Below are 57,671 nucleotides of genomic sequence, written 5' to 3' on the forward strand. Positions count from 1 at the left end.
GAAGGCGGTGGGTCAGCTTGCATAAATGCTGGATGTGCCGCCGCCTTCGCGAGCAAGCCCGCTCCCACAGGTGTCCCAGGGTCAGTCAGCGGGCGTAGCGCTTGGCAATCAGGTGGTCGATGGACAGTACCCCCGGCCCACGGGCCATCAGGTAGAGCAATACCGCCGCCCAGGAGCCATGGGTCGGGTAGGCGTCCGGGTAGACGAACAGCTGGATGGTCACGGTCATGCCCAGCAAGGCCAGCGCTGAAAAGCGGGTCGCCAGGCCAAACAGGATCAGGACCGGGAACACATGCTCGGCAGAGGCCGCCAGGTACGCGGCCAGTTCCGGCGACAGCAGCGGGAGGGCGTATTCGCTTTTGAACAGGGGAATGGTCGAGTCCGCCAGCCGCGGCAGGCCGATCTGGAAAGTGCCGTCGAACAAGTCGATGGCCAGGCCTTCGATTTTGGTCTGGCCGGATTTCCAGAACACCGCGGCAATCGAGAATCGCGCGATGAAGGCGATCAGGCTGTGGGGAATTTTCTCCAGCCATTGAATGGAACCGGCAATCAGGGCGTTCATGGGGATACCTGTTCAGCTAGGAGGTGAGTGATAGCTCTGTGGCGAATGAGCCCCGCCAGGGTCTGTTCCAGGTCGAGGTCGATTGAGGCTTCAATGGCAGCGGTCAGGGACAGCCCCTGTTGCAGGGCGGTGATGAACCCATGGGCCGCGTGATTGATCGCGAACACTTGCACGTCGAGACCGTGGCGCAGCACCAAGGCGTTTTGCGCAGGAAAGGCTTCGAATGGTACCGGCGTCTCGTGCTGATGGGCGGCCCAGATCGTCACCACGGCGAAGGGCGATTGCAGCAGCCGCAGTGACGGGTGAAGACCGATCTTCAGGTGCCTTGTCAGCGTGGGAGATGACAGCGCCTCGACGATGCGTTCTTGCGCCATGGGCTCGGCGTCGGCGGCATGCCAGGCTTGCACGTGCAGTCGCTCCAGGCGGGCGACGTCCGCCAGGTACGGCACACAGGCGGCGGGTTCGAATTGCTCGACGAACTCGGCAAAATCATCCCCGTAGTCGCTCATCACCGGGCTTCGCGGCGGTGTCGACTGGACGTAGACCCCAGCCATGCCTCGGAAAAACTCCTCGCCCACCAGTTGCACCACCACCGGGTAATTGTCGGCCAGGGCGTTGATCAACGAGCTGAGCACGTTGTTGCGGTACACCGCGAAGCGACTCTGCGGGTCGGCGCCGTTGGCGCTGACCAGGCCGGGTGGACATGCCTTGCGCGGGTCGAGCAGGGCGGCGGCGAATGCGTGCTGGCCGCTCATGGCCGGGCTCCGGCGGTGGCTAAAAGTTGATCGGCCTGGCGCGCCTCGGCCAGCAGTACCCCCCAGGGAGGGATGTGGTTGTCGCGCTCGATCAGCGTGGCTACCGGCCCGGTCCGCTCCAGTACCTGGAGATACAGTTGCCAGACCTCGTTGTCGATGGGCGCGCCGTGGTTGTCTATCAGCAGGCGTGCGCCGAGGCTGTCGGTGTCCTCGGCAAAGCCGGCCAGGTGAACTTCACCGGTCGCTTGCAGGGGCAGGGCGTCGAGGTAGGCCAATGGATCGCGGCAGTGGTTGACGCACGAAACGTAGACGTTGTTCACATCCAGCAGCAGGCCGCAGCCGGTGCGCCGGATCACTTCGCTGATGAAGTGTGGCTCGTCTAGGGTCGAGGCCTCGAACGCCAGGTAGGTGGCCGGGTTTTCCAGCAACAGCGTACGTTTGAGGCTCGACTGCACCTGGTCGACGTGTTCGCAGACCCGGTCGAGGGTCGCTTCGTCGTAGGCCAGGGGGAGCAGGTCATTGAGGAACACCGGGCCGTGGCTGGACCAGGCCAGGTGTTCGGAAAAGGATTGGGGCTGATAGCGTTCGACCAATGCGGCCAGGCGCTGTAAATGCGCAACATCCAGCGGCCCCTCCCCACCGATCGACAGGCCGACGCCGTGCAGCGACAGCGGGTACTGTTCGCGTATCCGCCCCAGGAAGTGATGAAGCGGCCCGCCGGCCACCATGTAGTTTTCCGCGTGCACCTCGAAAAAGCCCAGGTCCGGTCGGGTCTGGAGCACCTCACGAAAATGCTCGCTCTTGAGCCCCAACCCTGCCCTTGGCGGCAGCCGGCTATCAGTGGCGAGGGAGGGGGGATTCAACATGCTGGCGGGCCTCAGGCAGATGCGATCAGGACTTGGCTTTGAACGCTTCGAGCTGGCCGAAACCAGTCGGGGAGGTTTTGCTTTCCATGGTGGTACAAGTGCCTTTGGGTACCGATTTCCAGGCGTTGCCCTGATAGTCCATTTTTGCCGTACCGGCGCAGGTGGTGCCGGCACCGGCGGCGCAGTCGTTCTTGCCTTTGAGGGCAACGCCGAAGCATTTTTCCATGGTGTCGTCGGCTGCGTGGACGGTCGAGACGGCTGTCATGCTCAGGGCAGAACCCAGGGCCAGGATCAGGGCGGTGGCGGACAGGGTGCGGGTCGAAGCAGTCATGATGATTCTCCAGTCATTCAGGGAAATGAACCGGCGTTAGCGCCGGTCTACTGAACTAGAGAGGGGAGGTGGGAAAGCGTTACAGCGGGCGCATGATTTTTTTAGTGATCCTGGAACCTGTGGCGAGGGAGCAAGCTCGCGCTGAGACCTGTAGGAGCTGGCGAAGCCTGCGATCTTTTGATCTTGATCTTTCGCTTTAGACTCAATTGTCCGGGACAAGATCGCAGCCTCGCTTCGCTCGACAGCTCCTACATTGGGCAAAAAAAACGGCCCGAAGGCCGTTTTTTTATTGCTGCAGACTCAACCGCCCAGGTACGCCTCGCGCACTTTCGGGTCGGTCAGCAGGGCTTCACCGGTGCCTTGCATCACCACGCGACCGTTCTCCAGCACGTACGCCCGGTCGGCGATTTTCAGCGCCTGGTTGGCGTTCTGCTCCACCAGGAACACCGTCACGCCGTCCTTGCGCAGTTGTTCGATGATGTCGAAGATCTGCTGGATGATGATCGGTGCCAGGCCCAGGGAAGGCTCGTCGAGCAGCAGCAGCTTGGGCTTGCTCATCAGCGCACGGCCGATGGCGAGCATTTGCTGTTCGCCGCCGGACATGGTGCCGCCGCGCTGGGTAAAGCGTTCTTTCAGGCGTGGGAAAAGGTGCAGGACCTTGTCCATTTGTTCCTGAAAGTCGCCCTTGTCGGTGAAAAAACCGCCCATGGCGAGGTTTTCTTCTACGGTCAGTCGGGCAAATACCCGACGGCCTTCCGGCACCACCGCGATGCTCTTGCGCATGATGTGCGACGAGTCCTGGCCCACCAACTCCTCACCCATGTAGCGGATGCTGCCGCTGTGGGCCTGGGGCGAACCGCAGAGCGTCATCAGCAGGGTGGATTTGCCGGCGCCGTTGGCACCGATCAGCGTGACGATTTCGCCCTGGCGGACCTCGACGTTGACGCTGTGCAAGGCCTGGATCTTGCCGTAGAAGGTGGAAACGTTTTCGAATTGCAGCATTTACGCTTCCCCCAGGTAGGCTTTGATCACTTCAGGATTGTCGCGGATCTGCTCTGGCGAGCCGTCGGCCAGGGGGGTGCCCTGGTTGATCACGACGATGTGGTCGGAAATGCTCATGACCAGCTTCATGTCGTGCTCGATCAGCAGCACAGTGACGTTGTGCTCCTCGCGCAGCACGCCGATCAGGGCTTTCAGGTCTTCGGTTTCCTTGGGGTTCAGGCCGGCGGCGGGCTCGTCGAGCATGAGGATCCGCGGACGGGTCATCATGCAGCGGGCGATTTCCAGGCGCCGTTGCTGACCGTAGGCCAGGGTCCCGGCGGTACGGTTGGCGAACTCCTTGAGGTTGACCTTCTCCAGCCAGTACTCGGCGTACTCCATGGCCTCGCGTTCGCTTTTGCGGAACGCCGGGGTCTTGAACAGGCCGGCAAAGAAGTTGGTGTTCAGGTGACGGTGCTGGGCGATCAGCAGGTTTTCGACCGCCGTCATGTCCTTGAACAGCCGCACGTTCTGGAAGGTGCGCACCACACCCTTGCGGGCGATCTGATGGCCGGGCAGGCCCTGGATCGGCTCGCCGTCCAGCACGATGGTGCCGCCGGTGGGCTGATAGAAGCCGGTCAGGCAGTTGAACACGGTGGTCTTGCCCGCGCCGTTCGGCCCGATCAGCGCAACGACCTGTTTTTCTTTCACGGTCAGGGCCACGCCGTTGACCGCCAGCAAGCCGCCGAAGCGCATGCTTAGATTTTCAACCTTGAGGATCTCGCGGCTCATTTGCGCAGCTCCGCTCTTAGTTTAAGTTCGGGGCGTTGCATAGGCAGCAGACCTTGAGGACGCCAGATCATCATCAGCACCATCAAGGCGCCGAACATCAGCATGCGGTATTCGCTGAATTCACGCATCATTTCCGGCAGCAGGATCATCACGATCGCCGCCAGGATCACGCCCAGCTGCGAGCCCATTCCGCCCAGCACCACGATGGCGAGGATGATCGCCGACTCGATGAAGGTGAAGGACTCCGGCGTCACCAGGCCCTGGCGGGCGGCGAAGAAGCTACCGGCAAAACCGGCGAACGCAGCGCCGAGGGTGAAGGCCGACAGTTTGATCACGGTTGGGTTGAGACCCAGCGCACGGCAGGCGATTTCGTCTTCACGCAATGCCTCCCAGGCGCGGCCGATCGGCATGCGCAGCAGGCGGTTGATGACGAACAGCGCGGCCAGGGCCAGCAACAGCGCAACCAGGTAGAGGAAGATCACCTTGTTGATCGAGTTGTATTCCAGGCCGAAGTACTCGTGGAAGGTCTGCAGGCCTTCGGCGGCTTTACGTTCGAAGGTCAGGCCGAAGAACGTCGGTTTCTCGATGTTGCTGATGCCGTTCGGGCCACCGGTGATGTCGGTCAGGTTGCGCAGGAACAGACGGATGATCTCGCCAAAACCCAGGGTCACGATGGCCAGGTAGTCACCGCGCAAGCGCAGGACCGGGAACCCCAGCAGGAAACCGAAGGTGGCGGCCATCATCCCGGCGATCGGCAGGCAGATCCAGAAGCTCAGGCCGAAGTAGTGGGACAGCAGCGCATAGCTGTAGGCGCCGACGGCGTAGAAGCCGACGTAACCCAGGTCCAGCAGACCGGCCAGGCCTACGACGATGTTCAGGCCCAGGCCGAGCATCACGTAGATCAGGATCAGCGTGGCGATGTCCACCGCGCCGCGAGAGCCGAAGAACGGCCACACCAGGGCCACGACGATCAGGCCTAGCACGATCCAGCGCTGGGTCGACGGCAGGGTCAGGAAGTTGCTGGCCTTGGCCGGGATCACCGGCAGGCCGGGCGAGGACTTCCACATGGCGCTGATCTGCGTGCTGAACAGTACGCGCACGAACATCAGCAGCGAACACACGGCGATGCTCGCCAGGATGGCCGGGCTGGTGCCGTGCACTTCCAGGTTGATGCCGACGATGGTCAGTTTAAGACCCAGTACCGGGTAGGCCACGGCCCAGACCAGCAGGGCGCTGAAGAGCGCCGATTTGAGATGCCTAGTCATACTTTTTCAACCTCCGGGCGGCCCAGGATGCCGGTCGGCCGGAATAACAGAACCAGAACCAACAAGCCGAATGCCACGACGTCCTTGTACTGGTCGCCGAAGATGTCGGCGCCAAAGGCTTCCGCCACGCCCAGCACCAGCCCGCCGAGCATTGCCCCGGGGATGCTGCCGATGCCGCCCAGTACCGCGGCGGTGAAGGCTTTCAGGCCTACGAGGAAGCCGGCGTTGGGGTTGATCACGCCGTATTGCATGCTCAACAGCACCGCGGCGATGGCCGCCAGGGCCGCACCGATGACGAAGGTCAGGGCGATGATGTTGTTGGTGTTGATGCCCAGCAGGTTGGCCATCTTGATGTCCTCGGCACAGGCGCGGCAGGCGCGGCCCAGGCGGGAACGGGAGATGAACAGCGTCAGGCCGAGCATGGCGACCAGGGTCACCACGAACACCACGATTTGCATGTAGGAAATCAGCACTTCATGTGCCCCGCCTGGTCCGATGGCAAAGTTGCCCGGAATCAGGTTGGGTATGGATTTGTCCTTGGAGTCTTGCGAAAGCAGTACCGTGTTCTGCAGGAAAATCGACATGCCGATGGCGGAAATCAGCGGGATCAGACGGTTGCTGCCGCGCAGGGGGCGGTAGGCGATCCGTTCGATGCTGTAGCCATAGGAACTGGTGACGACGATGCTCGCGATGAAAGCCGCGGTCATCAACAGCGGGACACTGTCGAGTCCCATCATGGCCAGCCCGGCGATGGCGATGAACGCCACGTAGGAGCCGATCATGTACACCTCGCCGTGGGCGAAGTTGATCATTCCAATGATGCCGTAAACCATCGTATAGCCGATGGCGATCAGGGCATACGTGCTGCCAACGGTCAGGCCGTTAACCAGCTGCTGGAAGAAGTGATAGATGTCAGGCATTACAGCGCTCCTAAAAACCTGATACGCATTTCACTGGTGGAGTCATTTTCCCGCCCGGGTCCCGTGGATCTGCATCCACTTCGAACACGAGGTTTGCCAGCGAACCGCTGATGACGGTTTTGAGATTTTCAGGTGGGGAGACTGGCGGATCACGCCAGCGCGGCCCAATACATTTAAAACAAAGCCCACGGCACGCCGTGGGCTTTATTGGCAGTCAGTCAGGCCAGGCCTTACTGAGGCGAAGCTTCGGTTTTAGGTTTGCCGAAGTGCCACTCGTAGACCACGAACTTGAAGTCCTTCAGGTCGCCCTTCGCGTCGAAGCTCAGGTCACCGGTTGGGGTCTTGAAGGTGCCGGCGTGGATGGCTTCAGCCACTTTGCCTGCGTCTTCGCTCTTGGCAGCCTTGATAGCGTCGGCGATCACGGTCACTGCGGAGTAGGACGGGAACACGAACGGACCGCTCGGGTCTTCTTTCTTGGCCTTGAAGGCGTCAGCCAGGGCGATGTTGGCAGGGTCCTGGTCGAAAGATTTCGGCAGGGTTACCAGCAAGCCTTCGGAAGATTCCTTGGCGATCTGCGAGATGGAGTCGTTACCCACGCCTTCCGGACCCATGAACTTGGCCTTCAGGCCTTTTTCCTGGGATTGACGCAGGATCAGGCCCAGCTCCGGGTGGTAGCCGCCGTAGTAGACGAAGTCGACGTTGGCTTGCTTGAGCTTGGCGATCATCGAGGAGAAGTCTTTGTCGCCGGCGTTCACGCCTTCGAAGACGGCCACTTTCACGCCTTTGCCTTCGAGGGTTTTCTTCACGGCGCTGGCGATGCCTTCACCGTACTGCTGCTTGTCGTGCAGGACTGCAACGACTTTCGGCTTGACGTGGTCGGCGATGTAGTTGCCGGCCGCAGGGCCTTGGGCGCTGTCCAGGCCGATGGTGCGGAAGATCATCTTGTAGCCGCGAGCGGTGATGTCCGGGCTGGTAGCGGCCGGGGTGATCATGATCACGCCTTCGTCTTCGTAGATATCCGAAGCGGGCTGGGTGGAGCTGGAGCACAGGTGGCCAACCACGAACTTGATGCCGTCGTTGACGACTTTGTTCGCGACCGCTACCGCTTGTTTTGGATCACAGGCGTCATCGTATTCAACGGCGACAAGTTGCTTGCCGTCGACGCCGCCCTTGGCGTTGATCTGTTCGATGGCCATTTTCGCGCCGCTGAACTGCATGTCGCCGTATTGGGCTACGGGGCCGGTTTTAGGGCCGGCGATGCCGATCTTGATGGTGTCGGCGGCGAACGAATGGCTGGCAACCCCGGCCAGAACCATAGCGGCAAACAGTTTGGAAATCTGCTTAGTAGCCTTAGTCATAGTGCTCCACTCATGCTGTTGTAGTTTTTATAGTCCTGGCGCCGTAGCAGCAGAACCGGGTCAGATATCTTGGATACCCTCGCGGAAAATGCCCCCGGCAACTGTACCGGTACAGTGTAGAGCGCCGATTGTTGGCAAGGGAAGCTGGCGCTTGGGGGCAAAACCTGAGGGTGTCGCTTAATTGAAAGAAAAAGACAGAATAGCGGCGGGGTTTTGTCCGGTCATATCGGCAATCCTTGGCTTTCCTGCGCTTTTCATTCGGTACCGCAATTGCTACCGGGTTTTTCTGCCAGACCACCGACGTTATCATTCGCGCCGATTTCTTTTCCGGACAGGTCCCATGAATCAAGAACCTAGCACCCTCTATGCCAAACTGCTTGGTGAAACCGCATCCATCACCTGGAAAGAGCTGGAGCCGTTCTTTGCCAAGGGTGCCCTATTGTGGGTCGATCCGGCACTGGATTTGATCGCCGCCGCCGAGGCCGTCGCCCAGGACGAAGGTACCAAAGTCGCCGCCTGGCTGGCTGCCGACCAGCTTGCCAAGCTGTCTGAAACGCGGGCGCTGGATTTTCTGGAGCGCGATCCGCCGCTTTGGGCGGTGGTGGTTTCGCCCTGGATTATGATCCAGGAAAGGGCGTCGAACTGATCGATGCACCAAGTTGGTTCAGGTTTTTTGTCCGCTGAAAGTGTGTAGGTGAGTAGCGTGATGGCGTCCTGCCGTGGCGAAACGCCACAGGGGAGGGTGACGTATACGTAACGGGAACAGTTTATGGAGCAGCCTTTGGGCTGCTCAATTGTTTCTGGATGTTGTTTCGGTGGTGTATTCAAGGCCGCCTTCGCGAGCAAGCCCGCTCCCACAGTGGACCGCGTTTCTTCAGAAAGAATGCGGTCCACTGTGGGAGCGGGCTTGCTCGCGAAAGGGGCACCACGGTGTTACGCCAGCCTCAGTAAGACCTGCCAGTATGGTTATTAAGAGAAATAACCTTGGTCTTGCCAATGCGGTGACGGTAGATCTCACGCAGGTACTTGATGGATTTCTTCACGCAGTCGCGGGACAGGCGGATGTCGTTGATCGAGACGAACTTGTCCTTGTCGTTGATCAGCTCGCGATACTTCTTCTCGTACATCGGCTTGATCGCGTACCAGTTGGTGTCGAGGATCTTCGCCGGGTTTTCGAATTCGTTGAGCAGGTCGTCGATGCGTTCTTCGTCGAAGTCTTCATTGATGATGAAGTCCAGGATCGAGTTGTCCAGGGTGTCGTCGAAGCGGTACGGGGTGCGGGCGAAGCAGCGTTTGATGAAGGCCACGATCAGGGTCAGGAAATCATCCGACAGGCACGGGCTCTTGGCGATCAGCGTGGTGAGCGACAGGTTGGCCGACGCGCCGATCACCAACGCGTAGCGCTTGAGGGTGGTGTTGGGGAACAGGCTGTTGAGGTGGGTCTTGAGCCGGTTCAGGTCCATGTAGGACAGCTTGTAGTCCTTGGGCAAGGAAACGATGGACACTACCGACGAGCAATTCTTGAAGAAGTGCAGGTCATGCAGGGCGGCGGCGTCGTAGCCGGAATTCTTGTACTGCTCAAGCGACGCCCGGTAGCGCTTGGATTCGATCGGCAACAGGCTGATGCCTTCGATGGCCTGGGTGACCTTGTTGAAGTGCGGCAGGTCGATGGAGCGGAAGAACAGGTCGTCGATGTTCAGGCGCGGCGGTTCTTTCTCGAACACCTTGAACTTGTCGCCGCTCGGCGCCGGGGTTTCCGGGACGACGGACTCGGCGTAGGCAATTGCCACCGGGCCGGCCAGGCTCATGAACAGGTCGTTGGCGTCCAGGCGAATGGTTTCGCCAATGTCGATGCCGGCACGGCGGAAGTAGTTCTGGTCGTAGTCGGTGGTGACGGCCTGGGCCGTCAGGATGTTGAAGATCTGCTGGGAGATGTACTGGTTAGCGTGCTTCTCCATGGCATTGACATCAATGTTCTGGATGTTGCCGTCATCGCTTTCTTCGGCGTAGCGCATGATGTCGTTGGAGATCAGCATCATCGCGTTCCACGGGCGGATACGGCCCATGACGCTGGCTTCGCTGCTGTCTTCGTTGGCGAAGTTGTACGAGAAATCCCATTCTTCCGACAGGTACTTGCACAGCAGGCGTCCGGCGTTGATGTGCAACGCCTCGGACATTTCACTGCGGTGGTCGGAAATGTTCGGCAGCACACAGATGCCGCTGGTGAAAATCGGTTCGAAGACGAAGGAGTGACCGCTCTTGCTGTCGTGTTCGTCCATCGGCTTGGTGTCGAACGTCTTGTTCATGTACGAGTACTGCTGGGCCAGGCCGAATTCCGAGGCCATGCCCGAACCGGTACCGCCGCCGGCACTGAAGATCGAGAAGTACAGGCGCGACTGGTTGGCCTTGATCCCGCAGCTGTCGATCAGGTACGAGTGGATCATTTTCCAGTCGGGGCTGGAGAAGCGCTGGGTGTCCTTGTTCAGGATGATCTTGGCCAGGTACTGGCCCAGGATCGGCGCGTTACCGGCGCCACCGGCGTGGACTTCCGACAGGTCCATGATCTTCATTTTGCTGTAGTCGCGCAAAAAGCCGCTCTTCTCGCCCTTGCGCGAGAAACGGATGCGCCCGGCGATGTCCTTGTCCAGGTCGCCGAGCATCACCAGCGGTTCCACCAGGAACACCGGTTTGCTGGCCTTGCTGTTGCCCAGGCGCAGGTTGTTGCGGATCCACTGCGCGGGGCTGTAGCCCTTGTCGCTGTAGGCCTTGTCTTCGGCGTTGAATTCGTTGAGGTAGAACTTGCGGGCGTTGTACACCAGCTCCGCCACGTCCAGGGCGATGTTGGAGCCGCAGCGACCCAGGCCGATCAGGCACACCGACGGGAACTCCTGCTGGGCGCGGTCGCTCTCGTCCTCTACCAGATGGGGCGGGCGCGGGAACACCGCGTCGCGCAGGCCATCGAGGTTGTCGAGGATCCGGTCGGTGTTGGTTTCGGTGAAATACAGATACTGTTGAGTCGACAGGGGACGCGAGCTGCTCGATGGTTTCGAGACTTCAGGGCCGTTGGCGGCCGGGCTCAGGGTCAGATCGGATACCGCAGTGGCTGTTTTTTTGGAAGTCATTGTGCGCCATATGCCTGAACTTGGTTGGCTCGACGAGCGCTGTCATCGAACCATCGCGGATGGGAGCTCGCGTCCTGGATGGCGCGAAGGTCGGCCCGAGCGTCCAGGGCTATAGCCTGGGGGCCGCTCGAGAGATTCTTTCCTGATAGGTTGAATCGGCCACCGGGAGACGATCTTTAATCAAGAATGGGCGAAATGATGGCAATTGTTGCAGGAAATTGACCGTTATCAAGAAACGCGCCGCTCGCCATGGGGGGGTATCAGCCTTGCGAATGATTGGAGACAGCCTGCGCGCCGCTGTCTAGATTGCAGATTCCGCTAATGCTCCATAACAATAAAAGAGACGGACCCATGCAGAACTCGACCCAAGCGGCGAATGCCTGGCGCATTCTGTTCCTGTTGTTCCTGGCCAACCTGTTCAATTTCTTCGACCGCACCATCCCGGCGATCATCATCGAGCCGATTCGCATGGAGTGGAGTCTCAGCGACTTCCAGATCGGTATCATCGGCACGGCTTTCACCCTCGTCTACGCCATTGCCGGGTTGCCATTGGGACGCATGGCCGATACCGGTTCGCGCAGCAAGTTGATGGGCTGGGGCCTGGCGACCTGGAGCGCGCTGACGGCGGTCAACGGCCTGGTGGGCAGTTTCTGGGCGTTCCTGGTGGTGCGTATGGGCGTGGGGATCGGTGAGGCGAGTTATGCGCCAGCGGCCAACTCACTGATCGGCGATCTGTTCCCGGCCCATCGCCGGGCGCGGGCCATGGGCATTTTCATGCTGGGCCTGCCGATTGGCTTGCTGCTGGCGTTCTTCACCATCGGCGCGATGGTCAAGGCCTTCGACAGCTGGCGCGCGCCGTTCTTTATCGCGGCTGTGCCAGGCTTGGTGCTGGCGGTGTTCATGTTCTTCATCAAGGAGCCCAAGCGCGGCGCGGCGGAAACCGTGCAGGTGTCCCAGGAAAAGATCGACCGGCCGATCCGTCGAGTGTTGGCGATCCCCACCTTCCTGTGGCTTGTGTTGGCCGGGCTGTGCTTCAACTTCGCCACCTATGCCTGCAACTCATTCCTGGTGCCGATGCTGCAACGCTATTTCCTGATGCCGTTGCACGAGGCGGCCGTGGCCACCGGGATCATGGTGGGCGTGACCGGGTTGTTCGGCTTGACCCTCGGCGGCTGGATCGCCGACAAGATTCACCAGCGCGTGCCCAGCGGTCGCTTGCTGTTCGCCGCGTTCAGCCTGGTGATCTCGACGCTCACCACTGCCTGGGCATTGCATGCCGGGCGAATTGAAATCGGTGTGTTCGTCGCGGTGTTCAGTGTCGGCTGGTTGTTCGCCTATACCTTTTATACCTGCGTGTACACGGCGATCCAGGACGTGGTCGAGCCGCGCCTGAGGGCCACGGCGATGGCACTGTTCTTCGCCGGCCTGTACTTGCTCGGTGGCGGATTGGGCCCGGTGGTGGTGGGCGGCTTGTCCGACTACTTCGCCCGCACGGCCATGGCCGCGGCCGGGGTCGACCAGATGACCGAAGCGTTCAAGGCCATCGGCCTGCATGACGCGATGTACCTGATCCCGGTGGCGCTGTTCCTGACCATGGTGTTCCTGTTCCTGGCGTCACGTTGTTTTGTGCGCGATGCCAAGCGCATGAAGGACGGGATGAGCGCGGTGGTGCTGCCCGAAGGTGTTGTGGCGACGGCTTGACAGCATCTGTGGGAGCAAGGCTTGCCCGCGATGAAGGCGATGCGGTCTATCGGAAAACCGAGGCGTCTGTTTCGCGAGCAAGCTTTGCTCCCACAAATCCCTCGCCACAGGGGCTTGTGCATTTTGGCTAGCGGACCTTCTCATCCCGCCCACGCAGCAAGCGATTGGGCATCACCAGCGCCGCGGCCAACCCCAGCAGCGACACCGCCGCGCTGATCACCAGCAAATGCCGGAACGTCGCCTGCAATTCCTGGCGCAAGGCGTTCTGCGCCTCGCCTGGGGCGGCGTTCAGGCCGTCCAGCAAGACGTTGCCGGAATGCCCTTCACCGATCAGCGACGCGCTGGCGATCTGGGCGAAGCTTGAATCCTGCAGCAAGGCCAGCAGCAACGCTGACATCAGTGCCACGCCCACCGCGCCGCCGAGGGAGCGGAACAGGTTGGTGGTGCTGGTGGCGACGCCGATGTCCTGTTGGTGTACGGCGTTCTGCGCACCCACCAGCGAAGTGGGAAACTGCATGCCGGAGGCGATGCCGCTGAGTAGCATGAACAGGCTGCTCAACCAGAGCGCGGCGGGCGGGGTGAAGGCCATGCCGAGGATAGCGAACGGGAAGAGCAGGGCGCCGCTCAGGATCATCGGCTTGTAGCGCCCCGTGACCGAGGTCCGGCGTCCGGCGAAATACGCGCCGATCGGCAGCCCTATCGCCAGCGGCAGCAAGTGCAACGCCGCACTGTCGGCGCCCGCGCCGGTCACGCTCTGGAAGCGCAACGGCACCAGCACCGTCAGGGAAATCGCCTGGAAGCTGGTTAAGAACACCGTGCACCAACACAGCACCGCATCGCGGTTGGCGAACAGGTGCATCGGCAACAACGGCTCCCGCGCCCGGCGCTCGTGCCAGGCGAACACCCCCAGCGCCGCGCCTGCGCAACCCAGCAATCCGAGCACTTCACGGCTGTGCCAGGCATGACCCTGGCCGACCTGGGTAATCCCCAGCAGCAGCGCCGTCAGGCCGATGATCAGCAACACGGTGCCCAGGTAATCGATGATCGGCGTGCGTTGCGGCACCGGCAGCCCGACCAGGCTGCGTCGAGCCACCCACCAGGCCACCAGGCCCAGCGGCAGGTTGATCCAGAACACCCAGCGCCACGACAGGTACTCGGTCATGTAGCCGCCGAGCACCGGCCCGGCCACGCTGGCCACCGCGTACATGCTGCTGAAATAACCCTGGTAGCGGCCACGTTCGCGGGGCGCGATGATGTCGCCGATGATCGCCTGGCTCACCGAAATCATCCCGCCGGCGCCGATGCCCTGGAAAATCCGCGCCAGCACCAGTTGCTCCATGTTTTGGGCCAGGCCGCAGAACAGCGAGGCCAGGGTGAACAGGCCCATGCCGAACAGCATCAGCGGCCGGCGACCGTAGAGGTCACCGAGCTTGCCGTAGATCGGCACCGCCACGGTCATGGCGACCATGTAGCCGGAGATTACCCAGGCCAGCAGGCTGACGTCGGCAAATTGTGCGGAAATGGCCGGCATCGAGACGGCGACGATGGTCTGGTCCAGCGCACCGAGGAAAATCGCCAGCATCAGGGCCACCAGCACGCTGCGGATGGCCGGTTTTGGGGCTTGGAGCGTATTGAACTGAGTCACGGCAGAACCTGCGGGCATCACGCCAGGTAAGGCGAATGGGATGACGCCCGCAGTTTAAGTCGATAGGCGGCTACTCGATAGCCTCGTAAGGAAGCCCGACGTAATTTTCCGCAATGGTTTTCCGGCCGGCCTCGGAGTCGACGAAATATTCCAGCTCGGCTTCGCTGATGCGCTGGTTGAAGGCATCGTCGTCGAAGCGGTGCAGCATCGAGGTCATCCACCAGGAGAACCGTTCGGCTTTCCAGACGCGCCGCAGGCAGATGGCCGAATACTTCTCCAGCAGATCCACACGGCCGTCGCGATAGACCTTGAGCAGGATGTTGAACAGCGTGCTGACATCGCTGGCCGCCAGGTTCAGCCCCTTGGCGCCGGTGGGCGGAACGATGTGCGCCGCATCGCCCACCAGGAACATCCGCCCATACTGCATCGGCTCGACCACGAAGCTGCGCAGCGGGGCGATGCTTTTCTCGATGGACGGGCCGGTCACCAGGGCTTCGGCCAGGTCGGCGGGCAGGCGGTTTTTCAGTTCATCCCAGAAGCGCTCGTCCGGCCAGTCGGCCACTTGTTCCTCGGCGGGCACTTGCAGGTAATAACGGGTGCGGGTCTTGGAGCGCATGCTGCACAAGGCAAAACCGCGTGCGTGGCGCGCGTAGACCAGTTCTTCGTGGACCGGCGGGGTGTCGGCCAGCACGCCGAGCCAGCCAAACGGGTAGACCCGTTCGAAGACCTTGAGTTTTTCCGCAGGAATGGACTGTCGCGCCACACCGTGGAAACCGTCGCAACCGGCAATGTAGTCGCAGTCCAGGCGCCAGGTTTCCCCTTCATGCTCGAAGGTCACGAAAGGGTTTTCGGTTTGCATGTCGTGGGGTTGAGCATTGCTGGCCAGGTACAGGGTCCGGGCGCCGGCGGCTTCGCGGGCGGCCATCAAGTCACGGGTCACCTCGGTCTGGCCGTAGACCATGACATTTTTACCACCGGTCAGGCCCTTGAGGTCGATGTGCACCCGCCGATCGTTGAGCACCAGTTCAAAACCGTCATGGGGCAGGCCTTCGGCGTCCATGCGCTGGCCAACGCCGGCCTGGCGCAGCAGTTCGACCATGCCTTGCTCCAGCACACCGGCGCGGATGCGGCTCAGGACGTATTCCGGGGTCTGGCGTTCGAGGATGACAGTGTCGATCCCGGCGTTGTGCAGTAACTGGCCGAGCAGCAAGCCAGAGGGGCCGGCACCGATAATAGCGACTTGGGTCTTGAGGGTTTTCATTGTTCTTATGACTCGCACGAAGCACGCGACCAGGGTCGGTGTTGATTATTAGAAATCGAGTGCCTACATTTTTCGCTTGCGGAGCTGTCAATTGAAGGGGAAAACTGAGCTGATACCTGTTCTTTTCGCCAATTGGTGCGATTATCGCCCGCAACCCCAGGCCCGGATCCACGTTATGAAAAAACCTGACCTGCCTTCGATCCCGGTGTTCAAGCTCTACGGTGAGAGCCAGGAATGGCCGACGCCGGACCTGTTGCACTGCGAGACCATCTCCAAGCGCAGCCGCGAGCATCAATGGGAAATCAAACCCCATCGGCATGCCGATCTGTGCCAGCTGTTGTTTGTCTTCAAGGGCCAGGCGGAACTGGAAATCGAGGGCCGGCGCACGCAACTCACTGAACCGGCCGTGCAGATCCTGCCGCCGCTGTCGGTCCATGGCTTTCGTTTTTCCGAGGATGTGGAAGGTTACGTGGTGACCCTGGCGGCGCCGCTGGTCACGCACCTGCAAGCGCAACTGGGGCATTCGGTCAACGTCCTGGCCCAGGCCGAAAGCTACCCCGCCCTGGAGAATGCCGAGTACCTCAACAGCCTGTTCAGCGCCCTGCAGAATGAGTACGTGGGGCATCAACCGGCGCGGGAAATGCTGATGCACGCGCTGGTCAGCGTGATCATGGTCTGGGTCAGCCGCCAGGTGATGCAGCGCCACACCCAGGCCCAGCGCCCGCAACGGGCTCGGGAATACCTCAACGGGTTCATTCAGTTGGTGGAAGAAACCTATCGCGAGCACGTCAAGGTCGAGGACCTGGCCCATCGCCTGGGCATTTCCGTGTCGCACCTCAACGGCACCTGTCGGGAACTGGCGGGGCAACCGGCGTTGCAGATCATGCATGAGCGCCAGTTGCTGGAAGCCAAGCGCCTGCTGACCTACACCGGCATGACCATCTACGAGATTTCCGAAATGCTCGGGTTTTCCGACCCGACCAACTTCACCCGGCTGTTCCGCCGGCGCGTCGGCATCTCGCCCAAGGCGTTCCGGGACCGGCTCAAGACCGATCAACAGGACGACTGACCACGCCTCAGCGCAGGGCGTTCAGGGTCGCACTGTGGGGGATGCACCGTTCGAAGTTGCAACTGGCGTATTCACGGGGCAGTTGCCGGGCCTGCTCGACCCGATAGGCCGCAGTGCCATACAGCGCTAGCGTGGCGGCGCAGGTGACAAAAATGGCGAGGCGTCTTCTTGTTTTAATGTTCATGGCGGTGACCTCTGAACGAATACCCGGGGGTACTACTTTCAGAATAGGTCAGCCGTGGCGAGTTGCCAGCCTGGCAGGCTTTGTGTGTAACCTGATATTCAGAACACTGATATTCCCCTGTTGGTGGGAGCAGACCTGTGGGAGCAAGGCCTGTGGGAACTGATCTGTGGGAGCTGATCTGTGGGAGCAAGGCCTGTGGGAACTGATCTGTGGGAGCAAGGCTTGCCCGCGATGGCATCGCCTCGATCCATCAGCTACACCGAGGTGCCTGCATCGCGGGCAAGCCTTGCTCCCACAGGTCTTGCTCCCACAGGGTATAGGGGTGGGCTTTTAACCGGGTTATTCCAGGTGCTCCGGCTTCATCGGATCGCCTGGCTTGACGTCCAGTTGCTTGCGCACGTCTTCGAACATTTCGTCGTAGTACTTGTGCATCGAGCCGATGCTGGCGGTCTTGGGCAAGCCGTATTTCTGGGCGATGCGCGTGGCATGGCGGGCGAAGTCGAAGGCCTGGTCCTTGGCCAGGAAGAACGTCTCGTCCAGGGTCTTGTCCTCGATGGTGCCATGCACCCGGAACGACATGCCCGTGCCCTCCTTGCCGTCCTGATCGACCTTGTAGTCGATGCACAGGTTGTAGCTGAAATCGTCCTTGTTCAGCGCATGGCGCTCCATGTGCAGGTGTCCGGGTTCGAACATGGCCATAAGCAACTCTCCTTAGAAGGCATGGGGAGTAGGGCAGACCCTGGATCTGCCCTGCAAGTTTCCTGTTATCGATAAGTAATGCCGGGTGTCGCCGTGCTGATGCGGGTGCCGGCCTTGCCCTGGACGATCGCATCGATGTCCGAGAGTGAACCGATCACCGCGACCTTGCCAGTGTTGCGCGCGAATTCGCAGGCCGCCTGGACCTTCGGCCCCATGGAACCGGCGGCGAAGCCGAGCTTTTCCATGTCGTCGGGGTGGGCCTGGGCAATGGCTTTCTGGGTCGGCTTGCCGAAGTCGATGAACGCGGCGTTGACGTCGGTGGCGATCACCAGCAGATCGCTTTCCAGCTGTTCGGCCAGCAGCGCCGAGCACAGGTCCTTGTCGATCACCGCTTCCACGCCTTGCAGCTTGCCGTCGGCGTCGTACATCGTCGGGATGCCCCCGCCGCCGGCGCAAATCACGATGCTGCCCTTTTCCAGCAGCCATTTGATCGGGCGGATTTCAAAGATGCGCTTGGGCCTGGGGCTTGCGACCACGCGACGGAACTTGTCGCCGTCCGGGGCGATGGCCCAGCCTTTTTCGGCGGCCAGTTTCTGCGCCTCTTCCTGGCTGTAGACCGGGCCAATGGGCTTGGTGGGTTTTTGGAAGGCCGGGTCGTTGGCGTCCACTTCAACCTGGGTCAGCAGCGTGGCGAAGGGGACTTCGAAGTCCAGCAGATTGCCCAGTTCCTGTTCGATGATGTAGCCGATCATGCCTTCGGTTTCGGCGCCGAGCACGTCCAGCGGATACGGCGCGACCGAGGTGTAGGCCGCCGCCTGCAACGACAGCAGGCCGACCTGCGGGCCGTTGCCGTGGGCGATCACCAGTTGATTGCCTGGGTGGATTTTCGCGATCTGTTCGGTCGCGGTGCGGATGTTGATGCGTTGATTGTCTGCGGTCATGGGTTCACCCCGACGCAGGAGGGCGTTACCGCCCAGGGCAACGACGATACGCATGGTGCTGTCCTTTCAAAAATGGAACGAACAATGCTGTTCCCTTGTGGAAGCTTGCCTGTGGGAGCAAGACCTGTGAGAGCTGACCTGTGGGAGCTGATCTGTGGGAGCAAGGCTTGCCCGCGATGCAGGCACCTCGGTGTAGCTGATGGATCGAGGCGATGCCATCGCGGGCAAGCCTTGCTCCCACAGGTCAGCTCTCACAGGTCTTGCTCCCACAGACCTTGCTCCCACAGTTCTGCTCCGAGGTCCTAGATATCCGCCAACGCCGACACCAGGATCGCCTTGATGGTGTGCATGCGGTTTTCCGCTTGCTCGAAGGCGATGTTGGCCGGCGATTCGAACACTTCTTCGGTCACTTCCACGCCATTGGCCAGGTTCGGATAACGGGCGGCGATGTCCTTGCCGACCTTGGTTTCGCTGTTATGGAACGCCGGCAGGCAGTGCATGAACTTCACCCGCGGGTTGCCCGAGGCTTTCATCATCTGCGCGTTGACCTGGTAGGGCAGCAATTGCTCGATGCGCTCATCCCAGGCTTCCACCGGCTCGCCCATGGACACCCAGATATCGGTGTGGATGAAGTCCACGCCCTTGACGGCTTCCTTCGGGTCTTCGGTGATGGTGAGGCGCGCGCCACTTTCGGCGGCGAAGGCCTGGCATTGGTCGATGAAGTCCTGATGCGGCCACAAGGCTTTCGGCGCGCCGATGCGCACGTCCATGCCCAGTTTGGCGCCGATCATCAGCAGCGAATTACCCATGTTGTAGCGGGCGTCGCCCAGGTAGGCGTAGCTGATGTCATGCAGCGGCTTGTCGCTGTGTTCGCGCATGGTCAGGGTGTCGGCGATCATTTGGGTGGGGTGGAATTCGGCGGTCAGGCCGTTGAACACCGGCACCCCGGCGAACTTGGCCAGTTCCTCGACGATCTCCTGTTCGAAGCCTCGGTATTCGATGGCGTCGAACATCCGCCCCAGGACCCGGGCGGTGTCTTTCATGCTTTCCTTGTGCCCGATCTGCGACGACACCGGGTCGATGTAGGTGACGTGGGCCCCCTGGTCATGGGCCGCGACTTCGAAGGCGCAGCGGGTGCGGGTCGAGGTCTTCTCGAAGATCAGCGCGATGTTCTTGCCCTTGAGGTGCGGCTGTTCGGTGCCGGTGTACTTGGCACGCTTGAGGTCGCGGGACAGGTCCAGCAAAAAGTGCAGCTCGCGGTTGGTGTGGTGCATCAGACTCAGCAGGCTGCGGTTGCGCATGTTGAACGCCATGATGTGGATCTCCTCAGGTGTAGGTTATCCCCGGGGCCGGTCTCTGCCGTGGGATGCAGAGCAGTGCCGGCCCAGGCTCAAAGGTTAGTAATCGATCGGGTCGCGGATGATCGGGCAGGTCATGCAGTGGCCACCGCCCCGGCCCCGGCCCAGTTCACTGGCGCTGATGGTGATGACTTCCACACCGGCCTTGCGCAGCAGGGTGTTGGTGTAGGTGTTGCGGTCGTAGCCGATCACCACGCCCGGCTCTACGGCCACCACGTTGTTGCCGTCGTCCCATTGTTCGCGTTCGGCGGCGAAGCTGTTGCCGCCGGTTTCCACCACCCGCAGTGCCGGCAGCTTGAGGGCCGCGGCCACGGTGTCGAGGAAGCTGCTGTCCTCGCGGCGAACGTCGATGCCGCCGGGCTTGCTTTCGTCAGGGCGCAGGGAGAAGGCGACGATCTGGCTCACCACTTCCGGGAAAATCGTGACCAGGTCGCGGTCGCAGAAGCTGAACACGGTGTCCAGGTGCATGGCGGCGCGGGATTTCGGCAAGCCGGCGACGATCACCCGCTCCACGGCTTTGTTCTTGAACAGGTTCAGCGCCAGTTGGCCGATGGCCTGGCGGGACGAACGTTCGCCCATGCCGATCAGCACCACGCCGTTGCCAATGGGCATCACGTCGCCGCCTTCGAGGGTGGCGTTGCCGTGATCCTGGTCCGGGTCGCCGTACCAGATCTGGAAGTCAGCCTGGGTGAACTCGGGGTGGAATTTGTAGATGGCGCTGGCCAGCAGGGTTTCCTGGCGGCGCGCCGGCCAATACATCGGGTTCAGGGTCACGCCGCCGTAGATCCAGCAGGTGGTGTCGCGGGTGAACTGGGTGTTGGGCAGCGGCGGCAGGATGAAGCTGGAGTGCCCGAGGAAATCGCGGAACATCTGGATGGTCTTGCCACCGAAGCTGTCCGGCAGGTCGTCGGCCGAGACGCCGCCGATCAGGAATTCGGCGATATGGCGCGGCTCCAGGCTGCGCAGCCACGAACCGACTTCATTCACCAGGCCCAGGCCCACCGAGTTGGCGGTGATCTTGCGCTGCAGGATCCAGTCCAGGGCTTCGGGGATGGCGACGATGTCGGTCAGCAGGTTGTGCATTTCCAGCACGTCGATGTCGCGCTCGCGCATCTTGGTGACGAAGTCGAAATGATCGCGCTTGGCCTGGTTGACCCAGATCACATCGTCGAACAGCAGCTCGTCGCAGTTGTTCGGGGTCAGCCGCTGGTGGGCCAGGCCTGGGGAACACACCATGACTTTACGTAATTTACCGGCTTCGGAATGAACGCCGTATTTCACTTTTTCCGTGGTCATTACAAATCCTCCCGTTAGAACAATCAGCCAACTACAAGGTCAGGAAGCCGTCGTAGAGCCCATAGGCCGCCACCAGGGCGCCTGCGACCACTGCGGCGAAAATCAGCTTCTCGACAGAGGTGAAAATCGGTTTGCCCAGCTCGCGCTTGGCCTTGGCGAACAGGATCGCGCCGGGGGCATAGAGCAGGGCGGAGAGCAGCAGGTACTTGATCCCGCCGGCATACAGCAGCCACACCGCATAGATCAGGGCGATGGCGCCGATGGCCAGGTCCTTGCGGCGCTCGGCCGCGAAGCCTTCGTAGGTCTCGCCGCGCACCGCCAGCAACACTGCGTAGGCCGCCGACCACAGGTACGGCACCAGGATCATCGAGGTGGCGAGGTAGATCAGTGACAGGTAAGTGCTGGCCGAAAACAGGGTGATGACCAGAAACACCTGGACCATCGCGTTGGTCAGCCACAGGGCGTTGGCCGGTACGTGGTTGGCGTTCTCCCGGCGCAGGAACTCGGGCATGGTGTGGTCTTTGGCGGCGGCGAACATGATCTCGGCGCACAGCAATACCCAGGACAGCAGGGCGCCGAGCAGCGAGATGATCAGGCCGACGCTGATCAGCACCGCGCCCCAGTGCCCCACGACATGCTCCAGCACGGCGGCCATGGACGGGTTCTGCAACTTCGCCAGTTCAGGCTGGGTCATGATGCCCAGGGACAACACGTTCACCAGTACCAGGAACAGCAGCACGGTGATGAAACCGATGACGGTGGCCTTGCCCACGTCGCTGCGTTTCTCGGCGCGGGCGGAAAAAATACTCGCGCCCTCGATGCCGATGAACACCCACACGGTGACCAGCATCATCTTGCGCACCTGGTTCATCACGCTGCCCAGGTCCGGGTTCATCGTGCCCCAGATGTCCCGGGTGAAGATCTCGAGCTTGAAGGCGAACACCGCGATCAACACGAACAGCACCAGCGGCACGACCTTGGCGACGGTGGTCACCAGGTTGATGAACGCGGCTTCCTTGATGCCGCGCAGCACCAGCCAATGCACCGCCCACAACAACACCGAGGCGCCAATCACCGCAGCTACGGTGTTGCCTTCACCAAAAATCGGGAAAAAGTAGCCCAAGGTGCTGAACAACAATACGAAGTAGCCGACGTTGCCCAGCCAGGCGCTGATCCAGTAGCCCCAGGCGGATGAGAAACCCATGTAGTCGCCAAACCCGGCCTTGGCGTAGGCATACACACCGCCATCCAGATCGGGTTTGCGGTTGGCCAGGGTCTGGAACACAAAGGCCAGGGTCAGCATGCCGACGGCGGTAATCGCCCAGCCGATCAGCACGGCACCGACATCGGCACTGGCCGCCATGTTTTGTGGCAAGGAAAAGATTCCCCCGCCGATCATTGAGCCGACCACCAGTGCAACCAGCGCACCCAATCGAAGTTTTCCGGGGGTATCAGACATTTGCGAGACTCCAGTGCAGGAGAAGAGAGTCAACAGACTAAGTCGATTTGAAAGTTGAATATCTGATCTGGATCAGTGCATGACAACATTCCATTGTTAATGAAGGAGTTAACACCGTCCGTTGGCGTCTTGAAGTTGCTCGAAAGGCCCGCTTCAGGGCCTTTGGCAAAGGGTTTGTGAAGGTTTTCTTGCCGCAGGACTATTCACGCTAGTTGATTTCCGTTGGGTCGCAACTATTTTGTAGGCTGCGTTCGTGACAATAATAATAGGTGAGGCATGGTCTTTTTAATTAGGGCCATTGGAGAATGGCCGAGTCATAAGGCTTTGGACTTTGTATGGGTGACGTTATTCAAAAACGTTATGTCGCTTTATTTACTTAATTTAATAGTGAGCAAAAATGCCGCAGCCGATTGAAAAGTTGCCACTGGGCGCACTGATCGCGCTGGTGGTGGGGTCAATGATCGGTGGCGGGATTTTTTCCCTGCCGCAAAACATGGCGGCTCGGGCCGATGTTGGTGCGGTGCTGATCGGCTGGGCCATCACCGCCGTCGGCATGCTGACCCTGGCCTTCGTGTTCCAGACCCTGGCCAATCGCAAGCCGGAATTGGACTCGGGCGTGTACGCCTATGCCAAGGCCGGGTTTGGTGACTACATGGGTTTCTCGTCTGCCTGGGGCTACTGGATCAGCGCCTGGATGGGCAATGTCGGTTACTTCGTGCTGCTGTTCAGCACCTTGGGCTACTTCTTTCCGGTGTTCGGCCAAGGCAACACGCCGGTGGCCATCGGCTGTGCGTCGTTGTTGCTGTGGGCGGTGCATTTCCTGGTGTTGCGCGGGATCAAGGAGGCGGCGTTCATCAACCTGGTGACCACCGTGGCCAAGGTCGTGCCGCTGTTGATGTTCGTGGTCATGGCCGCCGTGGCCTTCAAGGCCGAGATTTTCACCCGCGATATCTGGGGCGCGATGAGTCCGGACCTGGGCAGTGTGATGGACCAGGTGCGGCACATGATGCTGGTGACGGTGTTCGTGTTTATCGGCATCGAAGGCGCCAGCGTCTATTCGGCACGGGCAGAACGACGTGCGGACGTAGGGCGTGCGACGGTGATCGGCTTCCTCGGGGTATTGGCGCTGCTGGTGCTGGTGAATGTGTTGTCCCTGGGGGTCATGAGCCAGCCGGAACTGGCGCAGTTGCAGAACCCATCCCTGGCCGGCGTCCTGGAGCACATTGTCGGGCCTTGGGGCGCGTTGCTGATCAGCCTGGGGTTGGCGGTTTCACTGTTGGGAGCCTTGCTGTCCTGGGCGCTGTTGTGCGCTGAAATCCTCTACGCCACCGCCCGGGACAAGACCATGCCGGCGTTCCTGACCAAGGAAAATGCCAACCATGCGCCGGTCAACGCGCTGTGGTTGACCAATGGCATGATCCAACTGTTTTTGCTGATCACTCTGTTTTCCGCAGGCACCTACACCAGCCTGATCTACCTCGCCTCGTCGATGATCCTGGTGCCGTACCTGTGGTCGGCGGCCTATGCGGTGCTGCTTTGCGCCCGGGGGGAAACCTACGAACAGGGCTCGGCCCGGCGGATGAAAGACCTGTGCATCGGTGGCGTCGCGCTGTGCTACGCGGTGTGGCTGCTGTATGCCGGTGGCGTGAAATACCTGCTGTTGTCGGCGCTGTTGTATGCACCCGGGGTGATCCTGTTTGCCCAGGCCAAGCGGGAACAGGGACAGCCCTTGTTCACCCACGTGGAAAAGGGGATTTTTGCTTGCGTGATGTCAGGGGCGGGCGTCGCGGCGTATGGGTTGTACAGTGGGTTTTTGGCGTTGTGAGGCGAAGGTCACCTTTTTTGGGGGAGTTGAAGGGGGTCTGTGGGAGCAAGGCTTGCCCGCGATGCAAACACCTCGGTGTAGCTGATAGACCGAGGCGATGCCATCGCGGGCAAGCCTTGCTCCCACATAAATCCCCTCGCCACAATGAACTGTCGTCGACACACAGGCATGGGCCATCACCACCGTGCCCGATGCGCGCCCAGTTCCGCCGCCGGCAAGCTCCATTGCAGTGGCGTCCCGGTGATTTTCACGGGCACCTGCAGGCGATGGGCCGGTCCCCACGGGGTCTGTTCGACCACCAGGCCCTGATCATCCTCGGCTTCGGCCCGCAATGGGGTCGAGTCCCCGGCGCCACGTTCGATCAACAGCTTTGCCGTGCGTGCCAGTGACATGCGTGCCGAGCCGCCGTGACCGCTTGCCAGGCGTCGGGACAATAGCACCAGGGCGCTGGCCGCCAGCAGATAGCCGGTGCCGTGATCCAGCGCTTGCACCGGCAGCGGTGTCGGTTTGTCGGTGTGTTTCCAGCCCATGCCGGCTTCGGCAATGCCGCTGCTCATCTGCACCAGGCTGTCGAAGCCGCGCCGGTTCTGCCACGGGCCGCTCCAGCCGTAGGCATTGAGGCTGACGTCGATCAGGCCCGGGGCCATCTGCCGGCGCTGCTCGGCGCCGTAGCCCAGGCGCTCCAGGGCGTCGGCACGGTAGCCGTGCAAGAGGATGTCGGTGTCCTTGAGCAGTGCCTCGAATGCCGCGCGATCGTCGGCTCGATGCAAGTCGAGGCGGGCGCAGCGTTTGCCCAGGGTGACTTCCGGCACCACGCCGGGTTCGTTCCAGGTCGGCGGGTCGATGCGCAGCACCTCGGCCCCCAGACCAGCGAGGAAGCGGCTGGCGACGGGGCCGGCCAGCACGCGGGTCAGGTCCAGCACCTTGAGGCCCGCCAGTGGCTGGGTCGCGGAGCCGAGCCAGGGTTTGCGCTGCTCTCCAGGCGTTTCACTCAGGTGCACCAGCGGCTCGGCATTGACTGCCAGGCCTTGGGGGTGGGTTTGCCAGGCCTGCCACGAACGCATCTCGGCGGCGCACCCGCCGGCGTCGACCACGGCCTGCTCCAGCTCGGCCTTGTTCCATCGGGCCACCCTGGCCGCCATGTCGGCGCGGTCGGTGCAGGTGCCGAGGACTTTTTCCGCCGCAAGGCGATGATGCGGTGCGTTGGTGTGCAGGCGAATCCAGCCGTCGGCGCTGGCGTAGTCGCCGGCCACCGGGTCCCACATCGGCGGCACGCTCCAGCCGATGGGGCGCAGGGAGGTGGAGAACCAGAACGACGCCAGGCGCCGGTCGACTTCGACGGGTGGCAGGCGGCCGGTTTGCTGGTGGATGAGCTCGGCGGTGGCTTGGCCGGCTGCGGCGATGCTGGCGCTGGCCAGCGCCGTGACGGCGAATGCCGAGGGCAGCGCGCCTTCGCCGCCGAAGGTGATTGGGGTCGTGGGCAAGCCGAGTGCGGTTTGCATGGACGTGAGCAGATCTGACATCGAAAGCCCTCCAGTACGAGAGGGCGATCATAGTTCAAAAATCCGTTGGGGGCCGTTTTGCGGCCCAGCGGGAGCAAGCGCCCTCGCCACAAGAGCCTTGCACCTGTTCCGGGCGCGACCAGATCCACAGGTTGCCCAGGCCCATGCCGGCGAGCGCGAGGTAAACCGGCCAGGCGTGGTCGAGCAGCACCAGCATCAAGCCTGCGCAGAGCAGCATGCTGGTGGTGGCACCGACCTTGGCCCGGCGCGGGATGACCTTGCCGTTGCGCCAGTTGTGCAGCATCGGCCCGAACAACCGATGGTTCTCCAGCCAGGCGCTCAGGCGCGGCGAACTGCGGGTAGCGGCCCAGGCGGCCAACAGGATGAACTCGGTGGTCGGCAGGCCGGGCACGACGATGGCGATCAAGCCGATGGCCAGGCTGGTGTAGGCGAGCAGGGCGAAGAGCAGTTGGGTGATTTTCGAGGGGCGGTTCATCAGTGTTTTTCAGTCATGCACAATCTCTGTGGGAGCGGGCTTGCTCGCGAAGGCGGTGTATCAGTTAACGATTATGTTGGCTGACACACCGCCTTCGCGAGCAAGCCCGCTCCCACAGGGACGGTGGTGTGAATCAGGCCAACTCGGCCGCATAGGCCTGTTCCAACAGCACCGTAAAGCGGTTGAAGGCGTCCAGCGCGCCTTTGTCCGCCTCGGCTTCCTGCTGTTCGGTAAAGGCCAGGCCGTCGAGGGTGCGGGTGAAGGATTTCCAACCTTCGGCGCGCCCACCGGCAGGTTCTGCCAGGTGCCGGGCGCCGAAGGTTTCGCTCAACCCCAGGCCCACGGCGCGCTTGATCAGGAACGCGGCGCCGAGCTTGGAGCCCTCGGAGACGAACAGCCAGCCCAAGGCCTCAGCCTGGGGCGGGTTGTTCACCGCACCGGCCACCGGCGCGGGAACTTCGGTGTCCAGGTCGGCGAGATCCGCCTTGGCTGCTTCTGCCCGGCACCGGTCCGGAAGGTCGGGGATCAGGGCGGACAGTTCGGCGTCGTTGTACAGCGCCACCAGTTCCGACTGGAACAGGTACTGGGCAACGACGAAACGGGCGAAGCTGGCCGGGGTTTCGAACGGGGCGTGGGCCTTGACCAGCGCGTCGAGCCGGCTGTGGGGCTCGTGGGTGATCTGGTTCAGGCGTTGGGAGCGAGAAGTGGGGCGTTGTGTGGTCATGAACAATTCCTTCGAGTTGGAACAGTGTGGCAAGGGGCTGTGGGAGCAAAGCTTGCTCGCGAAACAGGCGCCTCGATCTCTGAAAGACCGCATCGCCTTCATCGCGGGCAAGCCTTGCTCCCACATGACTCTCCTCGTCACGGGTATTTGTTTGGCCTGGGCAACCGAGTCAGATATCCCAGATCAGGTTCACCGCGAAGTTACGCCCGGGCGCCGTCAGGCGATCGAGGTTGGCGGGGCTCAGCACCGCCGCCTCGCCGACGCTGTCGTAGCCGCGCACGTCATCCCAGAGCCAGTACTGCTTGTCGGTGAGGTTGTAGAGGCCGCCGCTGACGGTGACGTCGTCGGTCACCTTGTAGAAACCGCTCAGGTCGAGGATGCCGAAGCCTGGCGTCTTGAACTGGCTGCTCACGCCATCGGGCGAGTTGAAGTTGCTGTCGTCGACGCGGTCCTTTTTCTTGACCAGGGTCCAACTGAGCAAGGTGCCGTAGCGGTCCTGGTCGTAGCCCAGGCCGAATACGCCGGTCAGCGGGTTGACGCTGTTGAGCGGCTCGCCAGTGTCGTCGTTGCGACCGTACGCGTAGGCCACCGAGCCTTGGGTGTACAAGCCCTTCGGTGCACCAAACACGTCCAGGTCCAGGCGTCCCTTGACTTCGGCGCCCTTGATGGTGGCGTGCTTGATGTTGTTGCTCTGGAAGGTCAACTGGTCGGCGCCGGGGGTGATGGCGTCCTCGTTGATGAAGTCGCGGTACTTGTTGTAGAACACCGCCACGTCGAACGAACCGGAATCGAAACGACCGCGCAGGCCGGTCTCGTAGCTCTTGCTTTTTTCCGGCTCCAGATCGGGGTTGGGTTCTACGCTGTAGCCGACGTCGGGGTTGTCGAAACGACCGTACAGGGCCTTGGCGGTCGGTGTGCGGAAACCTTCGGCGTACTGGCCGTACCCGGTGTACTCATCGCTCAAGGCATAGGTCAGGCCGAACTTCGGTGAGACGCGATGCCAGGTCTTGTTCTTGTCGCTGACTGTACCGCCGCCGGTAGGGTCTACGGTGTTGAGGAACTCCTCGGTCAGGTGCGGCTTGAGCCGGGTGTAGTCGTAGCGCAGGCCTGGCGTGAAGGTCCAGCGGTCCCAACTGATCTGGTCCTGGGCGAACAGGCTGTAGGTGTTGATGGTCGGGTCCGGGAAGTCACTGACCTTTTCCAGGACGTCCCGGGTACTGATGGCACCCACGGCGGAGCAACCCACGCCGACCGCCAGGCACACGCCATTGCCGCTGCGCGAGCCGGTGACTTTCTGCTGCTTGAGGGTGGTGCCGTAAGTCAGCGCGTGATCGGTGTCGGCGACGCGGAAGGCCTTGTCCAGTTGCGCGTCGAAGACCCACTGTTTCTCTTCGTAGAGGGTCTCCCGGGTGCGCAGGACCTGGCGGGTGATGGGGAAGTAGAACTCGGCGGTGCTCTCATCGGTCTTGGCGACCTGGTGATTCAGGCTCCACTTGACGTGATCGGCCAGCAGGCTGTCGAGGGCGAAACTGTGCTCCAGGCCGAAACGCTCGCGGGTGATGGTGTCGTTGCCGGTGCGCCACTGGTACATGCCGCCGGGCAGCACAAAGTTCGGGATCGCCGGCTGGCCGTTGGAGTAGGGGCCGCCATAGGCGCTTTTCAGGTCGGTGTCGCGGTCGTCCTTGTATTTCTCGTAGACCAGGCCAAGGCGTGCGTCGTCGCTGTAGTTCCAGCCGAGCTTGGCTAGCACGTTGTTGGCGCGCACGTCTTCCGGGTTGGCCGCGGTGCGGTCCAGGCCGGTGCCGTTGTGGCTGCCGTAGGATTCGGTTTCATGACCGTCGCGTTGGCTGTAGTGCAACAGGCCGTCGAACTGCCCGCTGCGACCGGCGACGGTGGCGGACTTGAGCCAGCTCTCGTCGGCGGAGCTGTAGCCGGTCTTCAGGCGGGCGCCAACGTCCTCGCCCGGCTTGATGATGTCGTCCGGATCCAGAGTGAAGTAGCTGACGGCACCGCCAATGGCATTGCTGCCGTACAGCACCGAGGCCGGACCGCGGAGGATTTCCACGCGCTTGATGATTTCCGGGTCGACGTAGTTGCGCTGGGTCTTGGCGTAAGGCCCGTTGAAGAAGCCGCCGGGAATTTCCACACCGTCGACCTGGGTCAGGATCCGGTTGCCGTCGATGCCGCGGATGTTGTAGCCGCTGATACCGCCGCGCTGGCCCGCGCCGCCCACCGATACGCCCGGCTCATAGCGCACCAGGTCCTTGAGGGTATTGACGTTGTTGCGGTCCAGTTCCTGGCGGTCGTGGACCGTGACCGTACTCGGTACGCTGGTGATGTCCTGTTCCTGGCGGGTGGCGCTGATGGTCACCTGTTGCAACTCCAGCGCGCTGCCGGCACTGCGTTTTTCCAGGACGATGCTGTTGTCGCCCAGCTTGCGGTAGCTCAGGTTGGTCCCCACCAACAGGCGCTCCAGGGCTTTTTCAGGTGACAGCGAGCCGTTCACCCCTGGCGAGGCGACGCCTGCGGCCAGTTCCGCGGGCATCCCGACCTGCCAGCCGGTGACCGCGGTGAATGCATTCAGCGCCGAGACCAGTGGCTGCCGGGCGATGGCAAAGCTGTAGTCGCCCATGTTGCGTGCAGCGGGTTGCACGGTGGTGGCGGCCAGGGCGAGCGGCGCGGTGCCGGCCATCAGAAGGGCGGCGGTGAGCAGTGACAGCGTGCAAGAGGGGGCAAGAAACCGGCAAGTAAGGCGAGAGGACATCGATAGCGCTCCGTGTCGCATCTGTTATAGGTGCAGATTCACATCGATGGATGCGAATCAATTGCATTGGCTATAACGAGACGAATCAGCGGAGCCTATCGAGTAAAAATAATTCTCATTTAGTTCAGGATCACCAGCGCCGGGAACTCCTGAAGCCGCGCCGAGGTGATATGGGCCAGCGAACGGACCACGTCCAGCGGCTGGTCGAGGCGGTAATTGCCAGTCACAGCTACGTTGGCCAATTGTTCGTTACTGTTGATGATCCAGCCGGGGTAATAGCGTCGCAGCTCGGCCAGTACCTGGCTCAGTGGCCGGTTTTCGAACACCAGCCGACCCTGGACCCAGGCCAGGTCCGTGTTGGCCTCGAGCCGGGCCGGGCGGTCGAAGCCGTTGGGGCCGATGCGGATGCTTTCGCCGGCCGACAGCCGCACATGGGCGTCGTTGCGGGTGGCCCGCAGGTCCACGTCGCCGCGCTGCACCTGGACTTGCGCCACGCCGTCGAGGTAACGCACGGCGAATGTGGTGTCGCTGACGCTGGCCGTGACCGGGCCGGCATCGATTTCCAGCGGCAGGTTACGGTTGCCCGGGACTTCGAAAAATGCCTCGCCCTTGTACAGGCGCGCGACATGCCGTTGTTCGTTGAACGTGCTGGATAAGGCCGAGTCGGTGTTGAGCAGGACTTTGGAGCCGTCCTCCAACTGCAGGCGCTGGCGCTCACCGACCACGGTCAGGTGGTCGGCCTGCAAGCGCAGGGGCAGGTCGCTGAAATTGAACAGGCCGAGAAACAGCACGGCGGCGGTGGCCAGGGGTTTCCAGTGGGCGCGCAGGCGCGACAGCGCGGTGACCTTGGGCGCGGCTGCAAGTTGGCGGGCACTTTCCATCACCTGCGGGCCGTTCCAGATCGCCTGGGCCCGGGCGAACGCCTCGCCGTGGCGTGGATCGGCTGCCAGCCAGGCGTCGAACTGCCGCGTCTGTTCCTCGCTGGGGTTGTCCAGCCGGATCAGCCAGTCCAGCGCCTGCTCCATGGCATGGGTGGTTTCCTGCGTCGCAGTGGGCTCGGCAGAGCGGTGATTGTCCGTCACAGTGGGTTCTCGGTATTAGCGGCACGGGCTCAAGCTACAAGCTGTACGCAGCAAGTGGCAAGCGTGTACGCAGCTTATGGCCTGAAGCGTGAGGCGGGTCACTGCTCGCCGTGGCTACGTTCAGCCACACCCACACAGATCGCCATGATCAGTTTCAGTTCCTTTTGCACGGTGCTCAGGGACACGCCCAGGCGTTCGGCGATTTGCTGGTAACTGTGGCCATGCAGGCGGCTGAGAATGAAGATCTGTTGCTGTCGCGAACTCAGGGCCTGGAGGCTGACGTTCAGGCGCTCAAGCAGTTGTTGGGCATGGGCGGCGTCCTCGGCACTGCTCTGGGGGGCGACGACGTTGTGGACGACCTCCGGCGGTACGTCATCGAGCAAGGTCCGCGACTGGATGCGCCGGGCACGCAGATGGTCCAGCGCCAGGTTGCGGGCGGTCTGGAAAACAAAGGGCTCGAGGTGTTCGACCGTGCGTTCGCCCAAAGCGCGGGTGACGCGCAGGTAGGTTTCCTGAAGCAGGTCTTCGGCGGTACTGGGGTTGCTGACCATGCGCTCGAGGGTGCGCAGCAGCGGCGTGCGCTGGGCGAGGAAGACGAGATGAAAGCGCGATTGACTCACGGTAGGGCCCGATCCGGTTCGAGTAGATGATAATGCTTATCATCTACTCGGCAGGTCAAGCCTTCATTTCATCACGCCGAGCCCATGTGAGGAGCGCAAACCTGTGGGGAGCGAACCTGTGGGAGCAAAGCTTGCTCGCGATGACATCGTCATATGCAGCACCTGTGCTGGCTTTGAAATCGCTATCGCGAGCAAGCTTTGCTCCCACAGGTTTGCTCCCACTGGCCTGCTCCCAAGGTTTGCTCTTACAGGCTCGCTCCACATTGGCCAGCAGTCAGTTACTCGGCGTTACACAACGCCAGGCAGTTATCCAGCATGCGGTTGGAGAAGCCCCATTCGTTGTCATACCAGGCCAGTACCTTGAGCAGCTTGCCGCTGGCCTTGGTGTGGTTGGCGTCGAAGATCGACGACAGCGGATTGTGGTTGAAGTCACTGGAGACCAGCGGCAGGGTGTTGTAGCCGAGGATCTTCGAATGCTGGCTGGCATGGCGCAGCAGTTCGTTGACTTCTTCGGCCGACGCTTCGCGCTTGAGTTGCACGGTCAGGTCGACCAGGGACACGTTGATCACCGGTACGCGCACTGCCATGCCGGTCAGCTTGCCGGCCAGTTCCGGCAGCACCAGGCCCACCGCTTCGGCGGCGCCGGTCTTGCTCGGGATCATGTTCTGGGTGGCCGAACGGGCGCGGTACGGGTCGCTGTGGTAGACGTCGGTCAGGTTCTGGTCGTTGGTGTAGGCATGGATGGTGGTCATCAGGCCGCTTTCGATGCCCAGCTCGCGGTGCAGCACCTGGGCCACCGGGGCCAGGCAGTTGGTGGTGCACGAAGCGTTGGAGATGATCTGGTGGGACTGGCGCAGGATATCGTGGTTCACACCATACACGACGGTAGCATCGGCACCTTTGGCCGGGGCCGAGATGATCACCTTGCGGGCGCCGGCGCTGATATGCGCGGCGGCCTTGGAGCGATCGGTGAACAGGCCGGTGCATTCGAACACGACGTCGATTTTTTCAGCCGCCCAAGGCAGTTCGGCCGGGTTGCGGATGGCGCTGACCGAGATGCGGTCGCCATTGACCGTCAGGCTTTCGTGGTCGTGCTGCACATCGGCATCGAACGTGCCGTGGACGGTGTCGAACTTGAGCAGATGAGCATTGATTGCACTGTCACCCAGGTCGTTGATGGCGACGATCTGCAGGTCGCGGCGATAGCCTTGGGTATACAGTGCACGGAGGACGTTGCGGCCGATGCGGCCAAAACCATTAATTGCGATTCGAAGAGTCATTAACTGCGCCGCCGTCGATTTGTTGTTGGAATTACAAGATTATTCGCATAAAAATAGAAAACAAGCCTTTTTAGTGGCAATATTTTGTTTTATCTACAACGAGTGACCTGAATCAACTGGTCCGAATGGTCAAGAAACCGTCTGTCGCCTCGCCTTTTACACAGCGTGCAGCGGGCTTTTGACCAGCATAGACAATCAGGTCGCCACACCCCGTTAGCCTGGAGTTCTACACATGCATCCCCGCGTTCTTGAGGTCACCGAACGGCTTATCGCCCGCAGCCGCGCCACGCGTCAGGCTTACCTTGCATTGATCCACGGTGCAGCCAGCGACGGGCCGATGCGCGGCAAGCTGCAGTGCGCCAACTTCGCTCACGGCGTGGCTGGCTGCGGCACCGAAGACAAGCATCACCTGCGGATGATGAACGCCGCCAACATCGCCATCGTGTCGTCCTATAACGACATGCTCTCGGCCCACCAGCCCTACGAAACCTTCCCGGAACAGATCAAGAAAGCCCTGCGCGAGATCGGCTCGGTCGGCCAGTTCGCCGGTGGCACGCCCGCGATGTGCGACGGCGTGACCCAGGGCGAGGCGGGGATGGAACTGAGCCTGCCGAGCCGCGAAGTGATCGCGCTCTCCACGGCGGTGGCGCTGTCCCACAACATGTTTGACGGCGCACTGATGCTCGGCATCTGCGACAAGATCGTCCCGGGTCTGATGATGGGCGCGCTGCGCTTTGGTCACTTGCCGACGATCTTCGTGCCAGGCGGGCCGATGGTCTCGGGCATTTCCAACAAGGAAAAAGCCGACGTGCGCCAGCGCTACGCCGAAGGCAAGGCCACCCGCGAAGAGCTGCTGGAATCGGAGATGAAGTCCTACCACAGCCCTGGCACTTGCACCTTCTACGGCACCGCCAATACCAACCAGTTGTTGATGGAAGTGATGGGCCTGCACTTGCCGGGCGCCTCGTTCGTCAACCCGAACACGCCACTGCGCGATGCCCTGACCCGTGAGGCGGCGTTCCAGGTGACGCGCATGACCAAGCAAAGCGGCAACTTCATGCCCATCGGCGCAATCGTCGACGAACGCTCGCTGGTCAACTCCATCGTCGCGCTGCATGCCACTGGCGGTTCCACCAACCACACCCTGCACATGCCGGCCATCGCCATGGCGGCGGGTATCCAGCTGACCTGGCAGGACATGGCCGACCTCTCCGAGGTGGTGCCGACCCTGAGCCACGTCTACCCGAACGGCAAGGCCGACATCAACCACTTCCAGGCGGCGGGCGGCATGTCGTTCCTGATCCGTGAATTGCTGGAAGCCGGTTTGCTCCACGAAAACGTCAACACCGTGCTCGGCCATGGCCTGAGTCGCTACACCCAGGAACCGTTCCTCGAGGATGGCGAGCTGGTGTGGCGCGACGGCCCGATCGAAAGCCTCGACGAAAACATCCTGCGCCCGGTGGCTCGCGCGTTCTCGCCTGAGGGCGGCCTGCGGGTGATGGAAGGCAACCTGGGCCGTGGCGTGATGAAGGTTTCGGCTGTGGCCCTGGAAAACCAGGTCGTCGAAGCCCCGGCCATGGTCTTCCAGGACCAACAGGACCTGGCGGACGCGTTCAAGGCCGGCCTGCTGGAAAAGGATTTTGTCGCAGTGATGCGCTTCCAGGGCCCGCGCTCCAACGGCATGCCGGAGCTGCACAAGATGACGCCGTTCCTCGGTGTGCTGCAGGACCGTGGCTTCAAAGTGGCGCTGGTGACCGATGGGCGCATGTCCGGCGCGTCGGGAAAAATCCCGGCGGCCATTCATGTCAGCCCCGAAGCTTATGTCGGTGGTGCGTTGGCCCGGGTGCAGGAGGGCGATATCATCCGTGTCGATGGCGTCAAAGGCACCTTGGAATTGAAGGTGGACGCCGAGGAATTCGCCGCGCGCACGCCGGCCAAGGGCCTGTTGGGCAACAACATCGGCACCGGTCGCGAGCTGTTCGGTTTCATGCGCATGGCCTTCAGCTCGGCGGAGCAGGGCGCCAGCGCCTTCACTTCTGCCCTGGAGACGCTTAATTGAAATTGGCTTTGGTCGGTGACATCGGTGGGACCAACGCACGCTTTGCGCTGTGGAAAAACCACACCCTGGAAAACATCCAGGTGCTGGCAACGGCGGATTATGCCTGCCCGGAAGATGCCATCCAGGTGTACCTGAGTGGCCTGGGCCTGAAGCCGGGCGCGATCGGTTCGGTGTGCCTGTCGGTGGCCGGTCCGGTGAGCGGCGATGAGTTTCGCTTTACCAACAATCACTGGCGCCTGAGCAACCTGGCGTTCTGCCAGACCTTGCAGGTGGAGAAGCTGTTGCTGGTCAACGACTTCTCGGCCATGGCCCTGGGCATGACCCGTTTGCGTCCCGATGAATACCGAGTCGTGTGCGAAGGCACCCCGGAGCCGTTGCGCCCGGCAGTGGTGATCGGCCCGGGCACCGGCCTGGGCGTTGGTACGTTGCTGGACCTGGGCGAAGGTCGTTTCGCGGCGTTGCCGGGGGAGGGCGGCCATGTCGACCTGCCCATGAGCAGCCCGCGGGAAACCCAGCTGTGGCAGCACATCTACAACGAAATCGGCCACGTCAGCGCCGAAACCGTCCTGAGTGGCAGCGGTTTGCCTCGGGTGTACCGGGCCATTTGCGCGGTGGACGGCCATGTGCCGGTGCTCGACACCCCCGAATCCATCACCGCCGCCGGCCTGGCCGGCGACCCGATTGCCCTGGAAGTGCTCGAGCAGTTCTGCCGCTGGCTGGGGCGCGTGGCCGGCAACAATGTGTTGACACTGGGCGGGCGCGGTGGTGTTTACATCGTCGGTGGTGTGGTCCCAAGGTTTGCCGATTTCTTCCTCGAAAGTGGTTTCGCTCGCTGCTTCGCCGACAAGGGCTGCATGAGCGATTACTTCAAGGGCATTCCGGTCTGGCTGGTGACCGCGCCGTACTCGGGCCTGATGGGCGCGGGTGTGGCGTTGGAGCAAAGTTAAGACCGCGTCGCTTGCATCGCGGGCAAGCCTTGCTCCCACAAGATGTGCTTGATCTTGCAGGGAGCACTGTGGGAGCAAAGCTTGCTCGCGATAAGGTCCGAACAGGCGATAAAAACTCGATGTCCATCAGGCATAATCGCCCCCATCCAAACAACAAGGACGAGGCCCGTGAGTTCAGTGAACAAATCGATTTTGTTGGTCGACGACGACCAGGAGATTCGCGAACTGCTGGACACCTACCTCAGTCGTGCGGGTTTCCAGGTGCGGACCACACCCGACGGCGCCGGGTTTCGCCAGGCGCTGAACGATGCACCGAGCGACCTGGTGATCCTTGATGTGATGCTGCCTGATGAGGACGGCTTCAGCCTTTGCCGCTGGGTTCGCCAGCACCCGCGCCAGGCCCATGTGCCGATCATCATGCTCACCGCCAGTTCCGACGAGGCCGACCGGGTCATTGGTCTTGAACTGGGCGCCGATGATTACTTGGGCAAGCCTTTCAGCCCACGGGAATTGCAGGCGCGCATCAAGGCGCTGCTGCGTCGGGCGCAATTCGGCCAGGAGCGCTCCGGCGGCGAAGTGCTGGCCTTCGATGAATGGCGGCTGGACATGGTCAGCCATCGGCTGTTTCACACCGACGGTGAAGAAGTGATTCTCTCCGGTGCCGATTTCGCCCTGCTCAAGTTGTTTCTCGATCATCCCCAGGAAATCCTCGACCGCGACACCATTGGCAATGCGACCCGCGGTCGTGAGCTGATGCCCCTGGACCGGATCGTCGACATGGCAGTCAGTCGCTTGCGCCAGCGCCTGCGTGACACCGACAAGCCACCGCGGCTGATTCGCACGGTGCGCGGCAGCGGTTATCAACTGGCGGCCAGTGTGGTTGCCAGCAATGGTCATTGACTGGATCAAAAAAATCGCCCGACGCGTGCCGGTGCCGCGCTCGTTGCTGGGCCGGATGCTGCTGCTGACCTTGCTGGTGGTGTTGTTCGCCCAGACCCTGTCCAGCCTGATCTGGGTCTCGCAACTGCGCGCCACCCAACTCGAAGGCCTGGTCACCAGTGCCCGCAGCCTGGCCCATTCGATGACCGCCAGCGTCAGTTACTTGCGTTCGCTGCCGGTGGCGTACCGGCCATTGGTGCTGGACCAGTTGCGCAGCATGGGCGGTACGCGGTTTGTCGTGACCCTCAACGACAAGCCCCTGGGCATGGACGTGCTGCCGATCACACCGCGAAAACTGGCGGTGCTCAAGGCGGTGGATGATGTGCTGCGCCGTTCATTGGGCAGTAACGCCGACATCTCGGTGAATTTTGTCAGCCCCGACGACCTGCGAATTTTCAACGCCGGGCTCAAGCTCGATGAACTGCCCCGTTCGTGGGCTCACTACGCCTTGACCCTGGAACCGGTGAACCCGCCGGTACTGGTCACGCAAATCCAGATGGCGCCGGGGGAGTGGCTGTACATCGCTTCGCTGTTGCCCGAACCCTACACCAGCCTCGAAGAGCAAGACCTGCCCACGCAACAGGTCGGTTTCATCGTGCTCACCAGCAGCTTGCTGTTGCTGTTCATCGGCTTGCTGGTGCACTGGCAGAGCCGACCGCTCAAGCGTTTGGCCCGGGCCGCGCGGGACATGTCCCTGGGCGCCGAGGTGGAGCCGGTGGCCGAGGGCGGCGGCAGTGAAGTGGTGGAGGTGGGGCGCGCGTTCAATGCCATGCGCGAACGCATCAGCCGTTACCTGACGGAACGCAGCCAGTTGTTCAGCGCGATTTCCCACGACTTGCGCACACCGATTACTCGATTGCGGCTGCGGGTCGAGTTGCTGGAGGACGAAAACCTGCAAGCCAAGTTCGGTCGTGACCTGGATGAGCTGGAACTGCTGGTCAAAGGCGCGCTGCAATGCGTCAAGGACACCGACATCCACGAAAACATCGAGCCGGTGGACCTCAATCATGTGCTCGATTGCCTGGTCGAACCTTACCTGGCGCCCAACGGCAACGGCCGGGTGACCCAGGATGGCCGGGCGCTGGCGCCGTATCCCGGCAAGCCGCTGGCCCTCAAGCGCTGCATCGGCAACCTGATCGACAACGCCTTGAAATACGGGCAGAACGCCCACCTGCACATCGATGACGATGAAACCGCCTTCATCCTGCATGTCGACGACGAAGGCCCCGGCGTGCCGGAACAGCGTCTGGAGCAAGTTTTCGAACCGCACTTTCGCCTCGCCGGGCAACAGCAGGGTTATGGCCTGGGCCTGGGCATCGCCCGCAACATCGCCCACAGCCATGGCGGCGAAGTGAGCTTGCAGAACCTGCGTGAAGGCGGGTTGCGGGTGACGTTGCAGTTGCCTCGCAGTGTGGAGTAGCCAGCCCTGTTGACTGATCGTTCCCACGCTCTGCGTGGGAATGCAGCCCGGGACGCTCTGCGTCCCATCTAAAGCCGAACGCGGAGCGTCCGTTGATGCATTCCCACGCGGAGCGTGGGAACGATCATCAAAGGAAATGTCACAGCTCGGTGACATAACTCGCCCCTTTCGTTACCTGCCCCTCGCCATCCCTTGTTTAGACTCCCTGCGTCAAAACAACAAAAAAGGTACCACCCAATGGACACCTTCCAACCGGCCTTCAGCAGTTGGCTGAATGCCCCTGCCCACCAGCAATGGCTTGCCGACGAAGGCTTGCGGTTGCTGGCGTTCGCCAAGGCGTCGAAGCTGGCGGACGGCTTTGGTAACCTGGACGAGCGCGGCCACCTGCCGGCCGATGCCCGGGCCGAGACCATGAACACCGCGCGCATGACCCACAGCTTCGCCATGGCCCACATCCAGGGCCTGCCGGGGTTTGCCGAGCTGGTGGACCACGGCGTCCAGGCGCTGAGCGGCCCCTTGCGCGACGCCGAGCACGGTGGCTGGTTTGCCACGACGCGGCCTGATGAAGACGGCGCGGGCAAGGCGGCCTACTTGCATGCATTCGTTGCCCTGGCGGCCAGTTCCGCGGTGGTGGCCCAGCGTCCCGGCGCCCAGGCGTTGCTGGACGAAGCGGTGCGGATCATCGATGAGCATTTCTGGAGCGAAGAAGAGGGCGCGCTGCGCGAATCCTTCAACCGCGACTGGAGCGAGGAAGAGGCCTATCGCGGCGCCAACAGCAACATGCACGCCACCGAAGCCTTCCTCGCCCTGGCCGATGCCACCGACGACCCACGCTGGCTGGCTCGCGCCCTGCACATCGTCGAACGGGTGATCCACGGCCATGCCGCCGCCAACGACTACCTGGTGGTGGAGCATTTCGACCGTCACTGGCAGCCGCTGCGCGACTACAACCAGGACAATCCTGCCGATGGTTTCCGACCCTACGGCACCACCCCTGGCCACGGTTTCGAATGGGCGCGACTGCTGCTGCACCTTGAAGCCGCACGGGTCCAGATCGGCATGCTGACCCCGGGTTGGCTGGCCCAGGACGCACAGAAACTCTTCGATCAGAACTGCCGTCACGGCTGGGGCGTCGATGGTGCGCCGGGCATTGTCTACACCCTGGATTGGGACAACCGCGCCGTGGTTCGCCATCGCCTGCACTGGGTCCACGCCGAAGCGGCGGCCGCTGCCAGCGCCTTGCTCAAGCGCACCGACGAGGCGAAGTACGAAGCCTGGTACCGGCGATTCTGGGAGTTCTGTGACAAACATTTCATCGACCGCTGCAACGGCAGCTGGCATCACGAACTCGATCCGCAAAATTGCCCCAGCGCCGATATCTGGCCGGGTAAGCCGGACCTGTATCACGCCTGGCAGGCGGTCCTGATTCCGCGCCTGCCCCTGGCACCGAGCATGGCGTCAGCCCTGGCGCGGTTATCCAGCGCTTCGCCTGTGTAACCATGTCGTGACATTTGCACGTCCCTTCGTTACCTGCGAAGGGATTCCCTCTGATTAGAATCCATGCAGCGCAAGCACCAGACTTGCATGCATAACAACAAGAAAGGTAATTCTAGATGAATGCGATTTCTCGCCTCGCTACTGTCATTTCTCTTGCTTCCCTGCTTCCCGTCGCAGCCTTCCCTGTCACCACCCTTGCCGCCGAATCGAAAGGTTCCGTGGAAGTCGTCCACTGGTGGACGTCGGGTGGCGAAAAAGCCGCGGTCGATGTGCTCAAGGCTCAGGTAGAAAAAGACGGCTTTACCTGGAAGGACGGCGCTGTCGCCGGTGGTGGCGGTTCCACTGCCATGACCGTGCTCAAGAGCCGTGCCGTGGCCGGCAACCCACCGGGCGTCGCCCAGATCAAGGGTCCGGACATCCAGGAATGGGCGTCCACCGGGCTGCTCGACAGCGACGTCCTGAAAGACGTTGCCAAGGCCGAGAAGTGGGACAGCCTGCTCGACAAGAAAGTCTCCGATACCGTGAAGTACGAAGGTGACTACGTCGCCGTGCCGGTGAACATCCACCGCGTCAACTGGCTGTGGATCAACCCGGAAGTCTTCAAGAAAGCCGGCATCGAAAAAGCACCGACCACCCTCGAAGAATTCTACGCCGCCGGCGACAAGCTCAAGGCCGCGGGCTTTATTCCGCTCGCCCACGGTGGCCAGCCTTGGCAGGACAGCACCGTATTCGAAGCCGTGGTGCTCTCGGTCATGGGCGCTGATGGCTACAAGAAAGCCCTGGTCGACCTGGACAGCAAGGCGCTGACCGGTCCGGAAATGGTCAAGGCGCTGACCGAGCTGAAGAGAGTCGCGACCTACATGGACCCCGACGGCAAGGGCCAGGACTGGAACCTGGAAGCAGCCAAGGTCATCAACGGCAAGGCCGGCATGCAGATCATGGGTGACTGGGCCAAGAGCGAGTGGACCGCGGCGAAGAAAGTCGCCGGCAAGGACTACCAGTGCGTGGCCTTCCCGGGCACCGACAAGGCCTTCACCTACAACATCGACTCCCTGGCGGTGTTCAAGCAGAAGGACGCAGGCACTGCGGCTGGCCAGCAGGACATCGCCAAGGTCGTGTTGGGCGAGAACTTCCAGAAAGTCTTCAGCATCAACAAGGGCTCGATCCCGGTTCGTAACGACATGCTCGGCGACATGGCCAAGTACGGTTTCGATTCCTGTGCCCAGACCGCTGCCAAGGACTTCCTGGCGGACGCCAAGTCCGGTGGCCTGCAACCAAGCATGGCGCACAACATGGCGACCACGCTGGCCGTGCAGGGTGCGTTCTTCGATGTGGTGACCAACTACATCAACGACCCGAAAGCCGACCCTGCCGATGCCGCCAAGAAACTCGGCGCAGCGGTTCAGTCAGCGAAGTAATCAGCGCCGCTTCCCTTGTGGGAGCGAGCCTGTGGGAGCAAAGCTTGCTCGCGATGAACGATAACGCGGTCATTGGAAAGACCGAGGTGCCTTCATCGCGAGCAAGCTCAGCTCCCACACAAGCTCGCTCCCACAAAGGGATGCCCTTGTAACCTTGTTTTGGATCTTCCCATGAGTTCTGTTGCTGTGTTCAGCAAGGCCTCGCCGTTCGATGCATTGCAGCGCTGGCTCCCGAAACTGGTGCTGGCGCCGAGCATGTTCATCGTCCTGGTGGGCTTCTATGGCTATATCTTGTGGACGTTCGTCCTGTCGTTCACCACTTCGACGTTCCTGCCGAACTACAAATGGGCAGGCCTGGCGCAATACGCCCGGCTGATGGACAACGACCGCTGGTGGGTGGCGAGCAAGAACCTGGCGCTGTTCGGCGGTCTGTTCATTGGCATCACCCTGGTGATCGGTGTGTTGCTGGCGGTGTTCCTCGACCAGCGCATTCGTCGCGAAGGTTTTATCCGCACCATTTACCTGTACCCGATGGCGCTCTCGATGATCGTCACCGGTACGGCCTGGAAATGGCTGCTCAACCCGGGCATGGGCCTGGACAAATTGTTGCGTGACTGGGGTTGGGAAGGCTTCCGCCTGGACTGGCTGATCGACCCGGATCGCGTGGTGTACTGCCTGGTGATCGCGGCGGTATGGCAGGCCTCGGGCTTCATCATGGCGATGTTCCTGGCCGGCCTGCGCGGTGTCGATCAATCGATCATCCGTGCCGCGCAGATCGATGGCGCAAGCATGCCGCGCATCTACTGGAAAGTGGTGCTGCCGAGCCTGCGTCCGGTGTTCTTCAGCGCCGTGATGATCCTGGCTCACATCGCGATCAAGAGCTTCGACCTGGTGGCGGCGATGACCGCCGGCGGCCCGGGTTACTCCTCCGACCTGCCAGCCATGTTCATGTATTCCTTCACGTTCAGTCGCGGTCAGATGGGCATGGGCTCGGCCAGTGCAATCCTGATGCTCGGTGCGATTCTCGCAATCATCGTGCCTTACCTGTACTCCGAGCTGAGGACCAAGCGTCATGACTAGTCTCGCTGCCAAACCTTCCCTCAGCCTGAGTCGCATCGCGATCTACGCGGTGCTGATCCTCGCTGTATTGCTTTACCTGGTGCCGTTGGTGGTCATGCTGTTGACCAGCTTCAAGACGCCGGAAGACATCAGCACCGGCAACCTGCTGAGCTGGCCGACCGTGGTCAGCGGCATCGGCTGGGTCAAGGCCTGGGCCACGGTCGACGGCTACTTCTGGAACTCGATCAAGATCACCGTCCCGGCGGTGCTGATCTCTACCGCCATCGGTGCCTTGAACGGCTACGTGTTGTCGATGTGGCGTTTTCGCGGTTCGCAGTTGTTCTTCGGCCTGTTGCTGTTCGGTTGCTTCCTGCCGTTCCAGACCGTCCTGCTGCCGGCCTCGTTCACCCTCGGCAAGATGGGCCTGGCCAGTACCACCACGGGCCTGGTGTTCGTGCACGTGGTCTACGGCCTGGCATTCACCACGCTGTTCTTCCGCAACTACTACGTCAGCATTCCCGATGCACTGGTGAAGGCGGCGCGGCTGGACGGTGCGGGGTTCTTCACCATCTTCCGGCGGATCATCCTGCCGATGTCCACCCCGATCATCATGGTCTGCCTGATCTGGCAGTTCACCCAGATCTGGAACGACTTCCTGTTCGGCGTGGTGTTTTCCAGCGGTGATTCGCAGCCCATCACGGTGGCGCTGAACAACTTGGTCAACACCAGTACCGGGGCCAAGGAATACAACGTGGACATGGCGGCGGCGATGATCGCCGGGCTGCCGACCCTGCTGGTCTATGTGGTCGCAGGCAAGTATTTCGTGCGCGGTCTGACGGCCGGCGCAGTCAAGGGGTAATCATGGCAACGCTTGAACTTCGCAACGTAAACAAGACCTATGGTGCCGGCCTGCCGGACACCCTGAAGAACATCGAGTTGTCGATCAAGGACGGTGAGTTCCTGATCCTCGTCGGGCCTTCGGGCTGCGGCAAGTCGACGCTGATGAACTGCATCGCCGGCCTTGAGACCATTACCGGTGGCGCGATCATGATCGGCGACCAGGACGTCAGCGGCATGAGCCCGAAGGATCGCGACATCGCCATGGTGTTCCAGTCCTACGCGCTGTACCCGACCATGAGCGTGCGCGAGAACATCGAGTTCGGCCTGAAAATCCGCAAGATGAAACAGTCGGACATCGACGAAGAAGTCAACCGCGTGGCCAAGCTGCTGCAGATCGAGCACCTGCTCAATCGCAAGCCCGGCCAGCTCTCTGGGGGGCAGCAACAGCGCGTGGCCATGGGCCGGGCGCTGGCGCGGCGGCCGAAGATCTACCTGTTCGACGAACCGCTGTCCAACCTCGACGCCAAGCTGCGGGTCGAGATGCGTACCGAAATGAAGCTGATGCACCAGCGCCTGAAGACCACCACGGTCTACGTGACCCACGACCAGATCGAAGCCATGACCCTGGGCGACAAAGTGGCGGTGATGAAGGACGGGATCATCCAGCAGTTCGGCACGCCAAAAGACATCTACACCAACCCGGCCAACCTGTTCGTGGCGAGCTTCATCGGTTCGCCACCGATGAACTTCATCCCGCTGCGCCTGCAACGCAAGGACGGTCGCCTGCTGGCGCTGCTCGACAGCGGCCAGGCCCGTTGCGAGCTGCCGATGGGCATGCAGGACGCGGGCCTGGAAGACCGCGAAGTGATCCTGGGCATGCGCCCGGAGCAGATCATGCTGGCCGGCAGCGAGCCCAATGGCTTGCCGACCATTCGCGCCGAAGTCCAGGTCACCGAGCCCACCGGGCCGGACACCCTGGTGTTCGTCAACCTCAACGACACCAAGGTCTGCTGCCGCCTGGCGCCGGACGTGGCGCCGCAAGTCGGGGAGACCCTGACGCTGCAATTCGATCCATCGAAAGTGTTGCTGTTCGACGCCAAGTCCGGCGAACGCCTGGGCGTGGCTGGCCAGCCGCAAGCCGATGCTCGGTCGGCGAACGTGGCGCAGTTCAAAGGTCGATGAAGAACAAATGGGGGAGGGGGCTTGTGGGAGCAAAGCTTGCTCGCGATGAACGATAACGCGGTCATTCGAAAGACCGAGGCGCTTTCATCGCGAGCAAGCTCAGCTCCCACACAAGCTCTCTCCCACAGGAAGGAGTATGCGGTGAGTGGGGGACCATCCGCCGCAATCGTTGTAAACCGCGTTAGATAAAAACAGTTAATAACAATAAAGACGAGGATGTAGGGATGAAGAAGAAAAATAACGCCCAGCTTATCTGCCAGTTGTCAGCCGTTGCGGCGATGATGCTGGCCGGTAGCGCACACGCTGCCGACGCGTTCAGCGCCGACTCGCAGTGGATGACGGGTGACTGGGGTGGCGAACGGACCAAGCTGATCGAGCAAGGTATCGATATCAAGGCTGACTTCGTCGGCGAGATGGGCGCCAACCTCCACGGCGGCTACAACGATGACAAGACCGCGCGCTGGTCCCAGCAGTTTGGCCTTGGGGTCGCCCTCGACCTGGAAAAACTGGCGGGCTGGGGTGATACGGAAGCCAAGATCCAGTTCACCCGGCGTGACGGTCGCAACATCTCCAACGACCGTATCGGTGATCCACGTGCCGGTACCCTCAGTTCCTCCCAGGAAGTCTGGGGCCGTGGGCAAACCACGCGTCTGACCCAGTTGTGGATCAAGCAGAAGTACTTCGACAGCAAACTGGATGTCAAAGCCGGTTATTTCGGTGAGGGCGAAGACTTCAACACCTTCCCGTGCGAGTTCCAGAACCTGGCGTTCTGCGGTTCGCAAGCGGGTAACTGGGCGACCGGCATCTGGTACAACTGGCCGATCATGCAGGCGGCGATTCGCGTCAAATACAACCTCACGCCTGAGCTCTATGCGCAAATCGGCGCCTACAACCAGAACCCTTCGCAACTGGAAAACAACAACCGCTACAAGCTGAGCGGCAGCGGTACCAAGGGTACCCTTATTCCGGTCGAATTGGTCTGGTCCCCCAAGATCAATAACTTGCCGGGCGAATACCGTGTCGGTTACTACAAAAGTACGGCCAAGGCTGATGACGTCCGTGAGGACGAAGATGGCAACGACGCCGCCACCACCCGCAACGCCTACCGCAGCCACAGCAGCAAGGACGGCTACTGGTTCGTCGCGCAGCAACAGCTCACCACCCACAACGGTGACGCTTCGCGCGGCCTGAACATCGCGGCCAACGCGACTTTCCATGACAAGGAAACCAACGTCGTCGACAACTACCAGTCGTTGATGTTCGTGTACAAGGGGCCGTTCGATGCGCGTCCGAAAGACGATGTCGGGATCGGTTTCTCGCGTATCCATGTCAACGAAGACGTGAAGAAAAACGCCGAGTTGGTCAACGCCGCCAATGGCGTCAGCGACTACGATGATCCGCTGTTCTCGCCGCTGCGCAGCACTGAGTACAACTACGAGATCAACTACGGTTTCCACGTGACCAACTGGCTGACCGTGCGTCCGAACCTGCAATACATCACCCACCCAGGTGGTGTGGATGAAGTCGACAACGCGCTGGTGGCCGGCCTGAAAATTCAGTCGGTGTTCTAACGCTGTTGCGATAAGCTCCTCTCTATGTGCGCATATTTGCGGACGGCCAAGGCTGTCCGCTTTTTTTTGCAAGGTGGCTGGCACAGAACCTGTGGGAGCAAGGCTTGCCCGCGATGAAGACAACGCGGTCTCCCAGGGAAGCGAGGCGCTTGCATCGCGAGCAAGCTTTGCTCCCACAGATAAATCGCCTTGCCGCAACAAGCGTTGCAAACAGATGAGCAACTCAATGATTTCCAGGACCGCGGCCCATGCATGAGCATCCGCTACAACGCTTTTTCAGATCCTTGCGCGAACGCCCGGTGTTCGCGTGGGAGCGCTATCGGCAGCGCGATGTGTTGGTAATCGACCACCCGTTGTGCCAGGCGGTGTTCAGTCGCCAGGGCGCGCAGTTGCTGCATTTTCAGCCCAAAGGCCAGAAACCCTGGTTGTGGTGCGCGTCCAAGTGGCCGCAAGTGGGGGCGATACGCGGCGGGGTGCCGGTGTGCTGGCCGTGGTATGGCCGCCATCCCAGCGAAAACGCCTGGCCGTCCCACGGTTGGGCGCGGTTGATCGATTGGAAACTGCTCGACAGCCGCAGTGATGACGACGGTGTGCATTTGCACTGGCAACTGCAGTTGTGCGACTGGCAAGTGGACCTGCATGCAGACTTGGGTGAACGCATGGAGCTGCGCTTGAGCACCGAGCACCAGGACAGCCTGCCATGCCAGTTAAGCCAGGCTTTGCACGCCTATTGGCGTATCGGTGACGTCGGTGAGGTAGCGCTGTCTGGTCTCGAAGGCGCCCAGGGCTACGACCAGTTGAGCCGTGCGGTTTGCCAGCAGGAAGGCGAGTTGCGGGTCGAGGGTGGCTGCCAGCGGGTGTTCCAGCATGAGGGCGAATTGCAGCTCAAGGACCACGCCTGGCAGCGCGAATTGTGCATCGACACCGGCGACAGCGCCGACACCGTGGTCTGGCATCCTGGCGCACGGCCGTTGCTGGGGGTGAGTTGGGATGAAGTCAGCGAATTCGTCTGCGTCGAAGCGGCCAGTGGCGGCACCGACAGCCTGTGCCTGGCGCCGGGGGAGCGGGCGCACCTGAGTTTACAAGCGCGGGTGGGGGCTTAACTCTGGATGATCGTTCCCACGCTCCGCGTGGGAATGCCTCTATGGACGCTCCGCGTCTGACGCAGAGCGTCACGGGATGCATTCCCACGCAGAGCGTGGGAACGATCGGAATGGGTCAGTTGAACTCATCCCCCACCGGATACCGGCTGGCGTTCAAGCTTTCCTTGATCTTGCGCAGATGCGGCTGGAAGTCCACGCCCCGACGCAGGGTCATGCCGGTGGCGAGCACGTCCAGTACGGTGAGCTGGATGATCCGCGAGGTCATCGGCATATAGATATCAGTGTCTTCGGGCAGGGGGATGTTCAGGCTCAGGGTACTGGCCTTGGCCAGTGGCGAGCCTTCGGCGGTCAGGCCCAGCACCGACGCGCCGTTTTCCCGGGCGATGCGCGCCACTTCCACCAGCTCACGGGTACGACCGGTGTAGGAAATGATCACGAACAGTTCACCGGTATGGGCCACCGACGCGATCATGCGCTGCATCAGTACGTCGGCGTGGGCGGTCACCGCCAGGTTGAAGCGGAAAAACTTGTGCTGGGCATCCAGCGCCACCGGGGCGGAGGCGCCGAGGCCGAAGAAGTGGATCTGCCGGGCCTGGATCAGCAGATCCACCGCGCGACTGATCAAATTGGGATCAAGGGCCTGGCAGGCGCTGTCCAATGAGGCAATGGCACTGCCAAAGATTTTTCGGGTGTAGGCTTCCGGGTTGTCGTCGGCCTCCACCGCACGGCTCACATAAGCAGCGCCGCTGGCCAGGCTTTGGGCCAGTTGCAGCTTGAGCTCCGGGTAACCGCTGACGCCGAACGAGCGGCAGAAACGGTTGACGGTCGGTTCGCTGACCGAAGCCGCCTGGGCGAGGGCGGCGATGCTGAAGCGGGTCGCCTGCTGCGGGTTGAGCAGGATGATCTCGGCCACCTTGCGTTCGGCCTTGTTCAGGTCTTCAAGGCGACTCTGGATCTGTTCCAGTAAATTTCGCACGCGGTCCATACAAGATTCCTAGGAAGACGGGTCTTTGATACGACCCTTTGCGGTGGCCTATCCTACTGATGGCTCCGACGGACCACCACTCGGAATCGGTATTTTCGAAAAATGTTGTGGTTATTACTACATTTTTCCTTGAGTGATGCCTTGAAAAAAGGTATTTGTAGTTTAACTTGATAAAAGAACAAACATCATGCCTTCGATTACGGTTGAACCGTGCACCTTTGCCTTGTTTGGCGCGTTGGGCGATCTGGCCTTGCGCAAGCTCTTTCCTGCCCTCTATCAGCTCGATGGCGCCCAGTTGTTGCACGAGGACACGCGAATCATTGCGCTGGCCCGTGAACCCGGCGGCGAGCAGCAGCACCTGGCATTCATCGCCGCCGAACTGCGGCGCTACGTCGGTGAAAAAGACCTGGACGAAGCCGTGTTCGAGCGCTTCCTGGCGCGATTGACTTACCTGCACGTGGATTTCCTCAAGGCCGACGATTACGTCACCTTGGCCGAAGCGGCCGGCTCGACCCAGCAGGTCATTGCCTATTTCGCCACCCCTGCTGCGGTGTATGGGGCGATCTGCGAGAACCTGGCGAAGGTTGGCTTGAGCGAAAACACCCGTGTCGTGCTGGAGAAGCCCATCGGTTCGGACCTGGAGTCTTCGCGCAAGGTCAACGACGCCGTGGCGCAGTTCTTCCCGGAAAACCGTACCTATCGCATCGACCATTACCTGGGCAAAGAGACGGTCCAGAACCTGATCGCGCTGCGGTTCGCCAACAGCCTGTTCGAAACCCAGTGGAACCAGAACTACATTTCCCACGTGGAAATCACCGTGGCCGAGAAGGTCGGTATCGAAGGCCGCTGGGGCTATTTCGACAAGGCCGGTCAACTGCGGGACATGATCCAGAACCACCTGTTGCAGCTGCTGTGCCTGATCGCCATGGACCCACCGGCCGACTTGTCCGCCGACAGCATCCGTGACGAGAAGGTCAAGGTGCTCAAGGCCCTGGCGCCGATCAGCCCGGAAGGCCTGACCACCCAGGTGGTGCGCGGCCAGTACATCGCCGGCCACAGCGAAGGCAAGGCAGTGCCTGGCTACCTCGAAGAACCCAACTCCAATACCCAGAGCGACACCGAGACGTTCGTCGCCCTGCGCGCCGACATCCGCAACTGGCGTTGGGCCGGCGTGCCGTTTTACCTGCGTACCGGCAAGCGCATGCCGCAAAAGCTGTCGCAGATCGTCATCCACTTCAAGGAACCGTCCCACTACATCTTCGCGCCCGAGCAGCGCTTGCAGATCAGCAACAAGCTGATCATCCGCCTGCAACCGGACGAAGGGATTTCCTTGCGAGTGATGACCAAGGAGCAGGGCCTGGACAAGGGCATGCAATTGCGCAGCGGTCCGTTGCAACTCAACTTCTCCGACACCTATCGCAGCGCACGGATTCCCGATGCCTACGAGCGGTTGTTGCTGGAAGTCATGAACGGCAATCAGAACCTGTTTGTCCGTAAAGATGAAATTGAAGCCGCGTGGACGTGGTGTGACCAGTTGATCGCCGGATGGAAGAAATCCGGCGATGCGCCCAAGCCGTATGCGGCTGGGTCCTGGGGGCCGATGAGCTCCATTGCACTGATCACGCGGGATGGGAGGTCATGGTATGGCGATATCTGAATTGAAACTGCCGCAGGGCGTTCGCGCCCATGAATTCAAGAACCCGGTGGTGCTGGCCGAAGGCCTGGCGCTGAACGTGGCCGAGCAGTTGCGCAACGCAATCGAGGCGCGCGGTGCGGCGACCCTGGTGGTCTCTGGTGGCCGCAGCCCGGTGGCGTTTTTCCAGCACCTGGCCAAGCAGGCGCTGGACTGGTCCAACGTGGTGGTCAGCCTGGCCGATGAGCGCTGGGTACCGGTTGAACACGCCGACAGCAACGCCGGCCTGCTCAAGCGTTACCTGCTGCAAGGCGCGGCAGCCAAGGCCCAGTTCCTGAGCCTTTACAGCGCCAGTGCCAATCTGGAAGCGGCTGCTGAGCAGGCCGATCGTCTGTTGGCCGAGTTGCCGCCGATCGACGTGCTGGTATTGGGCATGGGCGATGACGGGCACACCGCCTCGCTGTTCCCTGACAGCCCGAACCTGGCCCAGGCCCTGGACGCCAATGGCACACGTCGCTGCTGGCCGATGCTGGCGCCGACCGTGCCGCACCAGCGCCTGACCATGAGCCGCGCCTTGCTGGCTTCGGCGCAACACAAAGTGCTGTCGATTTCCGGTCAGTCGAAATTGACCACCTTGAACGCTGCGGTGGCGGGTGACGATGTCGCCGAAATGCCGATCCGCGCGTTTTTGCAACCTACGTTAGAGATTTACTGGTGCCCATGAACCAAGGATCAGCCGCTATGACAAACCCATCCCCGACCGTTTCCATGGCGGACAAAGTTGCCCTGATCGACAGCCTCTGCGCCAAGGCGCGGATCCTGCCGGTGATCACCATCGCCCGTGAACAGGACATCCTGCCGCTGGCCGATGCCCTGGCTGCCGGTGGCCTGACGGCGCTGGAAGTGACGCTGCGTTCCCAATACGGCCTCAAGGCTATCCAGGTGCTGCGCGAGCAGCGTCCGGAACTGGTGACCGGTGCCGGCACGGTGCTCGACCGCCACATGCTGGACGCCGCCGAGGCGGCCGGTTCGCAGTTCATCGTCACTCCGGGCATCACCCGTGATCTGCTCGAGGCCAGCGTCTACAGCTCTATCCCGTTACTGCCTGGCATCAGCAACGCCTCGGGCATCATGGAAGGCTACAGCCTGGGCTATCGCCGCTTCAAACTGTTCCCGGCCGAAGTCAGCGGCGGCGTCGCGGCCATCAAGGCCTTGGGTGGTCCGTTCGGCGAAGTGAAATTCTGCCCGACCGGCGGCGTGAGCCCGGCCAACATCAAGAGCTACATGGCGTTGAAAAACGTGATGTGCGTGGGCGGAAGCTGGATGCTTGATCCTGAGTGGATCAAGAACGGCGACTGGGCCCGCATTCAGGAATGCACTGCTGAGGCCTTGGCGCTGCTGGACTGATTGTTTTACCGAACCTCGTTGGGTGTTCTACGGTTTTACGGTGCGCTTGGTCGGCGCGCCGTTTTTTTTTGCCTGGGTTTTATCTCACCAAGCAGGATGAACACTGAATTTGTGGCGAGGGGATTTATCCCCGCTGGGCTGCACAGCAGCCCCAAACAAGGTTGACTCAACCTATCTGACGCACCGAGTTGTCAGGTTTTGGGGCCGCTGCGCGCCCCAGCGGGGATAAATCCCCTCGCCACAACTACATTCGGCTCAGGTGAATAAGTGCTTTGGTCAACCGCTCGATATCACTCGCCAAGGTTATCAGCCCCGGGGTAATGCGAATGCACGGCCCGACGCTGGTGTGGCGTACCACCGTGAAGATCCCATGCTCGTGGAGCAATCGATCGGCCATCGCCTGTTGATCGGCCTGGGCGGTGAAGCGCATCGCGGTGATCCCGCAATAGAGACGCCGGTCATCCGAGGTCATGACTTCGATGCCCGGCACATCGCGCACGGCGCTCACCCATAGGTCGCGCAGATAACAGAGGCGCGCGCCTTTGGCCGAAGCGCCACCCAGGGCCTGGTGTTCTTCGAAGACCAGCGGCAGGGTGAGCAGGGCAGGGATGTTGGGCGTGCTGTGGGGTGTACGTGAGCGGACGTCGGTGGCGGGGTAGCTGTCTTCGTCCATGTCCGGGTCGATGTCGGCCAAGCGCTGCGGGGCGATGTACAGGAAGCCCTGGGAGAGGGGCCCGCCGATCCACTTCTGCAGGTTGAACCCGGCGAATTCGATCCCGAGCTTCTTCAGGTCGAAATCGATCTGGCCCAGGGCGTGGGCCCCGTCGAGGATGATGTCGACGGCGAACTCGCGGGCATTCTCGGCAATGGCCTGGACCGGCATCACCAGCCCGGTGAGGTGGTTGACGTAGGTCAGCGCCATCAGCTTGAGGTGCGGGTAGCGAATGAACGCTTCGCGATAAGTGCCCACCAGGCTTTCGAAACTGGCAGGGTGCTGGTGGACGATTTCGATCACCTCCACGCCACGCTGGCGGGCCAGCCAGCGCATGGCGCTTTTGACCGAGGCATATTCCAGATCACAGATCAGCACTTGATCGCCCGGCTTGAGGCCGTTGTAGTTGCGAATCAGCGTCTGCAAGGCGTCCACCGCGCTACCGGCCAATGCCACGCTCTGGGGGGATGCGTGGATCAGCCGGGCTACCTGTCGACGAATGGCTTCGCCGTGTTCACGGTCGAAATGCTGGCGCACGTACACCGAGTTACCCCGGTTGATGAATTCGATGTTGCGCTGGTACTCCTCCACCACGGTGCGGGACATGCGCCCGAAGTAGCCATTTTCCAGATTGAGTGGCCCGGCGGGATCGACGTCGTAGCGGCCGACAAACGTCTGCCAGAAAGCTTCATCATGGGCGCGTAGCGTGTTTTCGGGCATGACGGGGCTCAACTGGTCAGGGGCGAGGCTTGGGTTTGCCGTGTTTGGCACGCAATGGATCGAGCAGGTCCGACAGCCCGTTGTGATCGATTTCCTGCATCAGCGCCAGCAAACCACCCAGTTCACCGTGAGGAAAACCCTCGCGGGCGAACCAGTTCAGGTATTGACCGGGCAGGTCAGCCAGGATTCGACCCTTGTATTTGCCGAACGGCATTTGACGCGTGATGAGCAATTCGAGCTTTTCCGGGTTCATGGCAATCGTCTTGATTCAAATCTGCTTCGAAAATACAGGCATTCTGCATGCAGGCCAAATGACAGATCATGCAAATAGCGCGGATACAGATTTCAGAGTGTTTGTTAACTAATTGATTTTTAAATGATTTTGTTGTGGTTGATGGCTGGCATGGCTGATGCAATATCCCTTGCAAGGTTTTTATTCACCCGCAAAGGAACTGAAAAATGACTGACATCAACAAAGAATCCATCTCCGTCTTGAACGACCTGATCGAGACCAGCAAAGATGGCCAGGAAGGCTTCAAGACCTGCGCTCAAGACATCAAGCACCCACAACTCAAGGCGCTGTTCGTTCAACGTGCTGCGGATTGCGCGACCGCTGCGGCCGAGCTGCAAGCGGCGGTTCGTTCCCTGGGTGGCGATCCGGAAACCTCCACCAGCGTCGCTGGTGACCTGCACCGTCGTTGGGTGGACGTGAAAGCGATGTTCACCAGCAAGGACGAAGAAGCGGTGCTCAACGAAGCCGAGCGCGGCGAAGATCATGCGCTCAAGGCCTATAAAGAAGCGCTCGAGAAAATCAGCAAGCACAACCTGGTGGGTATCCGTGATCTGGTTGAGCGTCAGTACCACGGTGTGCAACGCAACCATGACCAGGTCAAGGCCCTGCGTAACCAGGCGCGCGCCAGCTAAACACCGCGTCCCGATCGAAAAAACGCCAGCATGCCTGGCGTTTTTTTGTGGCGACGACTCAGATTTAAGGTGAACACTGTTGTGGCGAGGGGATTTATCCCCGCTGGGCTGCATAGCAGCCCCAGCCCCTAGTATCACTGCGCCGTGTCAGCCTGAACACGGGGGCTGCTTCGCAACCCAGCGGGGATAAATCCCCTCGCCACAAGGTCAGGGCGAGTGAGGGAGATGGCATTTCAACTCACTCAGCATCAAACAGAAAAAGTGTGTTGTTAAATCCATCAATAATCAGCTCTGGACTCGAATAGATAGCTAGCTAATAATTGCACCGCCGATCCCTTGCATTGCATCTATTGTTACTGGCATCCCCCAAAGAGTTTTTCGCGTGCCCATAACCTTCCAGGCCTTGTTTGCCCCTGACCGTCTCGCTTTGCAGTTCGCCATCAAGACCGTGCTTGGCGCTGGGCTGGCGTTGTGGCTGGCGTTGCGCTGGGGGTTGGAGCAGCCGTCATGGGCGCTGATGACCGCGATCATCGTCGCCCAGCCACTGTCCGGGATGGTGGTTCAAAAGGGCTTGGCGCGATTGCTCGGCACGTTGGTGGGCACCGTCATGTCGGTGGTGTTCATGGGCCTGTTTGCCCAGGCGCCCTGGTTGTTCCTGCTGGCCTTGGCGCTCTGGCTGGGGTTGTGCACAGCCTGTTCGACGCTGCTGCGCAGTGCCTGGTCGTATTCATTCGTGTTGGCCGGCTACACAGTGGCGATCATTGCCTTGCCGGCCATTTCCCACCCGTTGGGTATATTCGACCAGGCGGTGGCGCGCTGCACCGAGATCAGCCTGGGCATCGTCTGCGCCACGGCGGCCAGTGCCTTGCTCTGGCCGTTGCGGGTCGAGCGGCAATTGGCCGGTCAGGCGTTTGCTGCCTGGCAGAGCGGTATGCAGGCAGCCCGTGCCACCCTGGCTGGCGATGCCCAGGCCCGTAAAGGGTTGCTGGAAATCCTGGGCAGGATTGTCGCGGTGGATGCCCAGCGCGAACATGCCTGGTTCGAAGGCAGCCGTGGCCGACAGCGCGCCCGGGCTATCAGCGGCTTGAGCCAGAAATTGCTGATGCTGCTGCGCCTTTCGCGCTCGGTGCGTCGGCAGTGGAAACAGCTCGACCCCGAGGAGGCCGAGGCACTCCAGCCGTGGATGAACGAGGTGCAGCAAGCCCTCGACACCGACGGTGCAACCCTGCAAGCCTTGCGCCCCCGGGTATGGGATGCGTCTCACGACCCGCAGATCAGCTCGGCGCAAAGTTACTGCCTGGCGCGGTTCGCCTTGTTGCTCGATACCGCCCTGGCCGCCTGCGCGGCCTTGACGGCGGTGCAGGAGGGCAGGGCGGCGGCGGATCCACCGCGAACCCTGGCGCCTCATCGTGATCTGTCCCTGGCCATGGTCTTCGGCGCGCGCAGCGCCCTGGCGTTCTTGGTCGTTGCCGGTTTCTGGTTGGCGACCGCCTGGCCCGCCGCATCGGGCGCGATGCTGTTGACGTGCGTGGTGTGCAGCCTGTTTGCCAGTCGCGAAAACGGCGCGCAGATCGGCATGAGTTTTCTGCGCGGCATTCTGTTGGCCGTGCCGACGGCGTTCGTGATTGGCGAGCTTTTGCTACCGCAATGGAGCAGCTTTGCGATGCTGTGCATGGCCATGGGCGTGCCGTTGTTTTTCGGTGCGCTGGGTATGGCCAAGCCGCAGATCTTCGCCACGGCGACGTCGTTCTGCCTGCATTTTGTGGTGTTGATTTCACCGCTCAATGCTATGAAGTACGACGTCGCGGCGTTCTTCAACAACGCCCAGGCCATGATGATCGGCGTGGGCGCGGCGGTGCTGGCCTTCAATCTGCTGATTTTGCGCAACCCGGCCTGGCACAGCCGCCGGCTGCTGGCCGCGACCCTCCACGATCTGGTGCGTTTGACCCATCGCAGCTTGCGTGGCGCCGAGAGCTGGTTCGGCGGGCGCATGGCTGACCGGCTGTTGCAGTTGGCGCGGCATTATCCTGAATTGCCGGTGCAGGCGCGCAGCCGTTGGGATGATGGTTTGCTTGGCCTGGACATCGGCGATGAACTGTTGCATTTGCGCCTGAGCCTGGCCGTCGCCCAAGTGCCTGATACCCGGGCGCAGCGTCGTTATTTCGAAGCGCTGGAGCAGGTGCTTGAACACGGCCCGACCGGTGACCAGGCCGATGCGCTGGCCCCGGCAAGCGCCGAGTTTCTGAAGGTGTTGTCGACCCAGCCGCCCGGTGACGCACTGAAGCTGGCCCAGGGCGCGGTGGTGCAATTGCAAAACAGCTGGCGCGCCTGGTGCCGCCAGCACGAACCTGAACGACGGGAGCACAGCCATGGGCTTGCGTGAGTGGTCGATTGGCGGGGTGTTGCTCAGCCCGTTCCTGATTTATGTGGTGCTGGCGTTGCTGGTGACCGGTGCGTTGCGCCTGTTGCTCAGCCTGGTGCCGGCCGGGCGCTGGATCTGGCATGAAGCCTTGTTCGACTGCGCCCTGTATGTCTGTGTCCTGACCGTTATTACCGTGGTCCTCGGGCCGCTATAGGAGTTGAACATGCGTACATCCGTACGTGTCGCCGTCACGCTGTGCATGGTGGCCGTGGCGATTTTCGCCGGGTTTCACTTGTGGCAGTACTACATGCTCACACCCTGGACCCGCGATGCGCGGATCCGCGCCGACGTGGTGGTGATTGCCCCCGACGTGTCGGGTTGGGTGCGCGAGCTCAAGGCGGTGGATAACCAACAGGTCAAGGCCGGCGATGTGTTGCTGAGTATCGACCGTGAGCGTTTCGAGGCAGCGCTGGAGAAGGCACGGGCCGTTGTGCAGACGCGCCAGCAGCAACTGAGCCTGCGCGAACACGAAGCCAGCCGCCGCGCCGCCCTTGGGCCCCAGGCCATCAGCGCCGAACTGCGGGAAAACGCCCAGATCAACGCCGGCATCGCCCGAGGCGAACTGCGCGAAGCCCAGGCCGAGGCCAAGGTCGCCGAACTGAACCTGGCGCGCAGCCAGGTCCTGGCCCCACGCAACGGCCACATCACCAACCTGCGCCTGGCCGAAGGCAACTACGTGAATGCCGGGCAGCCGGTGATGGCGCTGATCGACGACTCGACGTTCTATGTGCAGGCCTATTTCGAAGAAACCAAGTTGCCGAGGATTCGCGTAGGCGATCCGGTCAAGATCTGGCTGATGAGCGCCGGCCATGCACTGGAGGGCCATGTCGAGAGCATCAGCCGTGGCATTACCGACCGCAACACCAACCCCGATGCACAGTTGCTGGCGGAGGTCGAGCCGACCTTCAACTGGGTGCGCCTGGCCCAGCGGATACCGGTGCGGATCAAGTTGGACAAGGTGCCGGAGGGGGTGAACCTGAGCGCGGGGATGACGGCGAGCGTGCAGGTGCGCGAAGACTCGCCTTAAATGTGGGAGCAAGGCTTGCCCGCGATGAAGATAACTCAGTCTCTCAGGGAACCGAGGCGCCTGCATCGCGAGCAAGCTTTGCTCCCACATTTATGGCTCGCCACAAGTCATTCACTTTAGATCGCGGTAATCAACCCACAGTAATCGCCGGCAACGTCGGCAAGGTCACGGTCTGCTGCTTGCGCGGTGCGAGGATTTCGGCTTCGCCGTCCACCACCAGCTCATCGCGCTGGTTGAACACGCGGGTGGCGATGCGTACACGGAACTTCGGCAGTTTTTCCAGGATTTCCAGGCGCACGGTCAGGGTGTCGCCGATTTTCACCGGTTTCTGGAAGCTCATCTGCTGGCCGATGTAGATGGTGCCCGGCCCAGGCAGCTCGCAGGCCACCGCCGCGCTGATCAGCGCACCGCTGAACATGCCATGGGCGATGCGCTCCTTGAACATGCTCGCTGCGGCGAACTCGGCGTCCAGGTGCACCGGGTTGTGATCGCCCGACATCGCCGCGAACAGCTGGATGTCACGCTCTTCGACGGTCTTGCTGTAGCTGGCGGTCTGGCCAATTTCGAGGGCTTCGTAAGGGGTGTTGGTAACCTGGGTCATCTGTTTCAAATCCTGTGACGGGGTAAAGGAAAAACGCGGCAAGCCTACTCGCTACGTGGCGGCCGCTTGTGGCTCAGGGTCTGGGCAATCCAGGCCAGCACGTCGGCGGTCACTTCATCGCGGTTGGTTTCATTGAACAATTCGTGCCGGGCCTGTGGGTAAATCGTCAATTGCAGGTGCTGGCTGCCGGCGTCGCGCAGGGCGTCGGCCAGATCCTTCAGACGCTTGCCTTCGCTCACCGGATCACATTCGCCGCCGATCACCAGCAGGGGCAGGCCCGGATCGATCTGGGCGAGATTGGACGCTTTGCTGATTTGCTGCAAGCCACCGAGCAGATCGACCCACAGTTG

At 61.6% G+C, this 57,671-nt stretch carries 52 protein-coding genes (1 of these 52 running past the window's edge); 22 read left to right on the top strand and 30 right to left on the bottom strand.

Translation table 11 applies throughout. From position 1 onward, the window contains the following. Positions 1-85: 85 nt before the first annotated feature. The 9 genes from AD662_RS05970 to AD662_RS06010 form a co-directional block, all read right to left on the bottom strand. Entirely contained in the window at positions 86-562 is a 477-nt protein-coding gene (locus AD662_RS05970) for a DoxX family protein (protein ID WP_053186025.1), read from the bottom strand. Then, the gene (locus AD662_RS05975) at positions 559-1,317 is read right to left on the bottom strand and encodes an HvfC/BufC N-terminal domain-containing protein (RefSeq protein WP_053186028.1); all 759 of its coding nucleotides are present in this window, start codon (positions 1,315-1,317) and stop codon (positions 559-561) included. Before AD662_RS05975 ends, AD662_RS05970 begins: the two co-directional genes overlap by 4 nt. Beyond that, positions 1,314-2,183 (bottom strand): MNIO family bufferin maturase, encoded by an 870-nt coding sequence (gene bufB, locus AD662_RS05980; protein WP_053186031.1) that lies wholly within the window; start codon positions 2,181-2,183, stop codon positions 1,314-1,316. The genes AD662_RS05975 and bufB overlap by 4 nt, the downstream gene beginning before the upstream one ends. A 25-nt stretch (positions 2,184-2,208) precedes the next feature. Further along, positions 2,209-2,514 (bottom strand): BufA1 family periplasmic bufferin-type metallophore, encoded by a 306-nt coding sequence (locus AD662_RS05985; protein WP_014336888.1) that lies wholly within the window; start codon positions 2,512-2,514, stop codon positions 2,209-2,211. A gap of 300 nt (positions 2,515-2,814) precedes the next feature. Continuing rightward, positions 2,815-3,516, bottom strand: coding sequence for an ABC transporter ATP-binding protein (locus AD662_RS05990; RefSeq protein ID WP_014336889.1), 702 nt, complete (start codon positions 3,514-3,516; stop codon positions 2,815-2,817). After that, positions 3,517-4,284: a high-affinity branched-chain amino acid ABC transporter ATP-binding protein LivG gene (gene livG, locus AD662_RS05995; RefSeq protein ID WP_046065432.1), complete on the bottom strand. Its 768-nt coding sequence runs from the start codon at positions 4,282-4,284 to the stop codon at positions 3,517-3,519. After that, entirely contained in the window at positions 4,281-5,549 is a 1,269-nt protein-coding gene (locus AD662_RS06000; RefSeq protein WP_018610816.1) for a high-affinity branched-chain amino acid ABC transporter permease LivM, read from the bottom strand. The genes livG and AD662_RS06000 overlap by 4 nt, the downstream gene beginning before the upstream one ends. Continuing rightward, a complete protein-coding gene (livH, locus tag AD662_RS06005; RefSeq protein WP_014336891.1) occupies positions 5,546-6,469 on the bottom strand; it encodes a high-affinity branched-chain amino acid ABC transporter permease LivH in 924 nt (307 codons plus the stop codon). Before livH ends, AD662_RS06000 begins: the two co-directional genes overlap by 4 nt. Positions 6,470-6,699: 230 nt before the next feature. Further along, on the bottom strand, positions 6,700-7,827 hold the full coding sequence (locus tag AD662_RS06010; protein WP_014336892.1) for a branched-chain amino acid ABC transporter substrate-binding protein: 1,128 nt from the start codon (positions 7,825-7,827) through the stop codon (positions 6,700-6,702). Positions 7,828-8,167: 340 nt separating this feature from the next. Between AD662_RS06010 and AD662_RS06015 the strand changes: the two genes are divergently transcribed. Continuing rightward, entirely contained in the window at positions 8,168-8,473 is a 306-nt protein-coding gene (locus AD662_RS06015) for a DUF2288 domain-containing protein (RefSeq protein ID WP_014336893.1), read from the top strand. A gap of 298 nt (positions 8,474-8,771) precedes the next feature. Here the strand turns inward: AD662_RS06015 and AD662_RS06020 are convergent, their stop codons facing one another. Then, positions 8,772-10,949 carry a hypothetical protein gene (locus AD662_RS06020; RefSeq protein WP_018610743.1) on the bottom strand — a complete coding sequence of 726 codons (2,178 nt, stop codon included), beginning with the start codon at positions 10,947-10,949 and terminating at the stop codon, positions 8,772-8,774. Between the two features lie 351 nt (positions 10,950-11,300). Between AD662_RS06020 and AD662_RS06025 the strand changes: the two genes are divergently transcribed. Then, a complete protein-coding gene (locus tag AD662_RS06025) occupies positions 11,301-12,650 on the top strand; it encodes a spinster family MFS transporter (RefSeq protein ID WP_053186036.1) in 1,350 nt (449 codons plus the stop codon). Positions 12,651-12,777: 127 nt separating this feature from the next. Here AD662_RS06025 and AD662_RS06030 read toward each other — a convergent pair whose 3' ends face one another. Together AD662_RS06030 and pobA are read right to left on the bottom strand one after the other, a co-directional pair. After that, on the bottom strand, positions 12,778-14,295 hold the full coding sequence (locus AD662_RS06030) for an MDR family MFS transporter (protein ID WP_053186178.1): 1,518 nt from the start codon (positions 14,293-14,295) through the stop codon (positions 12,778-12,780). A gap of 70 nt (positions 14,296-14,365) precedes the next feature. Further along, positions 14,366-15,556 (bottom strand): 4-hydroxybenzoate 3-monooxygenase, encoded by a 1,191-nt coding sequence (pobA, locus tag AD662_RS06035; protein WP_053186039.1) that lies wholly within the window; start codon positions 15,554-15,556, stop codon positions 14,366-14,368. A 175-nt stretch (positions 15,557-15,731) separates the two neighbouring features. On the opposite strand from pobA, the gene AD662_RS06040 reads away from it, so the two are divergent. Further along, a complete protein-coding gene (locus AD662_RS06040) occupies positions 15,732-16,625 on the top strand; it encodes a helix-turn-helix domain-containing protein (protein WP_024619171.1) in 894 nt (297 codons plus the stop codon). 7 nt (positions 16,626-16,632) lie between these two features. Here AD662_RS06040 and AD662_RS29490 read toward each other — a convergent pair whose 3' ends face one another. The 6 genes from AD662_RS29490 to arcD (AD662_RS06065) all read right to left on the bottom strand — a co-directional run bounded on the left by AD662_RS29490 (position 16,633) and on the right by arcD (AD662_RS06065) (position 22,562). Further along, positions 16,633-16,809 (bottom strand): hypothetical protein, encoded by a 177-nt coding sequence (locus AD662_RS29490; protein ID WP_162843733.1) that lies wholly within the window; start codon positions 16,807-16,809, stop codon positions 16,633-16,635. Positions 16,810-17,148: 339 nt separating this feature from the next. After that, the gene (locus tag AD662_RS06045) at positions 17,149-17,508 is read right to left on the bottom strand and encodes a DUF5064 family protein (RefSeq protein WP_018610734.1); all 360 of its coding nucleotides are present in this window, start codon (positions 17,506-17,508) and stop codon (positions 17,149-17,151) included. Between the two features lie 65 nt (positions 17,509-17,573). Beyond that, positions 17,574-18,503, bottom strand: a complete 930-nt coding sequence (arcC, locus tag AD662_RS06050) for a carbamate kinase (RefSeq protein WP_018610732.1) — start codon at positions 18,501-18,503, stop codon at positions 17,574-17,576. A gap of 248 nt (positions 18,504-18,751) precedes the next feature. Beyond that, positions 18,752-19,762 carry an ornithine carbamoyltransferase gene (locus tag AD662_RS06055; RefSeq protein WP_014336901.1) on the bottom strand — a complete coding sequence of 337 codons (1,011 nt, stop codon included), beginning with the start codon at positions 19,760-19,762 and terminating at the stop codon, positions 18,752-18,754. A gap of 84 nt (positions 19,763-19,846) precedes the next feature. Next, on the bottom strand, positions 19,847-21,103 hold the full coding sequence (gene arcA / locus AD662_RS06060; protein ID WP_014336902.1) for an arginine deiminase: 1,257 nt from the start codon (positions 21,101-21,103) through the stop codon (positions 19,847-19,849). Positions 21,104-21,134: 31 nt separating this feature from the next. Further along, a complete protein-coding gene (gene arcD, locus AD662_RS06065) occupies positions 21,135-22,562 on the bottom strand; it encodes an arginine-ornithine antiporter (RefSeq protein WP_053186042.1) in 1,428 nt (475 codons plus the stop codon). Positions 22,563-22,959: 397 nt separating this feature from the next. Between arcD (AD662_RS06065) and arcD (AD662_RS06070) the strand changes: the two genes are divergently transcribed. After that, positions 22,960-24,387, top strand: coding sequence for an arginine-ornithine antiporter (gene arcD, locus AD662_RS06070; protein WP_018610725.1), 1,428 nt, complete (start codon positions 22,960-22,962; stop codon positions 24,385-24,387). A gap of 176 nt (positions 24,388-24,563) precedes the next feature. Here the strand turns inward: arcD (AD662_RS06070) and AD662_RS06075 are convergent, their stop codons facing one another. From AD662_RS06075 to gap, 7 genes are all read right to left on the bottom strand, one after another. Next, positions 24,564-25,910, bottom strand: a complete 1,347-nt coding sequence (locus AD662_RS06075) for a CoA transferase (protein ID WP_053186045.1) — start codon at positions 25,908-25,910, stop codon at positions 24,564-24,566. 34 nt (positions 25,911-25,944) lie between these two features. Continuing rightward, positions 25,945-26,385 (bottom strand): YbaN family protein, encoded by a 441-nt coding sequence (locus tag AD662_RS06080; protein ID WP_053186048.1) that lies wholly within the window; start codon positions 26,383-26,385, stop codon positions 25,945-25,947. Between the two features lie 133 nt (positions 26,386-26,518). Next, entirely contained in the window at positions 26,519-27,109 is a 591-nt protein-coding gene (locus AD662_RS06085) for a biliverdin-producing heme oxygenase (RefSeq protein WP_053186051.1), read from the bottom strand. Between the two features lie 169 nt (positions 27,110-27,278). Further along, positions 27,279-29,873: a TonB-dependent receptor gene (locus AD662_RS06090; protein WP_053186053.1), complete on the bottom strand. Its 2,595-nt coding sequence runs from the start codon at positions 29,871-29,873 to the stop codon at positions 27,279-27,281. Positions 29,874-29,992: 119 nt separating this feature from the next. After that, positions 29,993-30,955 (bottom strand): FecR family protein, encoded by a 963-nt coding sequence (locus AD662_RS06095; RefSeq protein WP_033062801.1) that lies wholly within the window; start codon positions 30,953-30,955, stop codon positions 29,993-29,995. Between the two features lie 98 nt (positions 30,956-31,053). After that, on the bottom strand, positions 31,054-31,575 hold the full coding sequence (locus AD662_RS06100; protein ID WP_018611039.1) for an RNA polymerase sigma factor: 522 nt from the start codon (positions 31,573-31,575) through the stop codon (positions 31,054-31,056). Between the two features lie 278 nt (positions 31,576-31,853). Next, the gene (gene gap, locus AD662_RS06105; RefSeq protein WP_003198523.1) at positions 31,854-32,855 is read right to left on the bottom strand and encodes a type I glyceraldehyde-3-phosphate dehydrogenase; all 1,002 of its coding nucleotides are present in this window, start codon (positions 32,853-32,855) and stop codon (positions 31,854-31,856) included. A 232-nt stretch (positions 32,856-33,087) separates the two neighbouring features. Here gap and edd point away from each other — a divergent pair, with 232 nt between their 5' ends. The 11 genes from edd (at position 33,088) to AD662_RS06160 (ending at position 46,890) form a co-directional block, all read left to right on the top strand. Next, a complete protein-coding gene (edd, locus tag AD662_RS06110) occupies positions 33,088-34,914 on the top strand; it encodes a phosphogluconate dehydratase (RefSeq protein ID WP_018611036.1) in 1,827 nt (608 codons plus the stop codon). After that, positions 34,911-35,861 (top strand): glucokinase, encoded by a 951-nt coding sequence (locus AD662_RS06115; RefSeq protein ID WP_018611034.1) that lies wholly within the window; start codon positions 34,911-34,913, stop codon positions 35,859-35,861. The genes edd and AD662_RS06115 overlap by 4 nt, the downstream gene beginning before the upstream one ends. A gap of 168 nt (positions 35,862-36,029) precedes the next feature. Then, positions 36,030-36,761: a response regulator gene (locus tag AD662_RS06120; protein WP_003184616.1), complete on the top strand. Its 732-nt coding sequence runs from the start codon at positions 36,030-36,032 to the stop codon at positions 36,759-36,761. Further along, entirely contained in the window at positions 36,751-38,220 is a 1,470-nt protein-coding gene (locus tag AD662_RS06125; RefSeq protein ID WP_018611031.1) for an ATP-binding protein, read from the top strand. Before AD662_RS06120 ends, AD662_RS06125 begins: the two co-directional genes overlap by 11 nt. 237 nt (positions 38,221-38,457) lie before the next feature. After that, complete coding sequence (locus tag AD662_RS06130; RefSeq protein ID WP_053178356.1) at positions 38,458-39,717, top strand: D-mannose isomerase; 1,260 nt, start codon at positions 38,458-38,460, stop codon at positions 39,715-39,717. A 116-nt stretch (positions 39,718-39,833) separates the two neighbouring features. Further along, positions 39,834-41,135, top strand: a complete 1,302-nt coding sequence (locus tag AD662_RS06135) for an ABC transporter substrate-binding protein (RefSeq protein ID WP_024616917.1) — start codon at positions 39,834-39,836, stop codon at positions 41,133-41,135. Positions 41,136-41,306: 171 nt separating this feature from the next. Beyond that, positions 41,307-42,215, top strand: coding sequence for a carbohydrate ABC transporter permease (locus tag AD662_RS06140; RefSeq protein WP_003198535.1), 909 nt, complete (start codon positions 41,307-41,309; stop codon positions 42,213-42,215). Beyond that, positions 42,208-43,053: a carbohydrate ABC transporter permease gene (locus tag AD662_RS06145; protein WP_014336917.1), complete on the top strand. Its 846-nt coding sequence runs from the start codon at positions 42,208-42,210 to the stop codon at positions 43,051-43,053. Before AD662_RS06140 ends, AD662_RS06145 begins: the two co-directional genes overlap by 8 nt. 2 nt (positions 43,054-43,055) lie before the next feature. After that, a complete protein-coding gene (locus AD662_RS06150; RefSeq protein WP_018611023.1) occupies positions 43,056-44,216 on the top strand; it encodes an ABC transporter ATP-binding protein in 1,161 nt (386 codons plus the stop codon). A 224-nt stretch (positions 44,217-44,440) separates the two neighbouring features. After that, positions 44,441-45,787, top strand: coding sequence for a carbohydrate porin (locus AD662_RS06155; protein ID WP_018611021.1), 1,347 nt, complete (start codon positions 44,441-44,443; stop codon positions 45,785-45,787). Positions 45,788-46,035: 248 nt separating this feature from the next. Beyond that, complete coding sequence (locus AD662_RS06160) at positions 46,036-46,890, top strand: D-hexose-6-phosphate mutarotase (RefSeq protein ID WP_014336920.1); 855 nt, start codon at positions 46,036-46,038, stop codon at positions 46,888-46,890. Between the two features lie 115 nt (positions 46,891-47,005). Here AD662_RS06160 and AD662_RS06165 read toward each other — a convergent pair whose 3' ends face one another. Continuing rightward, on the bottom strand, positions 47,006-47,866 hold the full coding sequence (locus AD662_RS06165) for a MurR/RpiR family transcriptional regulator (protein WP_170842276.1): 861 nt from the start codon (positions 47,864-47,866) through the stop codon (positions 47,006-47,008). Between the two features lie 196 nt (positions 47,867-48,062). On the opposite strand from AD662_RS06165, the gene zwf reads away from it, so the two are divergent. Genes zwf through AD662_RS06180 form a run of 3 tightly spaced genes read left to right on the top strand, consistent with a single transcriptional unit; the run spans position 48,063 to position 50,915 of the window. Next, on the top strand, positions 48,063-49,532 hold the full coding sequence (gene zwf / locus AD662_RS06170; RefSeq protein ID WP_018611016.1) for a glucose-6-phosphate dehydrogenase: 1,470 nt from the start codon (positions 48,063-48,065) through the stop codon (positions 49,530-49,532). Beyond that, positions 49,519-50,232 carry a 6-phosphogluconolactonase gene (gene pgl, locus AD662_RS06175; RefSeq protein WP_018611014.1) on the top strand — a complete coding sequence of 238 codons (714 nt, stop codon included), beginning with the start codon at positions 49,519-49,521 and terminating at the stop codon, positions 50,230-50,232. The genes zwf and pgl overlap by 14 nt, the downstream gene beginning before the upstream one ends. A 17-nt stretch (positions 50,233-50,249) precedes the next feature. Then, entirely contained in the window at positions 50,250-50,915 is a 666-nt protein-coding gene (locus AD662_RS06180; protein ID WP_018611012.1) for a bifunctional 4-hydroxy-2-oxoglutarate aldolase/2-dehydro-3-deoxy-phosphogluconate aldolase, read from the top strand. A gap of 244 nt (positions 50,916-51,159) precedes the next feature. Here AD662_RS06180 and AD662_RS06185 read toward each other — a convergent pair whose 3' ends face one another. Together AD662_RS06185 and AD662_RS06190 are read right to left on the bottom strand one after the other, a co-directional pair. Further along, the gene (locus AD662_RS06185) at positions 51,160-52,347 is read right to left on the bottom strand and encodes an aminotransferase class V-fold PLP-dependent enzyme (RefSeq protein ID WP_053186056.1); all 1,188 of its coding nucleotides are present in this window, start codon (positions 52,345-52,347) and stop codon (positions 51,160-51,162) included. Positions 52,348-52,363: 16 nt separating this feature from the next. Continuing rightward, positions 52,364-52,600: a DUF3820 family protein gene (locus AD662_RS06190; protein ID WP_014336924.1), complete on the bottom strand. Its 237-nt coding sequence runs from the start codon at positions 52,598-52,600 to the stop codon at positions 52,364-52,366. Between the two features lie 206 nt (positions 52,601-52,806). Between AD662_RS06190 and AD662_RS06195 the strand changes: the two genes are divergently transcribed. The 4 genes from AD662_RS06195 (at position 52,807) to AD662_RS06210 (ending at position 56,720) form a co-directional block, all read left to right on the top strand. Continuing rightward, entirely contained in the window at positions 52,807-53,271 is a 465-nt protein-coding gene (locus tag AD662_RS06195) for a ferritin-like domain-containing protein (RefSeq protein WP_053186059.1), read from the top strand. A 382-nt stretch (positions 53,272-53,653) separates the two neighbouring features. Beyond that, positions 53,654-55,654, top strand: coding sequence for an FUSC family protein (locus AD662_RS06200; protein WP_053186062.1), 2,001 nt, complete (start codon positions 53,654-53,656; stop codon positions 55,652-55,654). Further along, positions 55,641-55,847: a DUF1656 domain-containing protein gene (locus AD662_RS06205; protein WP_003198565.1), complete on the top strand. Its 207-nt coding sequence runs from the start codon at positions 55,641-55,643 to the stop codon at positions 55,845-55,847. Before AD662_RS06200 ends, AD662_RS06205 begins: the two co-directional genes overlap by 14 nt. 9 nt (positions 55,848-55,856) lie before the next feature. Beyond that, complete coding sequence (locus tag AD662_RS06210; protein WP_018611004.1) at positions 55,857-56,720, top strand: efflux RND transporter periplasmic adaptor subunit; 864 nt, start codon at positions 55,857-55,859, stop codon at positions 56,718-56,720. Between the two features lie 130 nt (positions 56,721-56,850). Here the strand turns inward: AD662_RS06210 and AD662_RS06215 are convergent, their stop codons facing one another. Both AD662_RS06215 and AD662_RS06220 read right to left on the bottom strand, forming a co-directional pair. Beyond that, positions 56,851-57,321 (bottom strand): MaoC family dehydratase, encoded by a 471-nt coding sequence (locus tag AD662_RS06215; protein ID WP_014336929.1) that lies wholly within the window; start codon positions 57,319-57,321, stop codon positions 56,851-56,853. A gap of 44 nt (positions 57,322-57,365) precedes the next feature. Further along, positions 57,366-57,671, bottom strand: the end of a protein-coding gene (locus AD662_RS06220; RefSeq protein ID WP_053186066.1) for an alpha/beta hydrolase. It continues 639 nt past the right edge of the window; only the last 306 of its 945 coding nucleotides appear in the window; the start codon falls outside the window, past its right edge — the gene reads right to left on this strand; its stop codon occupies positions 57,366-57,368.

The sequence above is a fragment of the Pseudomonas kilonensis genome, assembly GCF_001269885.1.
Taxonomy (GTDB): domain Bacteria; phylum Pseudomonadota; class Gammaproteobacteria; order Pseudomonadales; family Pseudomonadaceae; genus Aquipseudomonas; species Aquipseudomonas kilonensis.

Coding starts and splice junctions, on each gene's coding strand:
- AD662_RS06180 (WP_018611012.1), top strand. CDS start 50,250: ATGACAAACCCATCCCCGACCGTTTCCATGGCGGACAAAGTTGCCCTG.
- gap (WP_003198523.1), bottom strand. CDS start 32,855: ATGACTCTTCGAATCGCAATTAATGGTTTTGGCCGCATCGGCCGCAAC.
- AD662_RS06160 (WP_014336920.1), top strand. CDS start 46,036: ATGCATGAGCATCCGCTACAACGCTTTTTCAGATCCTTGCGCGAACGC.
- edd (WP_018611036.1), top strand. CDS start 33,088: ATGCATCCCCGCGTTCTTGAGGTCACCGAACGGCTTATCGCCCGCAGC.
- AD662_RS06010 (WP_014336892.1), bottom strand. CDS start 7,827: ATGACTAAGGCTACTAAGCAGATTTCCAAACTGTTTGCCGCTATGGTT.
- AD662_RS06150 (WP_018611023.1), top strand. CDS start 43,056: ATGGCAACGCTTGAACTTCGCAACGTAAACAAGACCTATGGTGCCGGC.
- AD662_RS05985 (WP_014336888.1), bottom strand. CDS start 2,514: ATGACTGCTTCGACCCGCACCCTGTCCGCCACCGCCCTGATCCTGGCC.
- AD662_RS06015 (WP_014336893.1), top strand. CDS start 8,168: ATGAATCAAGAACCTAGCACCCTCTATGCCAAACTGCTTGGTGAAACC.
- AD662_RS06205 (WP_003198565.1), top strand. CDS start 55,641: ATGGGCTTGCGTGAGTGGTCGATTGGCGGGGTGTTGCTCAGCCCGTTC.
- AD662_RS06130 (WP_053178356.1), top strand. CDS start 38,458: ATGGACACCTTCCAACCGGCCTTCAGCAGTTGGCTGAATGCCCCTGCC.
- AD662_RS06080 (WP_053186048.1), bottom strand. CDS start 26,385: ATGAACCGCCCCTCGAAAATCACCCAACTGCTCTTCGCCCTGCTCGCC.
- AD662_RS06125 (WP_018611031.1), top strand. CDS start 36,751: ATGGTCATTGACTGGATCAAAAAAATCGCCCGACGCGTGCCGGTGCCG.
- AD662_RS06040 (WP_024619171.1), top strand. CDS start 15,732: ATGAAAAAACCTGACCTGCCTTCGATCCCGGTGTTCAAGCTCTACGGT.
- AD662_RS06190 (WP_014336924.1), bottom strand. CDS start 52,600: ATGAACCCGGAAAAGCTCGAATTGCTCATCACGCGTCAAATGCCGTTC.
- AD662_RS06025 (WP_053186036.1), top strand. CDS start 11,301: ATGCAGAACTCGACCCAAGCGGCGAATGCCTGGCGCATTCTGTTCCTG.
- AD662_RS06210 (WP_018611004.1), top strand. CDS start 55,857: ATGCGTACATCCGTACGTGTCGCCGTCACGCTGTGCATGGTGGCCGTG.
- pobA (WP_053186039.1), bottom strand. CDS start 15,556: ATGAAAACCCTCAAGACCCAAGTCGCTATTATCGGTGCCGGCCCCTCT.
- arcA (WP_014336902.1), bottom strand. CDS start 21,103: ATGACCACGGAAAAAGTGAAATACGGCGTTCATTCCGAAGCCGGTAAA.
- AD662_RS06045 (WP_018610734.1), bottom strand. CDS start 17,508: ATGGCCATGTTCGAACCCGGACACCTGCACATGGAGCGCCATGCGCTG.
- AD662_RS29490 (WP_162843733.1), bottom strand. CDS start 16,809: ATGAACATTAAAACAAGAAGACGCCTCGCCATTTTTGTCACCTGCGCC.
- AD662_RS06185 (WP_053186056.1), bottom strand. CDS start 52,347: ATGCCCGAAAACACGCTACGCGCCCATGATGAAGCTTTCTGGCAGACG.
- AD662_RS05975 (WP_053186028.1), bottom strand. CDS start 1,317: ATGAGCGGCCAGCACGCATTCGCCGCCGCCCTGCTCGACCCGCGCAAG.
- bufB (WP_053186031.1), bottom strand. CDS start 2,183: ATGTTGAATCCCCCCTCCCTCGCCACTGATAGCCGGCTGCCGCCAAGG.
- AD662_RS05970 (WP_053186025.1), bottom strand. CDS start 562: ATGAACGCCCTGATTGCCGGTTCCATTCAATGGCTGGAGAAAATTCCC.
- pgl (WP_018611014.1), top strand. CDS start 49,519: ATGGCGATATCTGAATTGAAACTGCCGCAGGGCGTTCGCGCCCATGAA.
- livG (WP_046065432.1), bottom strand. CDS start 4,284: ATGAGCCGCGAGATCCTCAAGGTTGAAAATCTAAGCATGCGCTTCGGC.
- AD662_RS06135 (WP_024616917.1), top strand. CDS start 39,834: ATGAATGCGATTTCTCGCCTCGCTACTGTCATTTCTCTTGCTTCCCTG.
- AD662_RS06090 (WP_053186053.1), bottom strand. CDS start 29,873: ATGTCCTCTCGCCTTACTTGCCGGTTTCTTGCCCCCTCTTGCACGCTG.
- AD662_RS06085 (WP_053186051.1), bottom strand. CDS start 27,109: ATGACCACACAACGCCCCACTTCTCGCTCCCAACGCCTGAACCAGATC.
- AD662_RS06000 (WP_018610816.1), bottom strand. CDS start 5,549: ATGACTAGGCATCTCAAATCGGCGCTCTTCAGCGCCCTGCTGGTCTGG.
- AD662_RS06145 (WP_014336917.1), top strand. CDS start 42,208: ATGACTAGTCTCGCTGCCAAACCTTCCCTCAGCCTGAGTCGCATCGCG.
- AD662_RS05990 (WP_014336889.1), bottom strand. CDS start 3,516: ATGCTGCAATTCGAAAACGTTTCCACCTTCTACGGCAAGATCCAGGCC.
- AD662_RS06215 (WP_014336929.1), bottom strand. CDS start 57,321: ATGACCCAGGTTACCAACACCCCTTACGAAGCCCTCGAAATTGGCCAG.
- AD662_RS06195 (WP_053186059.1), top strand. CDS start 52,807: ATGACTGACATCAACAAAGAATCCATCTCCGTCTTGAACGACCTGATC.
- arcC (WP_018610732.1), bottom strand. CDS start 18,503: ATGCGTATCGTCGTTGCCCTGGGCGGTAACGCCCTCCTGCGTCGGGGT.
- zwf (WP_018611016.1), top strand. CDS start 48,063: ATGCCTTCGATTACGGTTGAACCGTGCACCTTTGCCTTGTTTGGCGCG.
- AD662_RS06055 (WP_014336901.1), bottom strand. CDS start 19,762: ATGGCGTTCAACATGCGCAACCGCAGCCTGCTGAGTCTGATGCACCAC.
- livH (WP_014336891.1), bottom strand. CDS start 6,469: ATGCCTGACATCTATCACTTCTTCCAGCAGCTGGTTAACGGCCTGACC.
- AD662_RS06075 (WP_053186045.1), bottom strand. CDS start 25,910: ATGTCAGATCTGCTCACGTCCATGCAAACCGCACTCGGCTTGCCCACG.
- AD662_RS06020 (WP_018610743.1), bottom strand. CDS start 10,949: ATGACTTCCAAAAAAACAGCCACTGCGGTATCCGATCTGACCCTGAGC.
- AD662_RS06140 (WP_003198535.1), top strand. CDS start 41,307: ATGAGTTCTGTTGCTGTGTTCAGCAAGGCCTCGCCGTTCGATGCATTG.
- arcD (WP_018610725.1), top strand. CDS start 22,960: ATGCCGCAGCCGATTGAAAAGTTGCCACTGGGCGCACTGATCGCGCTG.
- arcD (WP_053186042.1), bottom strand. CDS start 22,562: ATGTCTGATACCCCCGGAAAACTTCGATTGGGTGCGCTGGTTGCACTG.
- AD662_RS06155 (WP_018611021.1), top strand. CDS start 44,441: ATGAAGAAGAAAAATAACGCCCAGCTTATCTGCCAGTTGTCAGCCGTT.